The sequence below is a fragment of the Actinoplanes palleronii genome (assembly GCF_016862315.1).
In the GTDB taxonomy this organism is placed as follows: domain Bacteria; phylum Actinomycetota; class Actinomycetes; order Mycobacteriales; family Micromonosporaceae; genus Actinoplanes; species Actinoplanes palleronii.
The window spans coordinates 1-57,412 of record NZ_BOMS01000043.1; the positions used below are offsets into that span (position 1 = coordinate 1).

Here is a 57,412-nt window from a genome sequence, read left to right on the forward strand (position 1 = left end):
CCGAGCCGGATCGAGCCGCGCCGGACCGTGCCGGGCCGGGCCGGGCCGCGCCGCGCCGCGCCGGGCCGGGCCGGGCCGGGCCGGGTCAGGGTGGCGGGGTGGTGTGGGGCTCGGTCAACGGGTGCGGCCGCGGCGGCTTCCCGAGCGGCGGCCGGGCGCACCGGCCAGGCTGCGTGGTGCGCGGCACCGGACCGCCGCCGTCGACGGCGCGTCGATCAGGGGTTGTGGATAGTCGGCCGTGTCATAACCCTCCTGCCAGGGGAACCGGTTGCCCGGGTCGGGCCAGACGATCTGCTGGAGCAGCGAGGTGGACCGGCCGTAGCGTGCCAGCGCGGCGCCGGGCCACAACTCCTCGGTCGGTGTGCCGGTCAGGATCGTCACGTCCTGCTCGACGATCAGGTCGGACACCCGGCGGCCGTGCCGGAAGCGGGCGTGCTCCTCGTGCACCCGGCCGGCCAGCTCGTTGAGCAGCTGATGGCCGAGGTCCGGGGGCAGGCCGGCGATGAGCAGCTCCGGGCGGCCGTCGGCGGTCAGCCCGACCGTGTACGCGAACGGGACCGTGCCCTCCGGATCCTCGTCGGACGGCAGCACGTGCACGACGGCCCAGCCGTACTGCTGGATGATCTCGGTCTGTTCACGGAAGAAGTCGGACATCACGGGACCCCTCGGCTCGGTCGGGCGGACATCGGAAGACGTCGGGAAGACATCAGAGGACGTCGGGAAGACTGAGCCTCACTATGGAACACGTGTACGACACTTTTCCGGGACTCGAAAGCAGTACGCTCGTACTGTTAAAGTCTCCGGATGGCCTTCCGCATCGAGGATCTGCACCATGTCCAGCTGCTCACCCCGACCGGCGGCGAGGCCGTCGCCCGCGCCTTCTACAGCGGTGTCCTCGGCATGACCGAGGTGGTGAAACCGCCGGTGCTTGCGGCGCGCGGCGGCTGCTGGTTCCGGGCCGGCGGCTGGGAGGTGCACCTCAGCCCGGTCCCGGATTTCCGGCCGGCCGCCAAATCACACCCGGGTGTGCTGATCCACGATCTGGACGGGCTGGCCGCGACGCTGGCGGCCGCCGGCCACCCGGTCGAGTGGGATCCACACTTCCCGGGCCACCGGCGGCTCTACTCGGCGGACGGCCACGGCAACCGCCTGGAGTTTCTCGAAAAAGAAGATCAGCGCTGAGCGTTGAAGTACGGGTCCTCGGTCAGCGCGTGGAACGCCTTGAACGCCGCCTTGTCGCCGGTCAGCTGGAACTGCTGGTTGGGCCCGTTCCCGTCCGGGTCCGACTCGAAGTACGCGACCGCCTTGATCTGCTTGTTCACCTTGAAGGTCCGCTCCGCGTCGCGCAGCCACGCGGCCCGGTTCGCCGATCCCCAGGCCTTCGCCACCCCGAACTCGCCGATCACGATCGGTTTCGGTCGCTTTGACGCCCACTGCAGGAACGGCCCCATCAGCTGCCCGATCGGCTGGAACTGCGTGCCGGCGTACACGTCCACGCAGGTCCAGTCGACCTGGTCGTCACCCGGGTAGAAGTCCGGCGCGTCGCCGCGGATGAATCCCTCGGCGGTCGGGCACCACACCCAGGACACGTTGTCGGCGCGCTGCTTCTTGAAGATCGCCCGGACGTATTTCCAGGCCGCGATGTAGTCGGCGCCGGACCACATGGTGGCGCGCAGGTTCGGCCGGTCCATCTCCCAGCGCATCCGCAGCAGCACCGGCCGTTTGACCTTGCGGATCGCCCGGGCCTGCTGCTTGATCAGCCGGTCGTGCTCGCCGTCCAGGATCGAGCGGTTGTCGCCGGTCGCCCAGCTGATCATCAGGGACTGTCCCTGGTCCAGGAACTCCCGATCAGATGCGGTCCCGACCAACTGATCGAATCGGCGGTAGGTGTTCAGGATGTCGAGCCGCCGGCCCAGCGAGCTCTCCAACTCGCCGACCGCCGCCAGCCGTCCCACGTGCGTCAGTTCTTCCGGTTTGATCCAGGCGCCGACGTACGCTCCGGTCGCCGGAGGCGCGAACGGCCCGGCGGCGAACGGACCGTCCTGCACCGCCACGGCCTGCGGCCGGCCAGAGAGATCCGGTGAGGGCTCCGGCGCCGGTTCCGGTTTCTTGTCGCTCCCGGTGCAGGCGGAAACCATCATCAGTACGACGATGAGCGTCCCGGCGAGCGCCTTACGCATGAACGCGCCGCGCGGTGTAGAGGACGTTCACCGCGTACCCGTCCGCACCCGGCATCCGGCGCGCCGCCGCGTCCGCCAACCGGGCCAGCCGGTGGTCGTGCAGCGACGGGGTGAGCATCGAGAACCCGCGCCGTTCCACGATCTCGAAGCCGTGCCGGTCGAGCAGGGCGGCGACCTCGTCGTGGGAGAGCTCGGCGAACCAGCGCTCGCCGTCGTGCCGCCGGGCGCGCAGGTGCCGCAGTGAACCGGCGTTGCCGTGGTTCTCCACCACGAGCAGCCCGGAGCCGCGGTGCGGGAGTGCCTTGGCGGCGAAGGCGACGGCCCGGTCCCGGACCGCCTCGTCCACGTTGAGCAGCAGCCGGAACATCGTCACGATCGCCGGGAAACCGGCCGCCACCGGCGCCGGCACCGGCCCGTCGGTGGCCACCTGGTGCCAGTACGCCCGCGAACCCACCTCGGCGGCCTTCGCCATCATCTCGGCCGACGTGTCGTACCCGTGCGCCTCGCGGACCAGCCCGTGCAGAGTCCGGATGGCCCGCCCGGTGCCGCAGGCGAAGTCGTGCTGGACCGGCGGGTGGTGTCCCTCGAACTCGCGGCGGACCAGGGAGCGCAGGTAGTCGCGCTGCCGGTCGTTGATCCGTGACGCGTAACTGTCCGGCGCGTAGGTCACCGACTCGTACTTCTCGACCGCCTCGGTGTCCCGGAAAACCTCGGTGTAATCGCTGGTCATCTCGCCTCCTTGGGGTGGTTCCGTCGGGTGAACGCGCCGAGCTCGAGCCGGCCGCGCAGCAGCCAGGTGCCGCCGCCGAAGACCGGCGCCGCGACCGCCACGGCCAGCGCCAGACCGGCCGGCCCACGCCCGGCCAGGCCGGTCACCGCCCAGGGCAGCAGCCCGAAGCAGCCGATCGAGAGCAGTGCGGCGGCCCGGGTGCCCGGGCCGAACGGGTGCAGACGGGAGCTGCGGAACACCTGGACCAGTGGGAGCAGGTTGTTGGCGACCATCGCCCCGGCCAGCCCGGCCGCCGCGCCCAGCGCACCCCAGCGGGGAATCAACAGCACGTCCAGGCCGATCGTTACGGCCAGGGCGACCAGGACGTTGCCGAGGTTCAGCGAGGTACGCCCGGCCATCGCCAGCACCATGTCGACCATGCCGCAGCCGGTGGCGATCAGCATCGCCACCGCCAGCAGCCGCACCACCGGTGTCCCGGCGGTGTAGTCGTCGCCGAAGAGCCGCAGGTAGTACGGGGCGAACAGGATCACCAGCAGGTTGACCGGCCAGGTGATCAGCACCAGCCAGCCGGTGGCGACCTGGTAGAGCCGGTTCGCGGCGTCCCGGTCGCCGGTGCTGAGGGCCTCGGCGAGCCGGGGCTGCACGGACTGCGAGAGGCCCTGGTTGGCGAACTGGATCAGGATCACGAACCGGCCGGCGACCGCGTAGACGGCGGCCGGGCCGAGCCCGCCGAGCGCGGCCACCAGCAGCACGTCCACCCGCTGCAGCGCGAGCTGCGCCACCGCGGCCAGCGCACGCGGGCCGGTGAACAGCCAGAAGTCGCGGCGCAGCCGGTCGCGTTCGGCGCGGTCGCTGCTCGCGCCGGGCGGGCGGCCGGTCAGGTAGACGCGCCGGGCGGCGTATCCGGCCAGGACCGCGACCGGGAGGTAGGGGGCGGCCCAGGCCAGCGCGAAGACCGGCAGTGAGGCGGCGGCCCAGAGCGTGGAGACCCCGGCCAGGCTGACCGTGAGTAGTTGCAGGGAGCTGCGCAGCACCCGGTCCAGCAGCACGGTCGGCCGCATCGAGCGGTATCCGCGGGTGACCGTCAGCAGCACGTCGGTGAGTGCCTGCAGCGGGATGAAGGCGGCCAGCACGCGCAGCCCGGCGGCGTGCCCGGCGATCATCTCGGGGGAGTCGTGCGCAGTGATCCGGGCGATCGCCGGCGCGCCGGCCCACATGACCACCGCCAGCAGCAGCGAGAACACCACGACCGGGGCGAGCCCGATCCGCAGGCAGGGCCCGAGCAGGTGGCTGCGCCCGGTGGCCCGCAGCCGGGCCGGCCAGTACACCAGCCCGGTGCTGGTGCCCAGCTTGGCCAGGCCGCCGGCCAGCACGAACGCGGCGGTGGCCGAGAAGAACGCGCCGGCCTCGGCCTTGCCCAGGGTCCGGGCCACGATCCAGGTGACGAGTACGCCGGTGGTGCCGGCCAGCACCGATCCGGCCATGTTGGCCAGTCCACCGCGGGCCGCCCCGCGCGCCCCGCGACCGGTGCCGGTCAGGGGAGGCGCGGGGCAGGTCTTCGGGCCGGCCGTCATTGGCGGCGCCAGATCGGTGTGTGCCCGAGCCAGCCGGCCAGTGCCTCGTCGTGCGACTGGTAGTAGGCGCTCAGCTCACGCCGCAGGTCGGGGTCCATGTCGGCCTGCCGGGGGCGGGCGTTGTGCTGCTCGAACACCGGCCGTTCCAGGTTCGGGGGCAGGCCCAGGAACGCGCAGACCTCGTCGTAGACCGGTTCCGGCTCGGCGAAGAACCGCTCGCTCTCCACCACGTGGATGCGTTCCCGGCCGACGTGCTGGGCCATCACGCTCAGGTAGCGGGCGTACTCGCCGCGGGCCCGGTAGGCGTGGTGCTGGTGGGCGAAGCTGTAGTACCCCGGGTCGGAGGCCAGCCGCTCCTCCTTGCGGTGCAGGCGGGCCGGTTCCAGCGCGACCGCCCGTCCGAAGTCCCGCTCGGTCTCGAAGCCCCGGGCCACCTCGTGGTGGTGCTGCGAGTAGGCCCGCTCGACCGGGTCCCGGACCAGCACCACCAGCTTCGCGAACGGCAGATCACCGGCGATCCGGGCCACCGCCTGCGGGTGGTACATGTAGTACGGGGCGGATTCGAAGGTCTGCGCCGGCACGCCGTACTTCTCGGCGATCTTCTCGGCCGAGCGCCGGGACGGGAAGTGCGCCCGGTACCAGTCGATGCCGCGCTCGTAGGACGTGTCGAAGTAGTGCACCCCCTTGTGCAGCACGGCCTTGAGCACCACCGGGTGCGCGGCCAGGGCCCGGTACAACGAGGTGGTGCCGCACCGCTGGCCACCGCAGATCAGGAACGACGGCAGCATCCGGCGCTCCGAGGTGAGCCGGCCGTACGAGCGGGAGCCCAGGTGCACCACCCGCTTCATCGGGGCGGGCAACTTGCGTACGTTCATCTAGAGCTCCTCCACGCGCCGGATGAGTACCGGCAGCAGCCAGGTGCCGAGCACGCCGAGCCGGGCGCCGGCCTCGGCCTGACGGTCGGTCAGGTATCGCACGGCCAGGTCGACCAGGTAGAGCAGCGCGGTCGTCTCACGGGCGACCGGCGCCACGCCGAACGGGGCGAGCAGGTCGTCGGCCCGCCGTACCGTGGTCTCCACCGCGCCCCGGGCGTCGCCGCTGCTCTGGATGCGTTTCTGCAGGTCGTGGTGCACCGCGTCGAAGCCGAGCGGCACACCGGTGGCAAACCGTTCCCAGTCCCAGACCAGCAGCGCGTCGGCGACGTTCGCCATGTTCCAGGGTGCCCAGTCGCCGTGCCAGGCGCCGTAGCGCAGCGTGGTCTCCCCGCTGTGCGTGGCGAGCACGTCCACCGCCGAGGCGAGCGCCGCGCCCTCCGGCCGGTCGGCGACCGCGGCCAGGCGGGTGCGCAGCTCGTGCCAGTACGCGCTCTGCGTCAGCGGCCCGGTGGTGTACCCGCAACAGCCGGCGATGTCGAGCATCGCCGCGGTGAGCCGGCGCGGGGTCAGCGGCGCCCGGGGTAGCCAGACCGGCAGCGCCGACTGGACCAGCACCTGCATGCCGCGCCACGGCCCGGCGTGCAGCACCGTCGGCACGGTCAGTTTGGTCAGGCCGCTGCTGCCGATCGCGTTCAGGGCGGCGGTCTCCGCGCGGACCAGGCGCTGGGTCAGCTGGTTGGTGCCGATCTTGGCGAAGCCGAACGTGTCGCCGTCCGGGGTGAGCAACTGCAGCACCGGCTTGCGGTTCGCGCGGGCCGGACCGATGTGGATACTTACCGATAAATCGCGCCGGAGTGAGTCGGTCAGGTACCCGTCGACGCTGGCCGAGACCGGCCCGGTGACCCGGATCCGGTCGCGGAACACCAGCCGGTCGGCGCGGGCCCGCACCGCGGCCACCACCGCGTCCCGCTTCAGCCGGGCCAGGCGGGACTGCGGCTCGGCGTACCGGCGGACGGCGGCCGCGGCCACCGACCGGGACGCGGTCGGCACCAGCAGCCGGGGGCGGTGCGCGTTCGGCACCACCAGGTACTCGGCGATGGTGTGACCCTCGGTGCCGTCGGTATGGCACGGCTCGGGATAGAGCAACCCGAGGACCTCGGTGAGGTGCTGCGTGCGCAGCGCCGCATCACCCGCGGTCAGCTCAGCGGGAGCGGTCTTGACTGGGCTCAATTCGTGTCCCCTCGATCCAGTTGCGCCAGAGCAGCGCGTACGCCAGAACCATGAAGGCCAGGGGGGTGACCAGGGAGTTGTACCAGAGCATCGCGGAGAACGAGCTGACCAGCGCGGCGCTGCCGGCCACCCCGATCGCGCTCCGGTCGCGGCGGAACCGCCACAGGCCGTACCCGAAGAAGCCCAGGTAGCCGGCCGTGCCGACGGCGCCGTTGGCGTAGAGCAGCTGCCAGAGCTGTCCGTTGCCGCCGACGGTGAAGTTGCCACAGCGCTCGCACTCGGAACTCTCGCCGACCGTGATCGAGTTACGCCCGCCGAGGGTGTTGCGGGTACCGCCGTAACCGATCACCGGCGACTCGGTGAAACCGTCCATGGCCCGCTCGATCAGGAACGAGCGGACCCCGTTCGACTTGCCGTTGTCCAGCCGGGCCTGCACCGTGCCGCCGAGCGGGGTGGCCACCAGCGCCAGCCAGATCGTCGCGGTGGCCAGCGCCAGCACGCCGAGGATCCAGAGCTTGCCGGCCAGCACGTAGCGGGCCGAGACGTAGAGCACCACCACGCCGAGGCCGATCCACAGGCCCCGGTTCAGCGAGACCACGGCCGGCGCGATCGAGGCCAGCAGGCAGAGCCAGGCCAGGTTCTTCCTCGCCCGGCTGCGCGTGGCCGCCGCGGCCACCAGCAGCCAGCTGACCAGCAGGCAGAAGTTGTTGCCCCAGGTGTTGGTGTAGCCCCAGGGCGCGGCCGGGCGCGGTTTCTCGCCACCGACGATGTCCATGATCTGCGCCGCGTAGGGGTGCACCAGCGACCGGATGAACCCCTTGTTGCGGATCCCCGGCGGCAGCAGCCACTCCACCGGCGAGGTGAACTCGAAGTTCCCGGCGACCATGCCGAGCAGCCCGCCGAGCACGGTCAGCACGAACATGCCGGCCAGCAACCGGACCAGCCGGCGACGGGACAACTCCTGCTCGGTCAGGTTCCCGGCGTAGAGCAACAACACGGTCAGCGACCCGTACATGGAAAGCTTGTAAAGCACGGCGGGCAGTCGGCCCGCCGCCCTCTCGACCACCGTCTGCGCCGGGTCCGCCCCCAGCGCGGCGATGCTGACCACCGCCGCGACCAGGAAGATGATCCACCAGGCGAAGCCGGGGGGCAGGTGCAGCGGACGGCCCGCGGTCCGCCGCCGGACCAACAGGAACAGCATCGGTACGGCCATCAGCGGGAAGATCAGCACGCCCAGCCCGAGCGCCCACCAGAGCGGGTAGAGCAGCAGGATCCCGGCCACCGGCCAGGACGGCAGCGAGAGGTCGCGGCTGGCGCGGTGCTGGGCCGGACCGGCGATCGTGATCGCCGGGACGACCGTTGTCACTTCTCGTCGCCGTCCGTGGCACCCGGGCCGGCCACGCCGATGATCGAGGTCTCGTCGATGTCGTCCGGCTCGCTCTCCGCCGGCCGCGGCCGGGCGTCGTTCTCCACCGGCCACGGCCGGGCGTCGTTCTCGACCGATCGCGGCCGGACTTCGCTCTCCACCGGTCGCGGCCGGACCTTCGCCGAGACCGGCTCGCCGCGCTCGGACAGTGACGAGAGTTGCTGCGTCGGCTCGTCGATCAGCGGCTCGACATACGGCGGCGGCAGGGTCACGGCCGGCGCGGACGGCACGCCGGCCCGCCGGGTGGTGAGCCGCGGCAGCACCACGGCGCCGAGCAGCCGGGTGCCCACCCGCTGCAGCTGCTCGGTCGCGTCCAGCAGGGCCGGGCGGCGGGTGCGGCGCAGCTCGACCGCGAGGATCGCCGCGTCGGCGAAGCTGGCCAGGCTCTGCGCGTCGGCGCTGCTGCTCGTCGACGGTGCCTCGATGACCACGTAACCGCCCTGCCGGCTGAGCGCCTCCAGGGTGTCGCGCAGCCGCTGCGACTGCATCAGACCGGCCGCGGTCGCCGAGCCACCCGTGGTGATCACCCGCAGCGACGGGATCCGCGGGGTGCGCTGCAGCGCGCGGACCAGGCCGACCCGGCCGGCCAGCAGCTCGGAGAGACCGGGCACGGCGGCGACGCCGAGCATCCGGGCCAGCGGCGCGGCGTCGACCACGCTGTCCGGCAGGTGCGCGCCGATCAGGACGACGTCACTGCCGGTACGGGCGAGCGCCGCCGCCAGGTTCGCCGCGACCAGGGTGCTCGCCGAGCCCCGGCTGGTCCCGGTCACCACGATGATCCGGTCGGTGGGCTCCAGGCTGGCCAGCACCTCGTTGCGCAGCCGGTTGAAGACCCGGCCGCCCGGTCCGTAGGGCTGCAGCACGTCGTCGAAGTGCGGGGTGGTCCGCTCGTCCAGGGCGGCCAGCACCGGCACCCGGCCCCGATCCCGGACGTCCACCGCGGTGACCAGCCGCCGGTCGAACCGTTCCCGCAGGTACGCCAGCGCCAGCCCGACCAGCAGCCCGATCATCCCGCCGGTGGCGATGTCCAGCAGCGTGTTCGGGCTGGACGGCTTCTCCGGCACCCGGGCGTCGCTGATGATGCTGCCGCCGCCGACCGTGGTGGTGGTCAGCTCGTTCAGCTTGCCGGTCAGGTTGTTCAGCTGGTTCTGCGAGTTGCTCCGCAGGCTCTGCAGGTTGCTCTCGGTGGAGCTGCCCCGCTGGGCGATCGCCAGCCGCGCGTTGATCCCGGTGAGCGCGCCGGTGAGTTGCTTGACCTTCAGATTCAGCGAGGCGATCTGCTTGTCCAGCTGGGCCCGCGCGGTCTCCTCCCGGTTCCGCAGGTACGCCTCGGCGAACGCGTGCGACCCGGCCTGCGCCTTCATCGGCGCGTCTGCCTTGAAGGTGATCACCAGAACCGTGGTGTTCGCCGGGACCTGCACCGACACCGAGTGCGCCAGCTCGACCGGCGACACGTCGGTGCGCAGCAGCGCGGCGGCCTTCGCGGCGACCGCGCCGGAACCGATCAGCTGGGCCTCGGTGTCCAGGTTGACGGCGCCCTTGGTCCGGCCGCCCTGCGCGTTGACGTCCTGGTCGACCGGCTGGACCAGCACCGACGAGGACGACTCGTACGTGCGGGGCAGGGCCTGGGTGACCGCGGTGCCGACGCCCAGGCCCGCGGCCGTCGCGACCAGAGCGATCCACCAGTGCCGGCGGACCGCGCCGAGGTAGTGCGCGATATCGGAGGACGGTGGGCGAGACGCTTCCATCGGTGTCCGCGGCCTTTCGGAGGAGTGTCAGCTTTGGGCGTTTCGCCCCAAGGGGCTAAACGCCCCACTCCTACCGCCGGTGATGGGGTCAGCTCAGTTTGGGCTCCACCCAGCCGTTCTCGACCAGGTAGCCGAGCACCTGTTCGACCGCTTCGGCCACCGACATCGTGGTGGTGTCCAGGGTCAGCTCGGCGTCCAGGGGCTCCTCGTACGGGTCGTCGATGCCGGTCATCCCGCGCAACTGACCGGCCCGGGCCCGGGCGTACAGGCCCTTGCGGTCGCGGCGCTCGCAGACCTCCAGCGGGGTCGCCACGTGCACCAGGACGAACCCGGCGCCGGCCTCCACCGCCATCCGGCGCACCGCGGCACGGGCGTTCTCGTACGGGGCGATCGGGCACGCCACCGCCATGCCCCGGTGCCGGCCGACCTCGGCGGCGACCCAGCCGATCCGGCGGACGTTCTTGTCCCGGTCGGCCTTGCTGAAGCCCAGCCCGGCGGTCAGTTCCCGGCGCACCACGTCGCCGTCGAGCAGGGTGACCGTGCGCTCACCGGTCTCGCGCAGCGCGTCGGCCAGGTTGCGGGCCACCGTCGACTTGCCCGAGCCGGACAGGCCGGTGAAGAAGAGCACCAGGCCGCGGTGCCGACGTGGCGGCCGGACCCGGGACAGCTCCTTGGCGACGGCCGGCGGGGTGTGCCACTCGGGCAGCGGGAAGCCCCGGTCCAGCAGGTCGTCGATCTCGGCCGCGGTCATCGCCAGGCGGCGGTTGCGGGGCGGGATGTCGTCGCGCCAGCGCCACTGGCCGTCCCGGTTGTCGTAGGCCAGCTCACGCGGCACCAGCACCCGCAGGCCCGCGCCGGAGAGCGCCTCGCCGGTGGAGAGCACGTGGGTCACGCCGTAGGCGGCGGCCACCCGGGAGCGCAGCAGCGCGTCGCGCATCTCGTCGCCACGCGGCAGCAGCGGCACGGCGACCACGGTGGCCGGGGGCATCCGGTCACGGGCCGCGAAGACCGCCCGGACGAGCGCCTCCGGCGGCAGGCCGTCCGGACCGTGTCCGCTCACCGGGATCAGGATCAGCAGGTGTGCGGCGAGCGTACGGGCGGCGTGCGCGATCTGCGCCAGCTGCGGGCGGTGCAGCGGCCGATCGGCGATCACGCCGAGCACCCGGCCGGGCGGGAGCAGCGACCGGACCTCTTCCGGCGTACGCCGAAGTCGCTGGAACGGACCGTGCCCCCCGTCGCCCATCGGGCGGACCGGGCCGCCCAGGCCGAACCGGTTGTCGGCGATCCGCCAGACGTCGGTGGCCTCGATCGCCGCGATCGGGGCGCCCTCCAGGTCGGTGAGCACCACGTGACGACGGCCGGGGTCGGCCGGGTCGATCCGCTCGGCCAGCTCACCGGGGATCTCCAGCGTCACCGCCACCGGCCACGGGGTGCCGTCGGCCAGGCGACCGGTGCGCTTGAGCGCGGCCAGGTCGGCCCGGACCAGGAATCCGGTCAGCGGCGCGTAGGCCCCGGAGAGCAGCAGCTCGAGATCTGCCAGCTCATAGGGGCGTGGAGCGAACGACGGTGCGTCCCGCAGGACGTCTTCGGGCAATACCGAGCCACTCACTTGCTATCCCCTTGCCGCCGACTTGGGTGACAGTTTCGCAGCCCAGTCCAAGTCGGTCGAGGCGGGATCACGATCTCGGCGCGCCGAGGACGAATTCGGCCGTTCCCCGGACATCGGCTTTAAATCCTATCTTTCTGGACAAAACCGGATGATTTCTTGATACTGGGCGATTGTGAGACGGATCCCGCGTTTAACCGCCCTCGGCACGGCCCTCATGATGGTCCTGGCAACCGCCCTGACCTTGACCGGCACAGAAGGCGCTGACCAGCGCGAACAGCCGGAAAGGATGCCTCAGACGGTGCTCAGCGGAGCACTGGCCACCGGAGCGCCGGCCCGGGCCGCCGCGCCCCGCCCCTGCCGCACCGGGCGCAAGCTGGTGCCGACCTGCGGCATTCTCTGGGGCGTGGCGCCCGGCGCGCTGACCGACGAGCGCGGCCCCTCGGCGCTCGCCGACTTCGAGCGCAAGACCGGCCGCCACCAGGCCGTCTTCCACGCGTACCACCACGGGATCCGGCAGGTCTTCCCGACCGAGCAGGAGATCGCGATCGCCCGGCAGCCCGGCCGCAAGCGGATCCTGCTGCTCAACTGGAAGCCGGAGAGCGTCTCCTGGGCGCGGATCGCCCGGGGCGACCGGCGGACCGACGCGTTCCTCGACCGGATGGCCGATCACCTGCGCCGTGACTACCGGGAGCCGTTCTTCTTCGCGATCCACCACGAGGCCGAGGACCAGGTGCGCGAGCGGCGCGGCTCGGGGTACACGGCCAAGGACTACGCGGCGATGTTCCGGTACGTGGTGAAGCGGCTGCGGGCGCGCGGCGCGAACAACATGGTGACCGTGCTGGTGCACATGGCGTACGTCCCGCACACCACGAAGAGCTGGTTTGTCGACATGTACCCGGGTGACGACGTGGTCGACTGGGTCGGGTTCGACACGTACTCGTACAGCGACCCGGGATACGGCCACGGCGACTTCGCCGAGCTGCTCAACCGGCGGTCGGCGATGAAGCCGCGGTGGCCCGGTTTCTACAACTGGGTGCGCGCGCACCATCCGCGGAAACCGGTGATGGTCGCCGAGTGGGGGGTGTGGTTCAGCAAGCGCAACCCCGGACACATGGCCGAGTTCTACCGCGAAGTGGGACAGCAGATCGGCCGGTTCCCGGCGATCAAGGCGATGGTGCACTTCGAGACGCCGTCCAACAAGAAGGGCCAGGACTCGTCGGTCGACTCCACGCCGGCCGCCCTGCGCGAGTACCGCAGGCTGGGCAAACTCCCGGTCTTCCAGGTCGCGGTGGGCTGACCCGCGACCAAACCTGTGAGAACGCTGAGGGACCCTGAGACTGCCTCAGGGTCCTTCCCTATTCATCGGGGTGCGACGACTTCCTAGGCTGAGGCCGTGAACATCATCGCTACTCAGGCGCTCACCAAGACGTACGGGGGCGGGGTGACCGCCTTGTCCGACCTCACCGTCGCGGTCGAACCCGGCGTCATCGGGCTCGTCGGCGCGAACGGCGCCGGCAAGAGCACGTTCATCAAAATCATGCTCGGCCTGATCGCCCCCAGCGGCGGCTCGGTCCGGGTCTTCGACCTCGACCCGGTCACCGAGACCGACAAGGTGCGGGCGCGGGTCGGATATATGCCGGAGAACGACTGCCTGCCGCCGGACGTCTCGGCCGCCGAGTTCGTCACCCACCTGGCCCGGATGAGCGGCCTGCCGCGCACCGCGGCCCGCGAGCGCGCCTCCGAGGCGCTCCGCCACGTCGGCCTCTACGAGGAGCGGTACCGCCAGATCGGCGGCTACTCCACCGGTATGAAACAGCGGGTCAAGCTGGCACAGGCGCTGGTGCACGACCCCGACCTGCTGCTGCTCGACGAGCCCACGAACGGCCTCGACCCGGCCGGCCGGGACGCCATGCTCGCCCTGATCCACCGGATCGGCACCGAGTTCGGCATCTCCGTCGTGGTCTGCTCGCACCTGCTCGGCGAGGTCGAGCGGATCTGTGACTCGCTGATCGCGATCCAGGGCGGCCGGCTGCTGCGCGCCGACCGGATCTCCTCGATGACGGCCGCCTCCGACGTGCTCGCGGTCGAGGTCACCGAGCGGACCGACGAGCTGGCCACCCGCCTCGGCGAGTTGGGCCTGCCGGTGACCCGGGAGGGCCGGATGCTGCTGGTCCCGATGGAGTCCGATCTGGCGTACGACCAGATCCTGCGCGCGGTCACCGACCTCGAACTCAACCTGCACCGCCTGGACCAGCGCCGGCACCGTGTCGCCGAGCTCTTCACCGCGAAGGAGACCGTCGATGTCTGAGACCGGCGTCATCCATGACATCGGCTACCAGCGGTACGAGGGCCCCCGCCTGGGCCGCGCCGCCGCGATCAACGCGCTCTACGTGCACGGCCTGCGCGCCGCGTTCGGCCTGGGCCGGTCCGCTAAAGCCAAGATCTTCCCCTGGCTGGTCGCCGGGATCACCGTGCTGGTCGCGGTGATCATCGCGGCGGTGAAGTCGCAGATCCCGGACTTCACGTTCGGCTACGTCGACTTCGACGACAACTTGAGCTGGCTGATCATCTTCTTCGTGGCGATCCTGGCGCCGGCCCTGGTCTCCCGGGACATCCGCTCCGGCGTGCTGCCGCTCTACTTCAGCCGCCCGCTGCGCGCCGCCGACTACGTGATCGCCAAGTTCCTGGCCATGGTCACCGCGGTCTGGCTGCTGCTCGGGGTGCCGCAGTTCATCATGTTCCTGGGCGCCGCGTTCACCACCAAGGACGGCTTCTCCGGTGTCTGGGACGAGGTGCAGGACCTGGCGCCCGGCTGGGCGTACAGCCTGCTCTGGGCGCTGCTGTTCACCAGCATCGGCCTGCTCGTCGCGTCGCTGACCGGCAAGCAGGCGTTCGCCGCCGGTGGCATCGTGGCGATCTTCCTGATGACCGCACCGGTGGTCGGTGTGCTCAGCGTGCTGCCGTCCAGCGCCGCCAACCACATGGCCGGCCTGGCCAGCCCGATGACGCTGATCAGCGGGGTCGGCTCCTGGGCCCTGGGCAGCCAGATCGGCCTCGACCTCGGCCGGTACGGACCGATCTACGGCATCGAGGCGTTCTGCCTGATCGCCGCTTCCCTCCTGCTCCTGCTCGCCCGCTACCGGAAGGTGGCCGCGCTGTGACGACACAGACCCAGCCCACCGCGCCTGCCCTGCCGGCCGATACCGCGCCCGGCGTGGTCGACCTGCAGAACGTCTCCCGCTGGTACGGCAACGTCGTCGCGGTCAACGACATCTCGATGTCGCTGGGCGCCGGGGTGACCGGCCTGCTCGGCCCGAACGGCGCCGGCAAGACCACGGTGCTGCACATGATGGCCGGCTTCCTCGCCCCGTCCAAGGGCACGGTCACCATCGACGGCAAGCCCACCTGGCGCAACCCGGCCGTCTACCGTGACCTCGGCCTGGTCACCGAGCGCGAGGCGGTGCACGCCTTCCTCACCGCCGAGCAGTTCGTGCTGGCCTGCGCGAAGATGCAGAAGCTGAAGGACCCGGCCGGAGCCACCCGCCGCGCGCTGGAGCTGGTCGAGATGACCGACGCCGCGCACCGCCGGATCGGCACGTTCTCCAAGGGCATGCGGCAGCGCACCCGGGTCGCCGCCGCGCTGGTGCACGAGCCGCGGGTGCTGCTGCTCGACGAGCCGTTCAACGGCATGGACCCGCGTCAGCGGATGCACATGATGGAGCTGCTCCACTCGCTCGGCGACAACGGGCACACCATCCTGTTCAGCTCGCACATCCTGGAGGAGGTCGAGCAGGTCTCCGGTCTGGTCCAGGTGATCGTCGCGGGCCGCCTCGCCGCCTCCGGCGACTTCCGCAAGATCCGCCGCCTGATGACCACCCGGCCGCACGTGTTCGCGGTGCGCAGCTCCGACGACCGGCGCCTGGCGGTCGCGCTGATCGCCGAGTCGTCGGTGGCCGGCATCGAGATCGAGAACGGCGGGCTCACGGTCCGCGCCTCGGACTACGGCGACTTCACCCGCGCTCTGCCCCGTATCGCCCTCGACCAGGGAATCCGCCTGCACCAGCTGGTGCCGTCGGACGAGTCCCTGGAGAGCGTCTTCTCCTACCTGCTGGAGGCCTGAGATGTCGACCGTCGCCATGATCACGGCGCGCGGCCTCTTCGGCCGGCGCCGGGCGCTCATGCTCCTGCCGCTACCCCTGCTGCTGATCGGTCTGGCGGCGATCTGCCGGGCGTACGACCTGGACCCCTCCCAGTGGGGCACCGCGGTCATCACCGGCCTCGGCTTCGCCGTGGTGCTGCCGGTGATCGCCCTGATCGTCGGCACCGGGGTGCTCGGCTCCGAGGTCGACGACGGCACGCTGGTGCACATCCTGACCAAGCCGCTGGCCCGCCGCGACATCATCCTGGCGAAGTTCGTGGTCGCCGTGGTCGCCACCGCCGTCACCACGTCGATCCCGCTCTTCGTGGCCGGCCTGCTGGCCGGCTCGGCGAAGCTCGGTGTCGCCCTGGCGCTCGCCGCGGTGGCCGGCTCGTTCGCCTACACCGCGTTCTTCCTGATGCTCAGCCTGCTCACCCGTCGCCCGGTGCTGCTCGGCCTGGTCTACATCCTGATCTGGGAGGGCCTGCTGGGCCGCTGGGTGAGCGGCACCCGGGTGCTCTCCATCGAGCAGTACGTCATCTCGATCGCCGCCAAGCTCGAACCGACCACCCTGCTCGACCCCAAGGTCGGCGTCATGACCGCGGTGGTGATGAGCGTGCTGTTCGTGGTGGTGTGCACGGTGATCGCCATCAACCGCCTGGGCTCCTTCAGCCTGGCCGGCGAGACCAGCTGACCCAGGTTCGACGATGCCCCGCACCAACAGTGAAAGCTGTTGGTGCGGGGTATTTCTGTGTGGCACACCGTACCCTCTGTGTGGCACGCAATCTCGGCGCGTATCCGGGTCGCGGACGGCGACCGGAAACTGACCGACTACGAGGTCGCCGTGCTCCTCGCGAACCGCAGGGAGCCGAGATATGACGTCGCCCCGGTGCCGGCGGCAGCCCTTGACGACCTCGACCCCGATTGCCGAATGCATCCGGGTGCTGAAGCGGAACATGCGCCGACGGAGCATCGTCTCCGGGACCTTCCGGGTCGACGAGTGGGAGTACCCCGAGGAGGTGCTCCGGGAAGCCTTGGTCAACGCGCTCGTCCACCGCGACTACTCGGAGAACGCGCGTGGCATGCAGGTGCAGGTCGAGATGTATCCGGACAGGTTGGTGATCCGGAATCCGGGCGGCCTCTACGGGCCGGTCGAGGTCGGTTCGCTCGGCGTGAGCACCGTCACCTCCTCGCGTAACCGGGCACTTCTCAAGATCCTTGAGGACACTCCGTACGGGGACGGGCAGATGGTCTGTGAGAACCGGGGCACGGGGATCGCCCGGATGCTGGTCGTGCTGGGCGAGGCGGGGATGGAACCACCCCGGTTCAGCGACGACATCTCGTCCTTCAGCGTCGAGTTCCCCAATCACACTCTTCTCGACGAGGAAGCGCTCGGCTGGCTGGCGTCTCTCGGCCTGCGCCCGCTGTCGAGATCGCAGATGACGGCGCTCGTCATGATGCGTAACGGCGCGGTCCTGACCAACAGCGGTTACCGCGCCTCGACCGGGGTCCGGGACAGCCGTTCGGCGACTCGTGACCTCAAGGAACTCGTGGATGCCGGCGTGGTCGAGCAGGCGGGGACACGGGGCTCGACGACGTATCAGGTCGCGAGCCCGGTGCAGGCACCCGTGGTCCTGACCGCGAACGAGGAAGGGATCCTGGCCGCCCTCTGGGGCATCGTCCCGCGGTGAAACGGACGAGCCCGGAAACCGTGAGGTCTCCGGGCTCGCTCGGCAGTGCGGGATCAGCCGGTGTTGCGCATGCCGGCGGCGATGCCGTTCACCGTGGTCAGCAGGGCACGCTCCAGCGCCGTCGAATCCGACGGGCCGCGCCGCACGCCGGGCGCGGCCGGTAGCTGGCGGGCCGTCTCGCCCAGGTCGCGGTACTGGCGCAGCAGCGCCACCTGCAGGTGGTGCAGCGGCTCCAGGTACGTGTCCCGGACGCCCAGCGTGCGGGACAGCTCGGGCTGGTTGGAGAGCAGTGCCGTCCCGCCGGTGATGGCCAGGACCTCGCGGACGGTCCGGTCGTACTCCGCCTCGATGGTGGCGAAGATCGGGTGGAGGTTCTCCGGCACCAGCGTCTCGACGTAGCGTCGGGCGATCGACAGGTCGGTCTTGGCCAGCATCATCTCGACGTTCGAGAGGAACGTGCGGAAGAACTGCCAGTGCTCGTGCATGGCGTCCAGTTCGGAGCCGAGACCTGCCTCGCGGACCGCGGCCAGGCCGGTGCCGACGCCGAACCAGCCGGGCACGATCTGCCGGGTCTGCGTCCAGCCGAACACCCACGGGATGGCCCGCAGGCCGCCCAGCCCGGCGTCCGCGTTCGGCCGCTTGGCCGGTCGGGAGCCGATGTTCAGGGCGCCGAGCAGCTCGGTCGGGGTGGCCGCCCAGAAGTACGCGGGCAGGTCCGGGTTCTCGACCAGCTGCCGGTACGCCGTGAACGCCGCGTCCGAGGCGGTGTCCATGGTGGCGTCCCAGACCTCGAGCCGGACCGGGTCGACCGAGAGCGTGGTGTGCAGCAGGGTGGCCTGCAGCACCGCGGCGACGGTCAGTTCCAGGTTCTCCCGGGCCAGGGCCGGCACGGTGTACTTGTCCGAGATGACCTCGCCCTGCTCGGTCACCTTGATCGCGCCGTCCAGCGTGCCGTACGGCTGGGCCAGGATCGCCTCGTGGGTGGGGCCGCCACCGCGCCCGACGGTGCCGCCCCGGCCGTGGAACAGCCGCAGCCGCACACCGTGCCGCGCGGCCACGTCACGCAGCGAGCGCTGCGCCTTGTGGATCCGCCACTGGCTGGTGGTGATACCGGCCTCCTTGTTGGAGTCCGAATATCCGAGCATGACTTCCTGCAGGTCGCCGCGGGCCCGGACGATCTCCCGGTAGGCCGGCAGGGACAGCATCTCGTCGAGCAGGTCACCGCCGGCGTCCAGCTCGGCCGGGGTCTCCAGGAGCGGCACGATGCCGACCCGGGCCCGCCCGGTCTGGATGTCGATCAGGCCGGCCTCGCGGGCCAGCACGGCCGCGGCGAGCACGTCGTCGACGCCGAGGGTCATCGAGATGATGTACGACTCGATGACGTCCGCCCCGAACCGGTCCTGTGACTCCCGGATCGTGTGGAACACGTCGAACGTCTTGCGCGCCGAGTCGGTCAGCGGGGTGTCCGCGCTGGACAGCGGCCGCCGGCCGGTCAACTCGGTGGCGAGCAGCTTGGTGCGCTCGGTCCGGTCCAGGGTGTCGTAGTCGTCGATCTCGCCGACCTGGGCGTACATCTGCTGGAGCACCTCGTGGTGCTTCTCGGCGTGCTCGCGCACGTCGAGCGTGGCCAGCTGCAGGCCGAACGCGGACGCCTGCCGGATCGCGGTGGACACCACGCCGAGCGCGGACAGCTGACCGGAGTTGCGGGCCAGCGAGGCGCGCATCAGCTCCAGGTCGGCGATCAGCTCTTCGCTGCCCAGGTAGTCGCGGCCGGCCACGTGCGGGGTGTCGCGCTGCAGCCGGGTCCGGGTGTTCGTCAGCTTCGCCTTGATCGCCCGGACCTTCAGGCGGTACGGCTCCTCGGCGTTGACCCGGCGGAACCGGTCGGCGACCTCGGGCAGGCTGTCCAGGTCCTGCGCGAGGCTGGCGGAGAGGTCGAGGGACACCCCGCGCAGCCGGCGGGAGACGGACAGCTCGTCGATCAGCTTGTCCATCGCCTTCTCGGCGGACTGGATGCCGTGCTCGTGCTGGATCAGCAGCACGTCGCGGGTGACCTTCGGGGTGACGAACGGGTTGCCGTCCCGGTCGCCGCCGATCCAGGTGCCGAACGTGAGCGGGCGGAACGTCGGCGCGGTCTCCACGCCCAGCCGGCGCAGCGTCTCGGCCAGGTCGTCGAGCACCTGCGGTGCGGCCTCGGCGTACAGGTCCTTGAGGTAGTAGACCGCGTTGCGGGCCTCGTCGGTCGGGTCCGGCCGGTCCAGGCGCAGCTCGTCGGTCTGCCAGAGCAGGTCGATCAGCTCGGCCAGGCGCTTGGTGGAGACCGTGGTGTCGGTGTCGCCGAACAGCGCGGCGGCGGCCGACTCGGCGTCCAGCGAGTCGGCGACCTGACGCAGCTTCGACAGGATCGACCGGCGGGCGGCCTCGGTCGGGTGCGCGGTGAAGACCGGACGGACCGCGAGCCGGCGGGCGGCCGAGGCGATCTCGTCGGCCGGCACACCCTGCTCGGCGATCCGCTTGGCGGCCTGGTCCAGCCAGCCACCCTCTTTGGCGCGGCGGCGGCGCAGATCGCGGGCGCGGTGCACCTGCTCGGTGATGTTGGCCAGGTGGAAGTAGGTGGAGAACGCTCGGGCCAGCTTGGTCCCGGTGGTGATGTCCATGGCGCCGAGCCGTGCGGCGGCGGCCGGGACATCCTGTCGGACCAGCGCGCGGATCTCCTCGACCAGGTCGAGCAGCGGCCGGCCCTCTTGACGGGCCAGCGTCTGGCCGAGCAATGTGCCGATCCGACGGATATCGGCACGTAGCTCAGCGTCGGGCCCATCCCGCTCGTCGAGATGGGCAGCCTGCTCTGTCATCGGGGCGCTCCTTCACTCGGATGGCTCCAGGACGGCGCTGTCCCGACTTCGCCGATCGTATCGGCGTACCCCGGCGCGGGGGTGAATTGAGTCAAGAGTCTCACGGTCGTTCAGGCGACCGCCGGTCACCTGGCCAGACCGAGTGCGTAGCTCGGGTACCACTGACCTGCGGGGGGAGCTCCGCCGCCGCAGGCGCCGTCGGATTCCCCGGGACGTTTCACCCATAGGTACGCATCGGCCAGCGTATTTCCGGTCCGCATCGTGGGCGGGTGGCCGAGCCGTCGGCCGGGCGGGTTGCACCAGTGCCGGTCACCGGCGCCACGGCGGGCCGGTCCGTTGCCATTGCGACTGGTATCGATCACGAAGTGCGCTCCGCCGAGCAGCTTGGAGAGCTCCATTCCGTACCCCATGTTGTCGGTCGTCGTCTCGAAATTGGCGACGTTGAGCGCAAAACCTCGCGCCCGGGTCGCGCCTGCGCGCCGCAGTGCCGGCGCCATCCGGGCGGCCGGGACCCAGGTCGGGTTGCCGGCGTCGAGGTAGATCCGTACGCCGGGCAGCGCGCGCAGCGTGTCGATCGCGCCGGCCAGCAGGGTGAGGCGTTCGGCGGCCCGCTGCGGCCCGAGGCACCCGGTCAGCGCGTGCGCCACGGCGTCCGGTTCGAGGATCACCAGGGCGTGGTGCCCACGCAGGGCCGCGGCCATCGAGGAGACCCATTTCCGGTACGACGGAGCGTCCGCGGCGCCGCCCGCCGAGTGCCCGGCGCAATCCCGGTGCGGGATGTTGTAGAGCACCAGCACGGGCAGCCGCCGTGCCCGGGCCGCTGCGGTGACCAGCTGTCGCGCCCGGCCGACGGTGGCCGCCCGGGAGTCGGTGAACCAACTCGCCACCGGACGTGCGGCGATCCGGCGCACCAGGGCCGCCTCCACGGTGCGCCCGGCCCGCCGCAATGTCCGCAGGTGATCAGCGGCCGCGCCGGTCGGGTCGACGTAGAGCACCGATGCGTCCAGCGGCGCGGCCTCCGGAACCCGGACCGGCGGCATCGGATCGCGGTCGCGCAGCAGGGTCACCGCGGCCGTGGCAAGCACCACCGCGGTGACCAGCGTGCAGTTGCGCAGCCGGCCGGTCTTGTAGAGGTGCCGGGCCATCGGCTCAGCGCACCCGGACCCAGCGGCCGGCCGACGGCACGCCCGCGGCGTCGACCAGGAAGAGCATGTACCAGCCGGAGGGCACCAACCCGGTGCCGTCGGGCACGCCGACGTCGACGCCACCGTCCGCCGGCCGCACGGTCAGCGCGACCGAACGCTGATCGGTGTCGGTCACGTGGGTGACCGAGCTGGGGCGCAGCAGCCGGGCCGAGGTGATCCGGGCGGCGTCCGGGGTGGTGAACCGGGCGGTGGCGCCGCGGGACACCTCGGCCGGCCCGCCGGTGATCGCCGGGCGGGCGCCGCGGAACAGGTACGGCGGGCTGTAGATCTCGATCCGCTGCTCGAACGTGCCGGCGTTCTTCCCGGTCTCGTCGTAGAGCGGGTCGCTGCCCAGGGTGATCACCCGGCCGTCCGGGAGCAGGATGCCCTCGGAGTGGTAGTTGCGGCCGACCGTCGACTCGGCGGCGGTGGTGAACGCGTTGCGCCGCGGGTCGTAGAACTGCGCGTTGTACAGGTCGCTGCGGTGCTCGCCGTGGTACTCGCCGCCCCGGTAGCCGGACGAGCCACCGGTGGTGAAGACCGTGTCGTCCGGCATCACCACTGTGGACAGGTAGCGGGCCGGCTTCGGCAGGTCCGGCCCGGGCCGGTACTCGGGCTTCGCGGCGGACAGGTCGACCACGTCGGTGCGCGCCGTGGACACCTCCGACTCGCCGACGCCGCCACCGCCGAGGATCATCACCTTCTGGTCCTGTGCCGGCGGGAGCAGCACCGACGAGCTGGTCTCGTTGAGCTGCGGGTCACGCAGCCCGGGCACCGGGCGGAACGCGTTGCGCCCCAGGTCCCAGACGCCCGGGGTACGCCCCTCGGTGTCCGAGCCGTAGCCCGCGTTCGAGCCGGAGTAGAAGATCCGGCCGTCGGCCATCAGGTGCAGGCCCGGGTAGGTGGGGAAGTAGCGCTTCCAGCGCGGCTCGGCGGTCCACTTCTTCTGCTGGTGGTGGTACCGCTCGTTGCGGCCGGGCAGCACCCGGCCGAACTGGTCCAGGCCGGAGACCGCGAGCACGTCACCGTCGGGCAGCCCGACCAGGGTCGGGTACCAGCGGTGGTCGGTCAGGTCGCCGGTACGCACGTACTTCTCGGTGACCGGGTCGAACTCGTACGAGGTGCGGTCGCCGCCGTACTCCTGCTTCTCCCGGGTGATCTTGTCGGAGACGCCGTACAGGTTGCGGGCGTCCGGGCCGGACAGGCCGGCCACCGTGTACTGGGCCGGGGCCTTGACGACCGCGCCGTCACCCTTGCGGACGGCGTCCACCCAGACCTCGGCCTGACCGGCGAACACGGCGACGTGCTGCCCGTGCGTGACCTTGCGGGCGGCCGGGACGGTCAGCTTGCTGCGGGTGCGGTATTCGAGGCCGGTCGCCGAGAGCAGCTTGGTGCCCTTGACCAGGACCCGGGGGCCGCCGTCCGGTGACTCGTTCTTGATCTTCATGACTCCGGCGGCGTGCTCGACGTCCTTCTCCAGCACCTCGTACGACTTGGTGCCGCCGGCGATCAGCAGCTTGCCGTCGGGCAGGAAGGTGTGCCCGGCGCAGAACACGTCGGTCGGCGTGTGCACCTCGGTGAACTCGTCGGTGGCCGGGTCGTAGAGCACGGTCCGGAACGACTTGGCCTCGAACTCGTCCCGGTTGTTCCCGCTGCCCGCGACGATCAGCACCTTGCCGGTGTGCAGCAGGGCCGCGTGGATCGCGTTGACCCGGAAGTCGCGAGGGACCGGCAGACGCGACCAGTGCCCGTAGTCCTCTTTGTACGACTGCCGGTTGATCTGGAACTCGTGCACGGCGTGCGCGCCGGCCGCCACCATCGGGCGGTTGGCCAGCGCCACGCCCGCGGTGACCAGCAACGCGGCCAGCACGCTCAGCAACCGGCGGACGAGCGTGGGACGATTGCGCGGCTTCATGCGCCGGTTTCCTTCCGGGAGCGGGCCCGGCCGGTCAGCCAGAGCACGACAGGGGTGAGACAGATCAGCAGGTTGAGGGCGGGCCAGAGGTACATGGCCGGGTCGACGTGGTCGACGAACGGTGAGATCACCAGCAGGGCGGTGTAGAACGCGGCCCAGCGCAGCCCGGGACCGAACGTGGCGAGCCGGTCCGGGCTCGTCGAGTCGCCCTTCGGGGTGACCACAAAACCGGCGCCGCGACGCAGCAGCGCGCCGATCATCGAGGAGACGTAGACCGGGGTGCACAGCGTGGACGCCAGCATCCCGCGCAGGCCGGTCGAGCCGGACTCCTCGTGCGGGCTGACGTTGTGCCGCCGGTTGAACAGGTAGAGCCCGACCTGGAAGAGCGCGGCGTCCACATAGAGCATCAGCCAGACCTGCTGCGGCACCGGCACACCCTTGGCGCCGAGCAGCAGGAAGCAGGTGGCGTTGACCGCGCCCAGCAGCCAGGCCACCGCGGTCAGCGGGTAGTACGACATCAGCAGCGCGTAGTGCATCGCCCGGCCCGCACCGAGGCGCCGGATCAGGCCGAGGAACCGGCGGGCCACCACCTCGTCGGTGCCCCGCGACCAGCGGTGCTGCTGGGTGAAGAAGTCGGTCCACGAGGACGGCCCCTCGCCGACCGCGAGGACGTCCGGTGTGTAGACCGAGCGCCAGCGCTGCCCGGTCGCGGCGTTCTTCGCGGCGTGCACGGCCAGGCTCGTCGCCATGTCCTCGGTGATCGAGTCCTGCAGCCCGCCGATGCTCTTGAGCGCCGCGATCCGTACCGCGTTGTTCGTGCCGACCAGCATGGCGATGCCGCGCCGGTTGCCGGCCCGCTGCAGCAGCGAGTGGAACAGGTACTGCTGCGACTCGGCCCAGCGGGTGATCCGGTTGTCGTAGTTGCCGTACACCTGCGGGCCGACCACGAACGCCACGTCCGGGTCCCGGAAGTAGCCGAGCAGCCGCTCGCAGAAGTTCGGCAGCGGCACGTGGTCCGGGTCCACCGAGACGAACACGTCGTACGCGTCGCCGTGCGCGTCCAACCACGAGTTGTAGTTGCCGTGCTTGGTCTTGGCCTTGAACGCGCCGCTCCCGGTGTTCCACCGCTCCACGCCCTTGCGGCTGAAGTGGCGAATGCCCCGCCGCTGGCACATCAGCTTGACCCGCGGGTCGTCGCCCTCGTCGAGCAGCCAGACCTCGTAGTGGCCGTCGTAGCGGACCTTCCGGGCCGCGCGCAGGGTCTTCTCCACCATCTCGATCGGCTCCTTGCCGGGCACGATGGTGGTCAGGAACGCGATCCGCATGCCGGTGTCCGGCACGACCGGTTGCGGATCACGGGCCCAGAGCGTGGCCAGGCACAGCGTCACGACGTTGACCAGCCGGAACAGCTCGATCACGGTGGTCGCCGCGATCATGCTGCAGGTGGCCGCGAAGAGCACCGGGCGCAGCCGGGGGTCGGGGATCGCGATCGAGGCGACCAGCCAGCCGAGGAACGAGCTCTCGAAGGCGAACGCGAACAGGGTGATCAGCAGGGTGCGTACCGGCCGGCGCGGCGACATCCGGTGCATCCGGACCCGGTACGGCTCGTCGCCCTCCGGCGGCGGGTCGGCGGGCCCGGCCAGCACGCTGTAGGCGCTGTAGTTGTACCGGGACATGACGAGCGTCGAACCGGCCGCGGCGGCGTTCATCGGCGCACGCCCGGGCCGGGTCCGCTGGCCGGGGATGTCGGACGTGTCGTGGGCAGGCTGGGATGCCCCGGGATCCGGGGTGTGCAGGAGGCTCATCAGACGGCGGTGGGCACCGCTGGGCGGACCGACGGGTGTTCCGGACCGGGACTGATCGGCCCTCCGGCGGCTGGCGCGACACTGATCGGACCGGAAGTGATCGGGCCGCCGGCGGCCGGGGCGGCGTTGACCGGGCGGGAGGCCCGGGCGACCGGTGCCGGCCCGCTGTTGCCGGCCAGCAGCAGACGCCGGGGTGTGCCGACCGGCGCGGCCTTGTGGACGAACGCGCGCCGGGCGGCGGCGAAACCGGACCGGTCGGTGTAGAGGTCCCGGCTCATCTCGGCGAGCTCGCGGGTCTCGTACACATCGAGCGGAATGCGTTCGGCGGCGAGCCGCCGGGCCTTCGCGGCCCGTCGCTTCCGCCCGGTCCGCGCGTCGGCGTGCCGCTCGGCGAGCAGGGTCAACCACTGGGCGTACGCCTCGGGATGCCGCGGGCCGACCTCGTCGACCAGGCCGATCCGGACCGCCTGCGCGGTGCTCACCGGCAGCTTGTCCTCGATCAGCCGCTGGGCGCGGTCCGCGCCGACCCGCCGGGGCAGCGTGAACGTGTGCAGCTCGGAGCCGTACAGGCCGACGTCGTAGTACGGGTTCAGCACGATCCCGTCCCGGGCCGCGACCACGTCCGCGCCCAGCCCGAGCATCACCCCGCCGGCGCCGGCGTTGCCGGTGTACGCGGCCACCACCAGCTGCTTCGTACAGGTGATGATCTCCCGGCAGAGCGCGTTGATCGCCCGGAGGTTCGCCCAGGCGGTGCCGGCCGGGTCCGGGGCGCTCTCGATCACGTTGAGGTGGATGCCGTTGCTGAACGCGTCGATCCCGCCGCGCAGCACCAGCACCCGGGTGTCCTGGGCGGTCGCGTGCCGCAGCGCGGTCAGCAGCCGCCGGCAGTGCCCGGGCGCCATCGCGCCGTTGTAGAAGTCGAAGTGCAGCCAGCCGATCGCGCCGGTGCGCCGGTACCGGACCTGCCGGTACGCGTGCGGCGACTCCGGGTCCAGGTGCGCGTCGACCGGCGAGTTCGGCACACCGCGCAGCCGCTCGCCGAGCGCCGTGGTGGCCGGCGCCTTGATCCCGCCCTCGGTGGCCGGCCGCAGGTGACCCAGCCACACGCTGCCGTCCCCGGTGGCGACGAGCACGGCGCCCTGACGGCGGCCGAGCAGCGTGCCGGGGCGGGCGCCACGGGCGGGCGCCGGATGGGCGTCGTAGGCGTACGAGGGAAGGCCACCGACCTCGGTGCGGACTCCCGGTGAGCCGTCCGCGGCCCGGACCCGCCGCACGATCACCTCGGTCGGCGCGCTCCAGTCGAAGGCCCGCTCGGTCTGCCGCAGCAGCGGCCGCGCGGGCGTGCTCTCGGCCGGTACCGGGGTGAACGCCGGGTCGGCGGCCTTGCCCACCACCTCGAGCGCGCACTCCAGCGCGGCGTCCGAGACCGGGCCGGCGTAGAGCGACGACTTGCGCGGCGGCGCGGCCGGCAGCGGGAACGTGCGGGTGGCCCAGATCGGCCCGGCGTCGAACTCCTCGACCGCCTGCAGCGCGGTGACGCCCCAGACCCGCGCACCGTCCTGGATGGCCCGGTCGAGGGCGGACGGCCCGCGGTCGCCGACCGGCCCGGGGTGCAGGATCACGGTGCGCACCCGCTGCCAGACGGCGGCCGGCACCCGGTGGGTGAGGTACGGGCAGAGGATCAGCTCGGGGTCGGCGGCGCGCACCCCGTCGACGACGCTCCGATCGTCACCCGCAAGCAGGACGCCGACCTGGTGACCGGCGTCCCGCAGGGCGCACCAGAGCCGCTGACTCACGCTGTTGAACGCGCTGACGAGCAGCAGGATTCGCAAGTTTGTGCCCTCCCCGGCCTTGCTGGGCGTATGCCCGGGGCACTCTGCCCGCCGCCCCGCACGGCATGTCGGACATGCGGTCCGATAAGGCGCACGCGGCCCGGATGTGTCAGCGGGTCGGACTAAGCTGTGCGGTACACCCCCGCCCCTTCAGGCGACCGGGGTCGTTCGTCGTGCCCTCTGGGGGAAATCCACCATGCAACTCGCCGGACTGATCCCGGCCGCCCTGCGCGACCGTGGCCTCGCCCGAGCCCGTGACCTGGCCTTGAAGGGCTTCGTCGACTCAGACTCGCTCGATCTCACCGCGCCGGTCTCGCTGCGTCCGTTCGTGGTCGCGGCCGTCGCCGGGCGTGCCGAGAACGGTGGCGCCCAGCGCCCGGTGCTCGCGGTCACCGCGACGTCCCGCGAGGCGGACGACCTGGCCGACGCGCTCGGCTGCCTGCTCGAGCCGGACCGGGTGACGGTCTACCCGTCCTGGGAGACGCTGCCGCACGAGCGGCTGTCACCCCGATCGGACACCGTCGGGCGCCGGCTGGCCGTGCTGCGCCGGCTCGCCCACCCCGGTGAGCAGCCGCTGCAGGTGGTCGTCGCGCCGGTGCGGTCGCTGCTGCAGCCGCAGCTCAAGGGCCTCGGCGACCTGGAGCCGGTGGAGCTGGTCACCAAGCGGGAGGCCGAGCTCGAGGCGGTCGCGCGGCGACTGTCCGACATGGCGTACGCCCGGGTCGACCTGGTCACCAAGCGCGGTGAGTTCGCGGTCCGCGGCGGCATCCTGGACGTGTTCCCGCCCACCGACGAGCACCCGTCCCGGGTCGAGTTCTGGGGCGACGAGGTGGAGGAGATCCGCACCTTCGCGGTCGCCGACCAGCGGACCATCGAGCAGGTCGAGCGGCTGTGGGCGCCGCCGTGCCGGGAGCTGCTGCTGACGCCGGAGGTCCGGGTCCGGGCCGCCCAGCTGGCCGCCGAGCACCCGGAGATCGGCGAGATCCTGGACAAGCTGGCCGAGGGCATCCCGGTCGAGGGGATGGAGTCGCTCGCGCCGGCGCTGCTCGACGGCACCGACAGCATGGAACTGCTGCTGGACTGCATGCCGGCCGGCACCCACGTGCTGCTCTGCGACCCGGAGCGGATCCGGACCCGGGCGCACGACCTCACCCGTACGTCGGATGAGTTCCTCGAAGCGTCCTGGGCCGCGGCCGCCGTCGGCGGTCAGGCGCCGATCGACGTGGGCGCCGCCGCCTTCCACAGCCTCGCCGACATCCGTGCGCACGCCGCCGTCCTCAAGCAGCCGTGGTGGACGGTGTCGCCGTTCGGCCTGGCCGCGCCGGAGCCGGCCGCGTCGGACACCCCGTGGCTCGCCGAACCGGAGGTGGAGGTCGCGCCGGACGCCGGTGACGCCGTCGCGCTGGCCGCCCAGTCGGTGCCGCTCTACCACGGTGACACCGCCAAGCTGGCCGGCGACCTGGCCGGCTGGGCCGCCGACGGCTGGGCCATCGCCCTGATCTTCGAGGGCAAGGGGACCGCGCAGCGCGCCGCCGAGCTGCTGCGCGACGCGGGCCTCGGCGTCACCCCGGTCGACGCGATCGAGAAGCCGATCGCCGGCGGTCAGCTCCTGATCACCTGCGGCGGGCTGAACCACGGCTTCGTCGACGAGGCCTCCCGGCTCGCGGTGATCACCGGCAACGACATCTCCGGCGGCCGGGGCGCGTCCACCAAGGACATGCGCAAGCTGCCGGCCCGGCGGCGCAACACCATCGACCCGCTGGAGCTCAAGACCGGCGACTTCGTGGTGCACGAGCAGCACGGCATCGGGCGGTATGTCGAGCTGGTGCAGCGCGCGGTCAACGGCGCCGAGCGCGAATACCTGGTGCTGGAGTACGCCGCCTCCAAGCGCGGCCAGCCCGGCGACCGGCTCTACGTGCCCACCGACCAGCTCGACCAGCTGTCCCGCTACGTCGGCGGCGAGTCGCCCACGCTGCACAAGATGGGCGGGGCCGACTGGCAGAAGAGCAAGGCGCGGGCCAAGAAGGCGGTCCGCGAGATCGCCGCGCAGCTGATCCAGCTGTACGCCGCCCGGCAGGCCTCCCAGGGCCACTCGTTCGGGCCGGACACGCCGTGGCAGCGCGAGCTGGAGGACGCGTTCCCGTACACCGAGACGCCCGACCAGATGGCCGCGATCATCGAGGTCAAGCACGACATGGAGCTGCAGGTCCCGATGGACAGGCTGATCTGCGGCGACGTCGGGTACGGCAAGACCGAGATCGCGGTGCGCGCCGCGTTCAAGGCGGTGCAGGACGGCAAGCAGGTGGCCGTGCTGGTGCCCACCACGCTGCTCGCCCAGCAGCACTTCAACACGTTCACCGAGCGGATGAGCCAGTTCCCGGTGCAGATCAAGCAGCTGTCCCGGTTCCAGACGCCGAAGGAGGCCACGCTCGCGCTGCAGCAGGCCGCCGAGGGCACCGCGGACATCGTGATCGGCACGCACCGGCTGCTGGCGAAGTCCACCAAGTTCAAGAACCTCGGCCTGATCATCGTGGACGAGGAGCAGCGGTTCGGCGTCGAGCACAAGGAGCAGCTCAAGGCGCTGCGCGCGTCGGTGGACGTGCTGACCATGTCGGCCACCCCGATCCCGCGGACCCTGGAGATGGCGATCACCGGCATCCGGGAGATGTCCACGATCGCCACCCCGCCGGAGGAGCGGCACCCGGTCCTGACCTATGTCGGTGCACAGGACGACAAGCAGGTGGCCGCGTCCATCCACCGCGAGCTGCTCCGCGACGGCCAGGTGTTCTACCTGCACAACCGGGTCGAGTCGATCGACCGGGCGGCGCGCCGGCTGCGTGAGCTGGTGCCCGAGGCGCGGATCGCGGTGGCGCACGGCCAGATGAGCGAGGAGCAGCTGGAGAAGGTGATGGTCGGCTTCTGGGAGAAGGAGTTCGACGTCCTGGTCTGCACCACGATCGTCGAGTCCGGCATCGACATCCCGAACGCCAACACCCTGATCGTCGAGCGGGCCGACCTGCTCGGCCTGTCCCAGCTGCACCAGATCCGCGGCCGGGTCGGCCGGGGCCGGGAGCGGGCGTACGCGTACTTCCTGTACCCGCGGGAGAAGCCGCTCACCGAGCACGCCCACGAGCGGCTGGCCACCATCGCCCAGCACACCGAGCTCGGCGCCGGCATGTACGTCGCGATGAAGGACCTGGAGATCCGTGGCGCCGGCAACCTGCTCGGCGGCGAGCAGTCCGGGCACATCGAGGGCGTCGGCTTCGACCTCTACGTGCGGATGGTCGGCGAGGCGGTCAGCGCGTTCAAGGGCGAGCGCCCCGACGAGGAGGCGCCCGAAGTCAAGATCGACCTCCCGATCGACGCGCACCTGCCCACCGACTACATCTCGGTCGAGCGGCTGCGCCTGGAGATGTACCGCAAGCTCGCCGAGGCCCGCGACGACGCGCGGCTGGAGGAGGTCATCGCCGAGATGACCGACCGGTACGGCGATCCGACCGCCCCGGTGGTCAACCTGATCGCGGTGGCCCGGTTCCGGCAGCTGGCCCGGGCGTACGGGCTGACCGACGTGTCGATGCAGGGCAAGCACATCCGGTTCTCCCCGCTCAGCCTGCTCGACTCGAAGCAGATGCGGCTCAAGCGCTACCACCCCGACTCGGTCTACAAGACGGTGAACGATCAGGTGAGCGTCCCGCGCCCGTCCACCCGCCGGGTCGGCGGCGAGCCGCTGCGCGACCAGGCCCTGCTCGAGTGGTGCGGCCAGCTGCTCAAGGACGTGCTGGGCGAGGTGCCGGCCCCGGTCAAGGTCTGACGTCCGACGCCACCCCGTCCCGCCGGGCGGGGTGGCGACGTAGGTCACATTTACTCGTGAGAGAGTGTGGACCATGCAGCGTGCCCGCCGTTTCGCATCCATGGCTGTCGTCGCGTCCCTGGCTCTCGCCGGCCTCTCCGCCTGCCGGTCCGGCCCGGCCGTGGCCGCCTACGTCGGCGACACCCGGATCACCGAGGACCGGGTCGAGCAGATCTGGGCCGACGCGCGGGCCGTGGTGGCCGCCAGCCCGCCGGTGGTCGACCCGGTGACCGGCGCACAGAAGAAGGCGACCCTGCCGATCACCCGGGCCGACGTGGTCGAGGTGCTGGTCGGGCGGGAGTTGCTCAACCGGGTCGCGGCCGAGCAGAACGTGACGGTGCCCTCCGGCATCCCGTACGACAAGGTCGCCACGATCGTCGGCATGTCGGAGAAGGCGGAGTACGTCCACCTCTTCGGCCAGAACCTCACCCTGCAGTACGAGGTCGAAGGCGCGATGACCGGCGTGCCCGAGCTCAGCGACGAGCAGCTGACGACCGTTCTGCAGCGGTTCACCGCGAACGGGACCGTCCCCGCGGACACCACGGTGGCCGTGCTCCGGACCAAGATGCCGGCCCAGCTGACCCAGGCGGTCCAGCTCGGCATCGCGCTGCGCGACCAGATGAGCAACGCCGCCGTGCCGCTGGACATCTCGGTCAGCCCGCGGTACCAGCCGCTGGAGATCAGCACGTTCGACTACCAGAACGACCAGACCTCGCCGTACTTCCCGCTGGTCAGCGTGCCGGTGGGCGACGACACGGCCGTACCGGTCGCCGACTTTTCTTGAGCGAGCAGACCTTGAGCAACCGGATCGTCCTGCTGGTCACGTCGCCCCGGCTGCCGGCCGGGCTGCTGACCGCGGAGGCCTGGGACACCGTCCGATCCGGCCCGGTCTTCGCCGCCGCCGAGTCCGAGCAGGCGACGGCCCTGCGGGTGGCCGGCATCCCGGTCACCGTGCTGGACACCGACGCGCAGGGCCTGCTCGGCGCGATCGGCGCCGCCCCGGTGGCGGTCTGGCTCGCCGGTCCGCAGGGTGACCAGCCGTTCGCCCGGCAACTCGGCCTGCGGCTGGCCCGCGAGCCCGGGCTCGCCGAGCTCGAGCTGATGTACGGCTCCTGGGACCCGCCCGGCGCCCGGCTGCTGGACGCGGTCGCGGTGATGGACCGGCTGGTCTCGCCCGGCGGTGACCCGTGGAAGCGGGCGCAGACTCACCGCACGCTCGCGCCGTATCTGCTCGAGGAGAGCTACGAGGCGTACGACGCGATCGACCGGGACGACCTGGACGAGCTGCGCGAGGAGCTCGGCGACGTGCTGCTGCAGATCGTGCTGCACGCCCGGCTCGCCGAGGAGCTGCCGGACGGCCGGGCCTGGAACGTCGACGACGTGGCCGGGACCCTGGTGGAGAAGATGGTGCGGCGCAACCCGCACGTCTTCGCCGGTGAGCACGTCGAGGACATCGAGGAGATCACCGCCAACTGGGAGCGGATCAAGCGCGAGGAGAAGGAGCGCGAGTCCGTACTGGACGGGGTGGCGCTGAGCCAGCCGGCGCTCGCGCTGGCCGCCAAGGTGCTGCACCGGGTCGAGCGGGGCGCGGTGGACGTGCCCCTGCCGCCCGGTGACGAGCTCGGCCCGGCGCTGTTCCGGCTGGTTGCCGACGCCCGTGCGGCGGGCCTGGATCCGGAGGCTGAGCTGCGGCGGGCCACTTTGGCGTACGCCGAAGCGGTGCGAGCGGCGGAAATTGTCGGACCCGCCGAGTAGTTTTCTCGGCATGCCGGAGTTCGTACCGCTCGCCGAGCGCATCGCCGACGCTCTGCTGGAGAGCGACCCCGTGACCGCCCTCCACGCGGGTGACCACCGTTTCGACAATCGCCTGCCCGACCTCTCCGCGGCGGCCACCGCGAGCCGGGCCGCCATGCTGCGCGACGCGGCCGACGCGCTCAGCGGCATCGACGCCGAGGGGCTCGACTCCCAGGAGCAGGTCGACCACGCGATCCTGTCGGCGCAGGTGGATCGCCGGCTGTTCGAGTTCGCCGAGATCCGCGAGCACGAGTGGAACCCGCTGGCGCACAACCCCGGCCCGCTGCTGCACGCCCTGCTGTCCCGCCCGTTCGCGCCGGCCACCGAGCGGTTGGAGAGCCTGCGCGGCCGGCTCGCCGCGCTGCCGGACGCGCTGGCCACCGCCCGCGCCGTGCTGCGGGACGTGCCACGGATCCACGCCGAGACCGCGGCCGGCCAGTTCACCGGCACGGCCGCGTTGATCCGCGACGAGCTGCCCCGGCTGCTGGCACAGGAGCCCGGCCTGCGCGCGACGGTCGAGCCGGCCGCCGCTGCCGCGCTGGCGGCGCTCGGTGAGTTCGACGGCTGGCTGGGCGGTGTGCTGGAGAGCGGCGAGCCGGGCCGTGACCCCCGGCTCGGCCGCCGCCTGTGGGAGGCGCGCCTCTGGCACACCCTGGACACCGAGCTCTCCGCTTCCGAGGTGCTCACCCGCGCCCGGGCGAATGTCGACCGCGTCTCCGACGAGCTGCGTACCCTCGCCGCCGACCTGGTCGGTGGCAAGGCCGATGACGAGACCGTGCGCCGCGCCCTGGACACCATCGCCGAGCAGCACCCCGACAACACCTCCGTCGTCGGCCTGGCCCGGGCGACGATGGAGGAGGCGACCGCGTTCGTCCGGCGGCACGACATGGTGTCGCTGGTGGACGACCCGTGCGTGATCGAGGAGATGCCGGAGTTCGCCCGCGGCGTCGCGGTGGCCTATTGCGACCCGCCCGGCCCGCTCGAGACCGCCGACGTGCCCACGTTCTACTGCATCGCACCGGCCCCGTCCGGCTGGTCCCCCGAGCGGATCCGCAGTTTCTACCGTGAGTACAACAACGAGATGATCCGCAACCTCACCGTCCACGAGGCGATGCCGGGTCACTTCCTGCAGCTCGCGCACGCGCGCCGGTTCCGTGGCAGCAGCCCGGTCCGCGCGCTCGGCCGGTCCGGCCCGTTCGTCGAGGGCTGGGCGGTCTACGCCGAGGAGATGATGGCCGGTCTCGGCTTCGGCGGCCCCGCGGTCAAGCTCCAGCAGCTCAAGATGCAGCTGCGGATGAGCCTCAACGCGATCATCGACCAGCTGGTGCACTGCGAGGACCTGCCGGAGTCCGAGGCGATGGCCCTGATGACCGGTCGCGGCTTCCAGGAGGAGGGCGAGGCGGCCGGCAAGTGGCGGCGCGCCCTGCTCACCTCGACCCAGCTCTCGACGTATTTCGTCGGCTACACCGAGGTGGCGGGCCTGGCCGCGGCCCGCCCGTTCGGCGCCACCCCGAAAGCCTGGCACGACGCGATGCTCGCGCACGGCTCACCGCCCCCACGCCACCTCCGCACCCTCCTCGGCGTCTGACCCCCGCTTCCACAGCCGGCACCGCCGCGGCCCCCGCGAGACCGGCGACCGCCATACGGCCGTTTAATGGCCACCACGGCCAGCTCGCCGTGCCCGGCTGGTCGTGAGGGCCGTCATGGCGGCCGTTTAATGGCCACCACGGCCAGCTTGCCGTGCCCGGCTGGTCGTGAGGGCCGTCATGGCGGCCGGATTAGGGCCGCCAGGGCCAGCTGGCCGTGCTCCAATGCCACTCAGCTTAAGTTGATCTTGCTGGGGCGTGGGCTGCCCGGAACCGCCCGGCCCGCGAGGCCATCCCGGCCCGAGCAGTGGCGCGGGTGACCGGATACCGGCGAATACCCGGCCGTGCGCTCGCGGCCGGGATGCAACCGACCCGGCCGGATGTAACCGACCCCGGCTGGGGGTGAACACAGTGTCTGCCTGAGGAGCGTCGAGCATGATGATCGCCGTCTGGTCGCCCCTCGATCACCCTGTGGCCGGCGAGGGTGCACGTGCCCGCTCGGGTGCACCTGTCACTGCTGGGCAGGGCGGTGAGAGTCCGCAATGCCAGATCGCGTGCGGCTACCGCCCACCTGGGGGCGGTAGCCGCACGCACCACCCGACCGCGGACCGCCACCGCCCCGAACCCGACCGACCGCGGACCGCCACAGCCCCTTCGGTGCCAAGCGCGGACTTCCACCGCCCCTTCGGCGCCGAGCGCGGACTCCGGCCGCCCCACCGACGCCGAGCGCGGACTTCCACCGCCCCACCGGCATCGATCACCCACGCTGACCGTTACAGCAACACCGAGCGACGGCCCGCAACGACACCCCTAACCCACCTGCACCCGAACACATCGGGAACCACCCCAAGACCGCAGAGCCCCACCGAGATCAAAATAGGCTGAGCGGCATTGGGCCGTGCTCGGCTGGTGCTGGGGGCCGTTATGGCGGCCGTTAAGGGCCGCCAGGGCCAGCTCGCCATGTTCGGCTGGTCGTGAGGGCCGTTATGGCGGCCCGATAAGGGCCGCCGTGACCAGCTCGCTGGGCGGGAGCGTGCTGCTGCTGACGCCCCGGGAGCGCGGGACTCGCGTGGCCGCGGACGTGCCGGGCACGCGTACCCCCCGCAACCCGGAGCGGACCACCGGCCCGGATCGAATACCCACATCCCAGGACGACCTGGCCCGGCTGGGCGGTGAGCGGCGTCGCGGACCACGACCAACCGCCATCCCCGCCTGGCTGCCAACCCCAGCCACCCGCCACCCACCACCCGCCACGTTTGCCGGGTCGCCCGCTTTCCGTCAGCGCCAGCTGCGAGCAGGCAGACCAGGCCCGTGTCGCGCCCTGCAACCACCAGGCAACTGCGAGCGGGGCAGGCGCCAGCCCCGGAAGCGCCCAGCGACCAACCAGCCCCGCATCGTCGCGCACCTGCCCAGCCGCCGGAGCGGCCGTGCCCGCGCTGCCCGCGCTGCCCGCGTTGCCCGCGTTGCCCGCGTTGCCCGCGTTGCCCGCGCTGCCCGCGCTGCCCGCGCTGCCCGCGCTGCCCGCGCTGCCCGCGCTGCCCGGGTGGGGAAGGCGCGAGGCGGGGACTTCGTAACTCCGGACCGGGGCTTATGGCGCTGACCGTGCCCCGCCCCGAGGTGGAAAGCTGGCCGGAGAACGCCCGATGATATTCACGAAATGAGTGCCCGAAAAACGACAACCACCGATTAGCCGGCCGCCGACGAGAATTATGAATTCAGGCGGACTCCGCGGCTTTGGTGCGCATCAGGAGCTGGTATCGCATGACATAACGCCTAATGATCTTCGCGGCCGTCTCGTCCGGGTCGTACAGGGCGACCATCTCCACCGACAGCGGCCCCCGGACCGGCACCTGCTGGCGCATCGCGCTGGCCTTCGTCACCGTCCCGGCCAGCTCGACCAGGTCCGGGCCGAGCTGGACCTGCAGCTGCACGTCGTGACCAGGCCGCACCTCGACGTCGGTGAAGTGGGCCCGCACCGAGCGTTCGCTGATGTCGTGCACCCAGCCGATCACGTCCGGGTGCTCGGACCGGATCATCACGATCGGCTCACCGCCGCCGCCGCGCACGTACAGGCGGTTCTGGGTGATCTGCGGCTCGCCGATCAGGTGCAGTTCGGCCCGGTTCTCCTCGGCCGAGCTCACCGTGGCGGTCGCCAGGTACCGGCCACGGGGCGCGGCGGACCAGCGCAGGACCACGGTGCTACCGATCAGCGGCATCTGGGCGCGGGCGAGCGAGACCGTCACGGCCGCGGGGGAGGCGGCCACGACACGGACGCCGGTGTGGCTTTCGCCCCCGGCCTCCAGCTCGACGCGTGCGCCGTCCTCGGGAAACAGGCTGCTGCTCATAGTGCCCCCTGTTTCGGCAGGCGGGCCCCGGTTGTGAGGCATACCGGGCGGTGAAGTTGACCGGCCGGGCGAACGAGCGGCAGGCGGGCTCGATACGCTCTTCGAGTGTGGTCGGCCCGCAGGGTCGCGGACCGAAACTGTATCCGTACAACCGTTAGGGAGCGACACCACAAATGGCCACCATCGAAGCAATCGTCGCCCGCGAGATCCTGGATTCCCGGGGCAACCCGACCGTCGAGGTCGAGGTCGGCCTGGACGACGGCACGGTCGGCCGCGCGGCGGTTCCCTCCGGCGCCTCCACCGGTGCGTTCGAAGCGCTCGAGCTCCGTGACGGCGACAAGGGCCGCTACCTCGGCAAGGGTGTCGAGAAGGCGGTCGCCAACATCGAAGACAAGATCGCCGACGAGCTGATCGGGTACGAGGCGAGCGAGCAGCGCCTGATCGACCAGAAGATGCTCGACCTGGACGGCACCGACACCAAGTCGGAGCTGGGCGCCAACGCGATCCTGGGTGTCTCGCTGGCCGTCGCCAAGGCTGCCGCGCTCTCCGCCGAGCTCCCGCTGTTCCGTTACCTCGGTGGCCCGAACGCCGCCGTCCTGCCGGTCCCGATGATGAACATCGTGAACGGTGGCGCGCACGCCGACTCCAACGTCGACGTGCAGGAATTCATGATCGCCCCGATCGGCGCCCCGACCTTCCGTGAGGCGCTGCGCACCGGCGCCGAGGTCTACCACGCCCTCAAGTCCGTACTGAAGAAGAAGGGCCTCTCCACCGGCCTCGGTGACGAGGGCGGCTTCGCCCCGAACCTGCCGGCCAACGCGGCCGCGCTGGACCTGATCGCGGAGGCCGTCGAGGCGGCCGGCTTCACCCTGGGCAGCGACATCGTGCTGGCCATGGACGTCGCCGCGACCGAGTTCTACAAGGACGGGTCGTACCTGTTCGAGGGTTCGCCGAAGTCGACCGACGAGATGATCGCGTACTACGCGAAGCTCGCCGCCGACTACCCGATCGTCTCCATCGAGGACCCGCTGGCCGAGGACGACTGGGCCGGCTGGAGCGAGATGACCGCGCAGCTGGGCAGCAAGATCCAGATCGTCGGTGACGACCTGTTCGTCACGAACCCGCAGCGCATCGCCCGCGGCATCGCCGAGTCGGCCGGCAACGCGGTCCTGGTCAAGGTGAACCAGATCGGTTCGCTGACCGAGACCCTGGACGCCGTGGACCTGGCCCACCGGGCCGGTTTCAAGACGATGATGTCGCACCGTTCCGGTGAGACCGAGGACGTCACCATCGCCGACCTGGCGGTGGCGGTCGGCTCCGGCCAGATCAAGACCGGCGCGCCGGCCCGCTCGGACCGGGTCGCCAAGTACAACCAGCTGCTGCGCATCGAGGAGCAGCTGGAAGGCGCCGCCCGGTACGCCGGTGCGGGCGCGTTCCCGCGTTACCGCGTCGCGTAACAGCAGCCCGGCAGATCATGGATTGTGGCACCCGGACACGAACGGGTGCCACAATCCGTGGCAGGCCTCCACGAGTGGGAAGTGGCAGGCCTCCATAAAGCCACGAGCGGGAAGGGGCTGAGATGACACAGCGTCGCATGCCGAGCGGTCAGGGCCCGGCCCGCCGTTCCGGTGCGAGTGGTCGTCCCAGCACGTCCCGCACCCGTGGCACCAGCCCGGTCCGGGTCGAGGCCCGCCCGACGGTCCGGGTGCCCACGTCTCGCACGGCCCGCCCGACCGGCTCCCGGCGTACGTCGCAGTCCGGCGGCCCGGCCGCCAAACGCACCGCGGCGCCGCGTCCTCGCGCGCTGACCAGCCGGGCCACCGTCCTGCTGGCGGTCTTCGTGGTGCTGGCCCTGGCCTACACCTATCCGATCCGGGTGTATCTGCAGCAGGAGTCGCAGATCGCGCAGATGGAGCGGGAACAGACCGAGCAGCGGGCCGACATCGCCGCGACGGCGAAAGAGCTGGAGAAGTGGAAGGACAAGGAGTACATCCGGATCCAGGCGCGCAAGGACCTGTATTACGTGCGCCCCGGTGAGACTCCGCTCCTGGTGATCAACGACCCGGAGGGCGCCGCCCGCGACGCCGATCAGAAAGCCCCGGCGGCCGCCCCGGCCCGCTGGTACGACACGCTGTGGCACAGCGTCCAAGCCGCCAACGCGGAGCCTTCGAACTGATGCAAGCACCAGACCCCGCCGACCTCGACATCGTGGCGGCCCAGCTCGGCCGCCGTCCCCGTGGCACCCGGGCGATCGCGCACCGCTGCCCGTGCGGCAACCCGGACGTGGTGGAGACCGCGCCCCGTCTCGACGACGGCACGCCGTTTCCCACGACCTACTACCTGACGTGTCCGCATGCCACCGCCGCGTGCAGCCGGCTGGAGTCGGCCGGCGTGATGCGCGACATGCAGGAGCGGCTGAGCACCGACCCGGAGCTCGCCGCACACTACGCGCGATCGCATCAGGACTATCTGGACCGCCGCAACGCCATCGAGGAAGTCCCGGAGATCAAGAACTTCTCCGCGGGTGGCATGCCGGACCGGGTGAAGTGCCTGCACGTCCACCTCGGGCACGCGCTCGCCGCGGGCCGCGGGGTGAACCCGTTCGGCGACGAGGTCCGTGACGCGATCGAGCCCTGGTGGTCCGGCGGCCCGTGTATCAAAAAAGACCCGGAAGACCCGGCCCCGTGCTGATCCGCCGCGCCCGGACCGGTGACGTCAAGGCGATCCGGTCCCTGGTCGACACGTACACCACTGATCGGCGTCTGCTCAGCAAGGCCACCGTCACCCTCTACGAGTCGGTCCAGGAGTTCTGGGTCGCGGTCGACGAGGACGACGCGGTGGCCGGCTGCGGCGCGCTGCACGTGATGTGGGAGGACCTGGCCGAGATCCGTACGGTCGCGGTCCACCCGGATCGGCGCGGCCGCAAGATCGGCCACAAGATCGTCGAGGTGCTCCTCGAACAGGCCCGTGAACTCGGCGTCCGCCGGGTCTTCTGCCTCACCTTCGAGACCCACTTCTTCGGCTCGTTCGGGTTCACCGAGATCGACGGGGCCCCGGTGCCGCACCCGGTCTACGAGCAGTTGCTGCGCTCCTACGACGAGGGTGTCGCGGAGTTCCTGGACCTGGAACGAGTCAAGCCGAACACCCTGGGGAACAAGCGAATGCTGTTGCACCTATGAGAGTCGCCGCGATCGACTGCGGCACCAACGCGGTCCGCCTGCTGATCGCCGACGTGGTCGACGACCGGCTGACCGACGTCGTGCGGACCATGGAGATCGTCCGGCTGGGCGAGGGCGTGGACCGCACCGGGATGCTGTCCGCCGCGGCGCTGGAGCGCACCCGCACCGCGCTGGTCCGCTACGCCGCGTTGATCAAAGATTCAAAAGCGGTCAGCGTACGGATGTGTGCCACCTCCGCCTCCCGTGACGCCTCGAACGCGCAGGACTTCCGGGACATGGTCCGCGGCGTGCTCGGCATCGACCCCGAGGTGATCACGGGGGAGCAGGAGGCCGCGCTCTCCTTTCTGGGCGCGGTCAAGGGGCTCGCCGCCCCGGGGCCCTACCTGGTCTTCGACCTGGGTGGCGGCTCGACCGAGTTCGTCACCGGCACGGACACCGTCGAGCAGGCGATCTCGATGGACATCGGCTGTGTCCGGATGACCGAGCGTCACCTGCACAGCGACCCGCCGACCGCGGACGAGCTGGCCGCGACCGAAAAGGACGTCACCGCGGCGGTGGACATCGCCCTGGCGGCGGTGCCCGGCCGGGCGGCGCGCACGCTCGTCGGGCTGGCCGGCACGGTCACCACGGTCGCGGCCCTGGCCCACGAGCTGCCCGAATACGACTCGGAGCGCATCCACCACAGCGAGATCAGCCGGGACGCGGTCACCCGGGTAACCGCGGAGCTGCTGGCGATGACCGTCGAGCAGCGGCTGGCGCTGCCGGTGATGCACCCGGGCCGGGCCGACGTGATCGGGGCCGGTGCCTTGATCATGCGGGTCATCATGGAGCGTTCCGGGCACGATTCGGTGATCGCCTCCGAGCATGACATCCTCGACGGGATCGCCTTCGGCCTGGCCGCCGGCTGACCACAACCCCATCAATCGGTTAACAACGCCCGGTATTGGCTAGGCCGTACCGGTGCCTGACGCTGCCTGAACGGCCGACAGTTACTGGCGTTTCGGCCGGATTTCGCCACCCCGTTGTCGTCGCGGGGGCACGCAGTGTCATCTTCCCAGCAAAGTCTCAGGTCTTCTTGAGCCGACGTCGATAACCGCAGGTGAAGTGGGGTCGCGCTAGGCATCGGCGTGTCGCTATCCTCGCCTGCCAAGCGATCGGGCGTCGATCGCTCGTGAAAGGAAGCATCAATGTCCAACCCGGTTGAGCCGCCCTCGTACGGCGCGCAGAATGTCCCGCCGGCCAACGGCGGGCAGTCTTTCCCGCCGCCGAACGCCGGTGCTCCCGGTTACCCGCCGCCGAACGCCGGCGCCCCCGGCTACCCGCCGGCCCCCGGCTTCCAGCAGGGCGGAACCCCCGGTTACCCGCCGGCCCCGGGCACCCCTGGCTACCCGCCGGCGCCCGGCACCCCCGGTGGCGCCCCGGGTGTCATCCCCGGCTTCGAGTCGCCGAAGAAGTCCAAGAAGTGGCTGAGCATCGTCGGCGCCGTCGTGATCGGTGCGCTCTTCCTCGCCCTCAAGCTCGGTGTCCTGGGCAGCTTCCTCTCCTCGGACCCGACCAAGGACGCCAAGGTCGGTGACTGCATCTCGGTGAGCGAGGAGCTCTCCGACAAGGCCACCGAGACCAAGGCCGAGATCGTCGACTGCTCCAAGTCGGACGCCAAGTTCAGCGTGGTCGGCCGGGTCGACGGCACCGACGACGTGAACAGCACCAAGTGCGACCCGTTCTTCAAGGAGACCGACAAGGACCCGGCCATCCTGACCAGCTCGGGCGACGACAAGTACCTGCTCTGCGTCAAGGCCGCCAAGTAACCGTCAAGGCCGCCAAGTAACAGGCAAGGCTGCCGAGTAGCCGTCAAGGCCGCGGAGCAGCAGTCAAGGCCGCCGGGCAACAGCCACGGCCGGCGAGCCGGTGAACTGAACCGGGGGGCGGTGCGTCGACACGACGCGCCGCCCCCGGTGGCATCCTGGTCCGGTGCACCCGTCGGAGGCTTCCCCGCGTACCCCTGAAGGGGTTGTCGCACGGGCGGCCGAGGCCGCCTCGCTGCCCGAGCTGGACGCCCGCATCGCGGATTGTTTCGCCTGCCCGCGCCTGGTCGACTGGCGCACCGACGTCGCCGCCGCCAAACGCGCGTCGTTCCGCGACCAGGACTACTGGGGCCGCCCGGTGCCCGGTTACGGACCTGGTGACGCCGCGATCGCGATCCTGGGCCTGGCGCCGGCCGCGCACGGCGGCAACCGCACCGGCCGGATCTTCACGGGGGACCGCTCCGGCGACGTGCTCTTCGCCGCGATGCACCGGGCCGGCCTGGCCAGTCAGCCGACGAGCGTGTCCGCCGACGACGGCCTGACGCTGCGGCACACCCGGATCTTCGCGGCGGTGCGCTGCGCGCCGCCGGACAACAAACCGACACCGGGGGAGCGGGACACCTGCGCGCCCTGGTTCCGCCGCGAGCTGGAACTGATCAGACCCACCCTGAAGGTGGTGGTCACTCTGGGTGCCTTCGCTTGGGCATCCTGGTGGCCGGCGATGAAGCTCACGTACGAGGTGAGCCCGCCCGTCCCCCGCCCCAAGTTCGGCCACGGCGCCGAGGTCCACCTGCCCGGCGTGCCCCCGGTGCTGGGCTGTTTCCACGTCAGCCAGCAGAACACGTTCACCGGGCGGCTCACCCCCGCCATGCTCGACGAGGTGTTCACCCGTGCGAAGGTTCTGGCGGGCCTGGCATGATGCGAGTCCTGTCCGGTTCCCTCCTCGAGTCACGGATGTAGAAAACCGCCCGTATGGACCTCGCTTTCGTGCGCCGCTGGTGGCCCCTGGCCGCCGTCATCGGGCTGCTCCTGGTGACCTCGGTGGCCGCCACCCGATCGGCGCCCCAGCTGGACCGGGTCACCCCGCGGACGACCGCGACCACCACCGCTCCACCCCTGCTGCCGCCGACCGTGCGCCCGTCCGTCGCGCCGCCCACCGAGACGCCGGTCGAGGCCGCCCGGGGCCTGCCGGACTGGCTCGGCACCGCGACCACGGTGGTCCTCGCCCTGGTGGTGGCGGCCATGGTGGTGATCCTCACGATGGCGTTGCTGCGTGACGCGAACCGCCGTCGCAAGGGCCGCACCGGCCGCCGTGACCCGCGCCGGGCCGGCCGGACCGCGGAGGACCTGGTCGCCGCGCTCGACGCCGGCCTCGAGGAGCTCTCCGACGCCGACCGCGACCCGCGCCGCGCGGTGATCGCCTGCTGGGTGCGCCTGGAGCAGGCCGCCGCCGAGGCCGGCACCCCGCGGCACCCCGGTGACACTCCCACCGACCTGATCGGCCGGTTGCTCGCCGAGCAGCAGGTCGACGCGGCAGTGCTGGCCGCCCTGATGGAGGTGTACCGGGAGGCCCGGTACGCCACGCACACCGTCGACGACCAGATGCGCCAGCAGGCCCGGTACGCCCTGGAACGCCTGCGCGCCGACCTCGGAGCGGGGGCGGTGGCGTGAGCGAGGGTGGACTGGACGGGCTCTTCGGCGCGACCGCCGGACCCGCTCAGGAGAAGTCGCCGCGGATCCGCCGCCGGCGCTCCCCGATCGTGCGCGTGGTCGGCAATCTGATCCTGGTGGCCGCGGCCACCGTGGTGGTCGTGGCCGGCCTGCGCGCCGCCTCGGTCGAGGCCCCGCTGCTGCTGGTGATCGCACTGGTCGCCGGGTTGCGCCTGGTCACGATCGCGGCAGCCGCGGTCCGGCCGCCGAAGCAGCCGAAGAGCCGGGCCGGCGCCGGTGACGCCGCGGCCCGCACCGCCGACTCGCTGCGCGCCACCGTGCGCCGGTGGGAGCGATCCCTCGACAAGGCGCACTCGGACTCGGACACCTATGCGCGTAACGTCTTGCCGGTGCTCGGGGAACTCGCCGACGAGCGCCTGCGACTACGGCACGGCCTGACCCGGACCAGCGACCCGCGTCGCGCCCGGGAGTTGCTCGGTGAACAGGCCTGGGCGGTGCTGGCCGATCCGGGTCGGCACGGGCTCAAGACGCGGGACCTGGAGACGTACGTACAAGCGATGGAACGACTGTGAGAAAGGTGCGCCGGTGACGCAGACAGGCGTACAGGCTCTTCCCCCGTTCGAGGTCGGCCGGCTGGCCGGAGCGATCCTCGACTCGGTGAACAGTGTCGTGGTCGGCAAGCGGGAGTCGCTCGAGCTGGTGCTGGCCGGCATCCTGGCCGGCGGGCACGTCCTGCTGGAGGACCTGCCAGGGCTGGGCAAGACGCTCACCGCGCGGTCGTTCGCCCAGGCGCTCGGGCTGGACTTCCGGCGGCTGCAGTTCACCCCCGACCTGCTGCCCGCCGACGTCACCGGCTCCTTCCTGTATGACCAGCGCAAGGGTGACTTCGCGTTCCGGGCCGGCCCGGTCTTCACCAACATGCTGCTGGCCGACGAGATCAACCGGACACCGCCGAAGACCCAGTCCGCCCTGCTCGAGGCGATGCAGGAGAAGCAGGTCTCGGTCGAGGGCGTGACCTACCGGCTCGACCCGCCGTTCCACGTGCTGGCCACCGCCAACCCGATCGAGTACGAGGGCACCTACCCGCTGCCCGAGGCACAGCTCGACCGGTTCCTGCTCCGGGTGTCCTTCGGATACCCGACCGCCGAGGAGGAGTGGGAGGTCATGCGCCGCCGGATGTCCCGCCGGCAGGAGGAGTCCCAGCTCGCCCCGGTGGTGAACGCGCAGACCCTGCAGGTCATGCAGGCCGCCCTGGAGTCGGTGGCGGTCGAGGACTCGATCGGCCGGTACATCGTGTCGCTGGCCGCGGCCACCCGCGAGCACAGCGCGGTGCTGGTCGGCTCGTCGCCGCGTGGCTCGCTGGCCCTGTTGCTGCTGGCCCGGGCCCGGGCCGCGATGGCCGGCCGGGACTACGTGGTGCCGGAGGACGTCAAGGACGTCGCGGTGCCGGCGCTGGCCCACCGGATCACGCTGCGTCCGGAGATGTGGCTGCGCCAGGTGAACCCGGCGTTCGTGGTGCAGGAGGTGCTCAGCGCGGTGCCGGCCCCGGCCAGCGGGGCGCTTCCGACGTACGCCCGGCATGACTGAGCCGATCGCTCCGGGCTGGGCGCCGACCCGCGCGCTCGGCCGTTCGGTGCTGCTCACCGGGCTGTTGCTGCTGCTCGGCGTCGCGCTCGGCCGGGTCGACCTGGTGCTGCTGGCGGCGCCGTTCGCGATCGGCGCCGCGCTGAACCTGCGCCGCACACCCCAGTCGGTGCCCGAGGTGACCATCACGGCCGACGCGGCGCACCTGGTCGAGGGCGGCGCGGTGCAGGCCGGCCTGACCGTGGCCAACCCCGAGGCGATCGGGTACGACCTGGTCGTGGTCCGGACCAAGACCTCACCGTGGCTGCGTCTGGAGCACGCCGACCGGCCGTTCGCGATCACCGTGCCGTCCGACGGCTGGGCCGCGATCGACCTGCCCGGCGAGGCGCGCCGCTGGGGCCGGCAGGACGTCGGGCCGGCCGCCGCCCGTGCCGCGGCCTGCGGCGGGCTGCTGACCTGCCGTCCGGTGGTCACCCCGGCGCACGGCGTCCGGGTCTACCCGGTCACCGAGCCGTTCAAGGCCACCGAGTCGATGCCGGCCGCGGCCGGTCTGGTCGGCGCGCACCGTTCCCGGCGGCTGGGCGAGGGCGGTGAGCTGGCCGGCGTACGCCAGTTCGCGCCCGGCGACCGGCTGCGCCGCATCGACTGGCGGGTGTCGCTGCGCACCCGTGACCTGCACGTGGCGTCCACCCTCTCGGACCGCGACGCCGAGGTGCTGATCCTGCTCGACCTGCTCGGCGAGGTGGGCCTCTCCGGCGGGGTCGAGGGCAGCGCCTCGGTGCTGGACACCACGGTCCGCGCCGCCGCCGCGATCGCCGAGCACTACCTGCACCGCGGCGACCGGGTGTCGGTGCTGGAGTACGGCGCCGGTGGCCGCCGGCTGCGCGCCGGGTCCGGCCGCAAGCAGTACCTGACCGTCCTGGAATGGCTGCTCGACGTGCGCGCCGACCCGGTCGACGAGGAGTACGAGCCGGTCCTCGGCGCGCACCACATCTCGACGTCCGCGCTGGTCGTGGTGCTCACCCCGCTGATCGACCCGCGGTCCGCCGATATGCTCGCCAAGCTCACCCAGGCCGGCCGGTACACCGTCGCGGTGGACACCCTGCCGGAGGACGCCGCCCCGCCGGTCCGCAACCAGTGGTCCCCGCTGGCCACCCGCCTGTGGCGGATCGAACGGGAGAACGTGCTGGGCCGGCTCCGCGAGCACGGTGTGCCGGTGGTCGCCTGGGCCGGCGCCGGGAGCCTGGACCTGGTGCTACGCGACGTGGCCCGGATGGCCTCCGCGCCGAGGGGGCGATGACGTGCTGACCAGGCTTCTCCGCCGGCTCAGCCGGATCCCCACCGTGGTGCGGCGGGCCACCGTCGTACCGTTCCTGGTCCGCTGCGGCATCGCGCTGTGCGGCATTCTCGCGCTCGTGGTGTCCTGGCCGGGCGAGCTGCTGGCCAGCCAGTTCGTCGGGTTGCTGGTGCTGTTCGTGCTCTGGCCGGCGTTCGCTCCGCGGGGCCGGGGCGCGACGTTCGCCGCGCTGGTCGTGGTGGGCGGCTGGCTGCTGGACACCGCGGGGTACGACTCCCGGGTCGCGCTGTGGCGGGTGATCGCCATCGCCACACTGCTCTATCTCGGTCACACGCTCACCGCGCTGGCCGCCGTTTTGCCGTACGACGCGGTGGTCAACCTGGACGTGCCCGGCCTCTGGCTGGGCCGGGCCCTGATCGTCGTGCTGATCTCCGCGGTGCTGACCGTGCTGGCCCTGGGCCTGACCAGGGATCTTGGTGGAGAGGCGTTCCAGGTGGCCACATTGGTGGGATTGGCTGCTGCGACGGGTGTGACGATCCTTTTGGTACGCCTTACCAGGAGGACCTGAGTTTCGTGCAGTTTATGTGGCCTTAGACACTTGACTTTCAAGGTTGCGATGGTCACAGAACGACGCATGAACGGCCATTAGCGCGCGAGAATAGGGGCGTGAATCCGCCGCGCATAGTCGTCGTAGGAGCAGGTCACGTCGGGCTTTACGCCGCCCTCCGCCTGTCCAAGAAGCTGAACCGGAACCACGCCGAGGTCGTTGTCATCGACCCCGTGCCGCACATGACCTATCAGCCGTTCCTGCCTGAGGCAGCGGCCGGTAACATCTCGCCGCGCCACGCCGTTGTGCCGCTGCGCCGTGAGTTGAAGAAGTGCCGCATCGTCTCCGGTGAGGTCACCAAGGTCGAGCACGCGCGTAAGACCGTGACCATTCAGCCGATCGACGGCCCCGCGTACGAGATGGAATACGACCACATCATCGTGGCGCCCGGTTCCGTCTCGCGGACTCTCCCGATCCCCGGTCTGAGCGACCTGGGCATCGGCCTCAAGACCATCGGTGAGGCCATCTACCTGCGCAACCACATCCTCGACCGGCTCGACGTCGCTGCCGTGACGCCGGACCCCGAGGTGCGCAAGGCGTCGCTCAACTTCGTTTTCGTCGGTGGCGGCTTCGCCGGCATCGAGGCGCTCGCCGAGATGCAGGACGTGGTCTCCGACGCGCTCAAGTACTACCCGGAGCTGGACCCCAAGGAGGTCCACTTCATCCTGGTCGAGGCGACCAACCGGATCCTTCCCGAGGTCGGCCCGGAGATGGGCTCGTACGCCGCCCGTCAGCTCGCCGCCCGCGGCATCGACCTGCGGCTGGACACCTTCCTGAACTCCTGCGTCGACGGCCAGATCGAGCTCTCCGACGGTGACTCGTTCCGCGCCGAGACCCTGGTCTGGACGGCCGGCGTCAAGCCGTCGCCGATGCTGCAGCACACCGACCTGCCGCTCGGCCCGCGTGGCCACGTCAACTGCAAGCCCACCCTGCAGGTCGCCACGCTGGAGGGCGAGGTGCTCGAGGGCGCCTGGTCGGCCGGCGACTGCGCGCAGGTCCCCGACCTGACCAACCCGGGTGGCTGGTGCTCGCCGAGCGCGCAGCACGCGGTCCGGCAGGCCAAGGTGCTCGCCGACAACATCCGCCAGGTGATCCTGGGCGGCGCGCCGACCGAGTACCGGCACAAGCACGTCGGCGGCGTCGCCGGCCTGGGCCTCAACAAGGGTGTCGCGCACGTCTACGGCATCAAGGTCAAGGGCTACCCGGCGTGGCTGATGCACCGCTTCTACCACGTGAGCCGGATCCCGTCGTTCAACCGCAAGGTGCGGGTGCTCGCCGACTGGGTGCTGGCCTTCCTGCTCAAGCGGGAGACCGTGGCCCTGGGTCAGCTGCACCGCCCGCGCGAGGAGTTCCTCGAGGTCACCCCGCCGGTCGCGCCGAAGGTCAAGGAGACCGAGAAGCCGGCTGACAAGCCCGCTGACAAGGTCGGTTCCGGCTCGCGCTGAGCCTGAGGCCGTTACCCATCACCCGGGCGGCACCAGATACGGTGTTCTTTGCCCGCCCGGGTGGTGGAATGGCAGACACGGCCGCCTTAAAAGCGGCTGCCCTAACAGGCGTGCGGGTTCGAGACCCGCCCCGGGCACGGATAACGAAGCGGTCGCGACATGTCGTCGCGGCCGTTCTGCTTTTGCGGCTTTTATGTGCTGTTCTGGGGCGTTTGTGATCGTGGGACTACCACCGAGTGTCGCAGCGTACCCATGACACCTGTCATTTTCAGCCTGCTCACAGCTTCGGACAGCGGCGATTCGAGCGCATAGCGTCTACCCTGGAACGACAGGCATTGTTGTGCCGAACCCTCAAGGGAGGCTGGACACAGTGAAGACTTCTAACCCGGTGCTCTCGCGCCTCGGCCAAGCGGCCGAGCGGGAGCGGACCGCCGGGTACGGGCCATACGGGCCGGCCGGCGCGGGTTACGGTCAGCCGGGTTACGGTCAGCCGTACCCGACCGCTGAGGGCTACCCCGCCGCCCCGCCCGCCGTGCAGCCGATGACCGTCGACGACGTCGTCGTCAAGACCGTCACCCTGCTCGGCATCACCGGCATCTCCGCGGTCGCCGCGTGGAATCTCATTCCGCTCGACCTGACCGTCGCCGCCTGGATCGGCGCCGCGATGGTCGGCCTCGTGCTCGGCCTGGTCATCTCGTTCATGCGCATCGCGAACCCGGCGCTCGTCGTCGGTTACGCGGTCGTCGAGGGTGTCTTCGTCGGCATGGTGAGCAAGGCCTACCAGAACATCCTGGGTTATGACGGGATCGTCCTGCAGGCCGTGGTCGCCACCTTCGGTGTCTTCTTCCTGATGGCGATCCTCTACCGTGCCCGGGTCATCCGGGCCACCCCGAAGTTCCAGCGCGGCATGATCGCGATCATGGGTGGCCTCTTCATGGTCATGCTGGTCAACTTCGTGCTGTCGATGTTCGACGTGAACACCGGCCTGCGCGACAACGGCCCGCTCGGTTACGTGTTCAGCCTGGTCTGCATCGTGGTGGCCGCGCTCAGCTTCATTCTCAGCTTCAACGAGATCGAAGAGGGCGTCCGGATGGGCCTCCCGCGGAAGTACTCGTGGACCGCGGCCTTCGGCATCCTGGTCAGCCTGGTCTGGCTCTACATCGAGATGCTGCGCCTGCTCAGTTACCTGCAAGGCGACGACTGACGGTTCGTCGGTCCGTCACCGAGGCAACGCTCGGCCCGCCCCACCCGGCGGACCGGGCGTTGTCCCGTTTCCGGGCGGGACCGGCCCGCCGGGTACGCTCGCCGGATGTCCGACTTCGCGACGTCGACCGAGCGGCTGCTCACCCAGGTCCGCCACTGGGAGGAGCCGCGCTGGGCCGCGTCGGCAGGTGCCGGCACCAAGGGCGACCTGGCGTACGTGCTGGTGCAGGAGCTTGCCGACCTGGGCGCCGAGGCCGAGGGCCGGCCGTCCCGGATGGTGCCGCGCGCCCATGACCTGGTGCTGCCCGACCAGCTGCGGGTGGTCGCCGACGACTTTCTCGCCGCCGAGCCCTCCGCCGACCTGCTGGCCCGTGCCACCGCCGCGGTGGAAGAGGTCCGCTACACCCTCTGAGCGGCCGCGCTGAGTGTCAGGCTGAGCCCGATCAGGCCCTCGACCGGCCGGAACCCGGCCGAGGCGTAGAGCGCTCGGGCCGGCACGTTGTCCGGTTCGGTCTGCAGCGACACCCGGATCGCCCCGGCGGCTCGCGCCTGGCCGACGACGTGGTTCAGCAGGGCGCGGGCGGTGCCGCCGCGCCGTCGATCGGGCCGGACGTACAGGTCACGCACCTGCCAGAACGTCGCCAGGCGCAGCGAGGCCGGTAGCACGACGGTGGTGACAAAACCGAGGTCGGGGAGCGCGGCGGCGGCCCGCAGCGGACCGGCCGTCAGCTGCTCCCGTAGCCACTCCGCGGTGCCGCCGGGGTCCGCGGTCTCGCCGTAGTGCACCCGGTACTCGTCGAACAGGTCGGCCAGCTGATCAAAAGCGGGCTGGTCCGGGGTGATGTCGGTGATCGTCGAAGCCATTCACCCATTTTGATGCACGAAACGGGCCCGGCGCTTTCCCGCGCCGGGCCCAGCAGCGCGGACGGCTCAGCGCAGGCGCTCGATGACCAGCGCCATGCCCTGGCCACCACCGACGCACATGGTCTCCAGGCCGATCGACTTGTCGTGCCAGTCGAGGGAGTTGATCAGGGTGCCGGTGATCCGCGCGCCGGTCATGCCGAACGGGTGGCCGACCGCGATCGCTCCGCCGTTCACGTTCAGCTTGTCGATCGGGATCCCGAGATCCTGGTAGGACGGGATGACCTGCGCGGCGAACGCCTCGTTGATCTCGACCAGGTCGACGTCGTCGATGGTCATGCCGGCCCGCTTGAGGGCCTGCTTGGACGCCTCGACCGGGCCGAGGCCCATGATCTCCGGGGAGAGCGCGGTGACGCCGGTGGAGATGATCCGGGCGAGCGGGGTGATGCCGAGCTCGCGGGCCTTGGTGTCGCTCATGATGACCAGCGCGGCGGCGCCGTCGTTGAGCGGGCAGCAGTTGCCGGCGGTGACCCGGCCGTCCTCCCGGAAGACCGGCTTGAGCTGGGAGACCGCGTCCAGGCTGACGCCGGCGCGGGGGCCGTCGTCCTTCGACACGACGGTGCCGTCGGGCAGCGTCACCGGGGTGATCTCGCGGGCCCAGAAGCCGTTCGCGATGGCCTTCTCAGCGAGGTTCTGGCTGCGTACGCCGAACTCGTCCATCTCCGCGCGGGAGATGTTCTTGATCTGGGCGAGGTTCTCCGCGGTGTAGCCCATCCCGATGTAGATGTCCGGGAGCAGGCCGTCCGCGCGGGGGTCGTGCCAGGTGCCGCCGCTCTTCGCGGTCGCCTGGGTGCGTGCCTGCGCGTCCTGGAACGCGGGGTTCTCCCAGCCGCCGCCGACCAGGGCCTGCGCGGCCGAGGGCAGGCCGTCGGAGCTGCCCCGGGCGAACCGGGACACCGTCTCGACACCGGCCGAGATGAAGATGTCGCCCTCGCCCGCCTTGATCGCGTGGAACGCCATCCGGGTGGTCTGCAGCGACGACGAGCAGTACCGGGTGATGGTGGCGCCCGGCAGGCCGTCCAGGCCCAGCTTCGTGGCGACCACGCGGCCCATGTTGAAGCCCTGCTCGCCACCGGGCAGGCCACAACCGAGGTACAGGTCCTCGATGAGCGTGCGGTCGAGCTCGGGCACCTTGTTCAGCGCGGCGTCGACGATGGTGGCGGTGAGGTCGTCGGGGCGCAGATCCTTCAGCGAGCCCTTGTGGGCGCGACCGATCGGGGAGCGGGCAGTGGCAACGATGACAGCTTCCGGCATGGCCCCAGTTTACTCAGGGGTAACATCGGCGGAAGTGTGGATTCGTCACACGCCTGCCATCGCTCAGACACCGGCCGTTGCCGCCCGGGCCACCGCGGGATAAAGCGCGTGTGCCCAGACCCGGTAGCCGTCGGCGGACGGGTGGAACCCGTCGTAACAGAGCGTCCCGGCGTCGGCCCGGAACACCGCACCGGTCTCCGCAGCCAGGTCGACGACCGTGCCACCGGCCTCGGCGACCGCCCTGGCCTGCGCTTTCGCCATCCGCCGGCCGATCAGCCCGGCGATCTGCCGCAGCGGCGGGGCCAGCGAGCGCATCGCGCCCAGGTCGGGGCAGGTGCCGACGACCACCTGGACACCGGCCGAGCGCAGCCGCCGGACGGCCTGCCCGAGATGACCGGCGGCCTCCTCGGGAGCGCGGGCCGAGGTGGCGTCGTTGGAGCCGATCAGCACCACGGCCACGTCCGGCCGGGTGCCGAGCAGCGCCCGGGCCACCTGGGTGGACAGGTCGGTGGACCGGGACCCGGCCACACCGACGCTGGAGAGCAGCACGTGCCGCGGGCCGGTCTCCGGGCTGCCGTCGGCCATCAGCCGGGCCAGCTGCCCGCCGACGGTGTCGGACAGCCACTCCACGCCGACACCGACCGCGGCCGAGTCACCGAGCAGCACCAGGCGCAACGGCGGGGCACTGAGCGGGCCCATCGACGTACGCAGGGCCAGGCCCATCGTGGGTTTGGCATAACGACGGGCCTTGGCGGCCAGCAGCTCGCCGGCGATCAGGGCGGCGCCGCCCAGCGCGCCCGCGAGCAGGCCCGTGGCAGCGGCCTTGGTCAGTCGTTCCGGCAGCCCGGCCATGTGCGCCTCCCTGCGTCCCGCCGACGTCGATGATCCTTCTTCTCTACCCTACGGCCCGGACCGCACTCGCCGCGCTGCCCGGCGATGACCCGAACCAGTGCCGGGACTCGCCGAACCACGGATGCCGCCGCAGCTGTGCCCATCGGCCACCGCTGCGAACCGGGCTGACCTCGGTGCCGGGCGCGCGGACCGCTTCGTCGGCCGCCTCCGGCAGGGTGCGCATACCCTCGGCGACCGGCACCGGGGGACGGTCGTCCTCGCCCAGGGCAGCCATCACCGTCGGCATCATCACGGCCGCAGCTCGTGCGTACCCCTCCGCGGACGGGTGGAAACGGTCCGAGCCGTACATCCGGGCCGGATTCGCCTCGAACATCGGGCCGAGCAGGTTGCCGAGTGAGACCGTCCGGCCGCCGGCGCCGACCACGGCGATCGTCTGCGCGGCGGCGAGCTGGCGGCTCCAGCGCCGGGCCAGCCAGCGCAGCGGCGGCTTGATCGGCTGGATCGCGCCGATGTCCGGGCAGGTGCCGACGACGACCCGGCAGCCGGCTTCGCGCAGCCGGCGTACCGCGTCGCCGAGGTGCCGGACCGCGTCGTCGCGGGCCGAGATGTGGGTGACGTCGTTGCCGCCGATCATGATGATCGCGATGCTCGGCTGGTGCTCCAGCGCCGTGTCGACCTGCCAGGGCAGCCCGGACGAGACCGAGCCGACCACGGCCAGCCGGTGCAGCTGGACCGGGCGGTGCAGGCGGCGGGAGATGCCGGTGGCGAAGAGCGCGCCGGGGGTCTCCCGGGGGCGGTGCACGCCGTACCCGGCCGCTGTCGAGTCGCCGAGGATCACCAGGCTGAGTGGCTTGCCGTGGAACTTCGCGCCGTAGACGCCGTCGCCGCGGGGCGGGGGCGCCTCGGCCATCGGGATGATCCGGCGGGCGGCGGAGGCCTGCCGCATCAGCAGGCCGGCCGAGAGCGCGGTCACGCCGGCGAGCGTGCCGGTGACCTGGCCGGCGATCCGCCCGGCGGCCCGAAGTCGCTTTCGGTCCTCGGCGCTGAGTCCGGTGAATCGGCGCCGGGTGTTGCTGATGGTGCCGTTGTTGTGGAAAGTGCTGTTCACAGTGTCCCTCGCTGTCGTCCGAAGGGAACCATCCGGCCCGGCGTCCGTACTCCGGGGTGGTGGAGAACGTTCCGGCACGGCCAAGATCGGCACCTGGCGTCGGGATTCGAGGCTAACTCGTGGCCGCGAGGGGCAATCATGGCGTACCCAAGTCATGCTGGAGTTGCGGAAAGGGGAACAGACATGGCCAAAACTCTGAAACGTGCGGCGGCGTTCACCGCGCTCGGTCGCGCCCTGATGTCGGGCGCCCGGGGCGGACCGTCGATGGGCACGCGGCTCGCCGCACTCCCGCGGATGCTCAAGGCAACCGCCAAGGGTCAGTACGACGGTGGTATGCGGGTGGCGCTGATGGCAGCCGCCACGGCGTACGTGATCTCGCCGATCGACGCCGTACCGGAGGCCTTTCTCTGGGTTTTCGGTCTGGTCGACGACGCGGTCGCGGTGACCTGGCTCGCGGGCACCATGCTCGCCGAGACCGAACGGTTCCTGGAGTGGGAGAGAGCGACGAAGCCCGCCGTCGTACGCTGAAGCGTGCGCTATTACGACAACGTGGTCGAGATCATCGGCAATACCCCGCTGGTCCGATTGAACAGCGTGACCGAGGGCATCAGTGCCACCGTGCTGGCCAAGGTCGAGTACATGAACCCCGGCGGCTCGGTCAAGGACCGGATCGCGCTGCGGATGGTGGAGGACGCCGAGAAGGCGGGCCTGCTCAAGCCGGGCGGGACGATCGTCGAGCCGACCAGTGGCAACACCGGGGTCGGCTTGGCCCTCGTCGCGCAGCTGCGGGGTTACAAGTGCGTCTTCGTCTGCCCGGACAAGGTCAGCGAAGACAAGCAGAACGTGTTGCGGGCCTACGGCGCTGAGGTCGTGGTCTGCCCGACCGCGGTCGCACCCGAGGACCCGCGTTCCTACTACAACGTGTCCGCCCAGCTGACCCGGGACATCCCGGGTGCCTGGAAACCGGATCAGTACAGCAACCCGGCCAACCCCCGTTCGCACTACGAGCAGACCGGTCCGGAGCTCTGGGAGCAGACCGACGGCAAGATCACCCACTTCGTGGCGGGGGTCGGCACCGGCGGCACGATCACCGGCGTCGGGCAGTACCTCAAGGAGCATGGCAACGTCCGAGTGATCGGTGCCGACCCGGAGGGCTCGGTCTACTCCGGCGGCACCGGCCGGCCGTACCTGGTCGAGGGCGTCGGCGAGGACTTCTGGCCGACGGCGTACGACCAGACCGTCACCGACGAGGTGATCGAGGTCAGCGACTCGGACTCCTTCGAGATGACCCGGCGCCTGGCCCGCGAGGAGGGGCTGCTGGTCGGCGGCTCGTGCGGGATGGCCGTGGTGGCCGCGCTGGAGGTGGCCCGCAAGGCCGGTCCGGACGACGTCATCGTGGTGCTGCTCCCGGACGGCGGCCGCGGCTATCTCTCGAAGATCTTCAACGACAAGTGGATGGCCCGGTACGGGTTCCTGCGCACCCCCGGCGACTCGCCCACCGTCGCCGACGCGCTGGCCGCCAAGAGCGCGGAGATCCCGCCGCTGATCCACGTGCACCCGACCGAGACGGTGCGCGACGCGATCGACTACATGCGGGAGTACGGCGTCAGCCAGCTCCCGGTCCTTAAGGCCGAACCGCCGGTGGTCACCGGCGAGGTGGCCGGTTCGATCTCGGAGAAGGCGTTGCTGGACGCGCTGTTCACCGGGCAGGCCCACCTGCACGACACGATCGAGCGCCACATGAGCGAGCCGCTGCCGATGATCGGTGGCGGGGAGAAGGTCGGCGAGGCGGTCGGTCTGCTGGAGAAGTCGGACGCCGCGATGGTCCTCGTCGACGGCAAGCCGGCGGGCGTCCTGACCCGTCAGGACCTGCTCGCCCACCTGAGCTGACCGGCGCCCTTCCGCCGACCGAGCGTGGGGAGTTGTGGTGCGATCCGCACCGCAACTCCCCACGCTCGGTCGTTTTTCCGTTGATGCCGGTGGATCGACCGCCGGCGGCGAGCGCGGCCACCGGGGCACAGTGGACATCGCCAGTTACAGATAGTCGCCGCAATCGCACAGACAGTCCGACCAGGGAATGGCCCGGTGCGGTTGTATGTGTCGTGACGGAGCTATGAGCCACTCCCGGACGAAGGAGCAGGGGATGGTCGACGTCGACGAGGCGGCGCCTGCCGACATCGTGGATCGCCTGCTGTGGCGCGACGCGCAGCAGATGCTCGGCCGCCATCTCGGTGCCGGCCACGACGGCAATTGTGTCTGGTGTGGACAGCGCTGGCCCTGCTCGGCCCGCCGGCTGGCGGAGCGTGCGGACGCGGTGTCCCGCCGCCCCTGGCGTGAGGCCTGGACCCTGCGGCATGACCTGAACAGTCTGCCGGCCGCGATGACCGATCGCGGTCGCGCGGATCGCAATCACCCCTATCGGAGGTACGCCGACTGACCCCACGACTTGGACGTCGCCGACGAGCTTGACCGTCCCCCGGCAAGTCTTGGCTTCCCGGCCCGGCGAACGTCTCCCGGCGGTGAAGCCGGTGCGCCCCGCCAGCGTTCCGGCATTCCCGCCACCCAAGCCCGCTTCTGAACCGGATCACGGACCGACACGCCTCCGTCGGTCCGCGCCTCCGGCCAGGCGCACCGGTTCGAGCGGGGCGGTTGGCGGGAGCGCGTGACCACAGGTTCCCCCGCATTCACTCGGTCACGCGTTCCCGCCCAACCAGCTGGTTATTTTCTTGCAGGCACCAACGGCAAGATCAAATTCAAGATCTTGATGTCGTGCGTCCGCCGGGGTACAGATCGCCGCTCCCGCCGGGACCCTTCCGGTCTTTGCTGGCCGCTGGCGCGTCCAGAACGCAAAGCCCTCCAGGGCGACGTCCGCGCTCCGTCCCGCTCACCCCACAACCCCACCCGGCCTGCCCCCGCTGCGCACGCCGCCGGTCAGAAGGGGTGGGAGTAGCGCAACTGGGGGGCGGGGATGCCGCCGACCGGCTCCTCCCGGGTGCCGCCGTCAGGTTTCCAGCCGCCGTTCTCGTAGAACGTGCGGGCGATCCGGTTGTCGGTGAGCACCCAGAGGACCGCGTGGTCGCCGCCGAAGCCGGGCAGCTCGGCCAGGGCGCGGATCATCAGGGCCCGGCCCACGCCGGTGCCGACCAGCGGGGGTTCGACGTGGATCGCATACAGCTCGGCGGCACCCGGAGTGTCGCTGAGCCCGATGTAGCTGAACCCGGCCAGTCGCCCGTCGACCTCCGCGATCGTCATCCGGTGGGTCTCCTGCTCCCAGCGGAAGCGCTCGGACCACCACTCGCCGAAGGCCTCGGCGGACCGGGCCGCGAGCTCCTCGGCCGGCAGGAAGCCGGAATAGGCGTCCACCCGGGAGCGCCGGTGCAGGGCGCCGACCCCGATCGGATCGGCCTCGGTCGCGGGACGCAGCAGCACGCTCATGCCGACGACGCTAGCCGAACCCCGGTGTCAGCACGGTGTCAGCGACGGCCGGGAACTCGGCGACAGCCGGGACACGCAGCGCCGCCCGAGAAGGCGGGCCGGGAGGCTCAGCGGCGGCCGGGGAGCGGGATCCGCTGCAGGTCCTCGGCGATCACTATTGGTCCGTCGAACTCCTTGCGGGCCTCGTCGAGGAACGCCGACGGGTCCGGGTACCGCTGCGAGAAGTGGGTCAGGACCAGCTGGCGCACGCCGCATTCACGCGCCACCGCGGCGGCCTGGCCGGCGGTCAGGTGACCCACCTGGGCGGCCATCTCGGCGTCCTCGGCCAGGAACGTCGACTCGATCACCAGCAGGTCCACGCCCTGTGCCAGCGCGAACACGTTGTCGCACAGTCCGGTGTCCATCACGAACGCCACGCTCTGCCCGGGCCGGGCCGCGCTCACCTGCTCCAGGGTCACGTCGCCGGATCGGCCGGTGCGCTGCAGTTCGCCCACCGCCGGGCCGCTGATCCCGTACGACGTGAGCAGCTCGGGCACCATCCGGCGGGAGTCCGGTTCGGTCAGCCGGTACCCGTACGTCTCGATGGAATGCCGAAGGGGCAGCGCCGTGAGGCGCCCCGCGGACGTCTCCACGGCGAATCCCGCGCTCACCGGGGCCGCGACGATCTCGGCGTTGTCCCAGTAGCTG

At 71.3% G+C, this 57,412-nt stretch carries 50 protein-coding genes and 1 tRNA gene (1 of these 51 cut by a window edge); 30 read left to right on the forward strand and 21 right to left on the reverse strand.

Annotation, left to right across the window (positions count from 1 at the left end; translation table 11 throughout):
• Positions 1–114: 114 nt before the first annotated feature.
• Positions 115–654 (reverse strand): DUF4262 domain-containing protein, encoded by a 540-nt coding sequence (locus tag Apa02nite_RS15220; RefSeq protein ID WP_203825516.1) that lies wholly within the window; start codon positions 652–654, stop codon positions 115–117.
• Positions 655–804: 150 nt separating this feature from the next.
• Between Apa02nite_RS15220 and Apa02nite_RS15225 the strand changes: the two genes are divergently transcribed.
• The gene (locus Apa02nite_RS15225) at positions 805–1,182 is read left to right on the forward strand and encodes a VOC family protein (protein WP_067688628.1); all 378 of its coding nucleotides are present in this window, start codon (positions 805–807) and stop codon (positions 1,180–1,182) included.
• Here the strand turns inward: Apa02nite_RS15225 and Apa02nite_RS15230 are convergent.
• From Apa02nite_RS15230 to cysC, 8 genes are all read right to left on the reverse strand, one after another.
• Positions 1,173–2,180, reverse strand: coding sequence for a glycosyl hydrolase (locus Apa02nite_RS15230; protein ID WP_203825517.1), 1,008 nt, complete (start codon positions 2,178–2,180; stop codon positions 1,173–1,175). The two genes, Apa02nite_RS15225 and Apa02nite_RS15230, sit on opposite strands and share 10 nt — an antisense overlap.
• A complete protein-coding gene (locus Apa02nite_RS15235) occupies positions 2,173–2,910 on the reverse strand; it encodes a class I SAM-dependent methyltransferase (protein WP_203825518.1) in 738 nt (245 codons plus the stop codon). Before Apa02nite_RS15235 ends, Apa02nite_RS15230 begins: the two co-directional genes overlap by 8 nt.
• Positions 2,907–4,394 (reverse strand): lipopolysaccharide biosynthesis protein, encoded by a 1,488-nt coding sequence (locus Apa02nite_RS15240; protein WP_203825519.1) that lies wholly within the window; start codon positions 4,392–4,394, stop codon positions 2,907–2,909. The genes Apa02nite_RS15235 and Apa02nite_RS15240 overlap by 4 nt, the downstream gene beginning before the upstream one ends.
• A gap of 86 nt (positions 4,395–4,480) precedes the next feature.
• The gene (locus Apa02nite_RS15245; protein WP_203825520.1) at positions 4,481–5,359 is read right to left on the reverse strand and encodes a sulfotransferase domain-containing protein; all 879 of its coding nucleotides are present in this window, start codon (positions 5,357–5,359) and stop codon (positions 4,481–4,483) included.
• Entirely contained in the window at positions 5,360–6,589 is a 1,230-nt protein-coding gene (locus tag Apa02nite_RS15250; protein WP_203825521.1) for a hypothetical protein, read from the reverse strand. It abuts the gene before it with no gap.
• Positions 6,561–7,955, reverse strand: a complete 1,395-nt coding sequence (locus Apa02nite_RS15255) for an O-antigen ligase family protein (RefSeq protein ID WP_203825522.1) — start codon at positions 7,953–7,955, stop codon at positions 6,561–6,563. The genes Apa02nite_RS15250 and Apa02nite_RS15255 overlap by 29 nt, the downstream gene beginning before the upstream one ends.
• A complete protein-coding gene (locus Apa02nite_RS15260; protein ID WP_203825523.1) occupies positions 7,952–9,763 on the reverse strand; it encodes a Wzz/FepE/Etk N-terminal domain-containing protein in 1,812 nt (603 codons plus the stop codon). The genes Apa02nite_RS15255 and Apa02nite_RS15260 overlap by 4 nt, the downstream gene beginning before the upstream one ends.
• 88 nt (positions 9,764–9,851) lie before the next feature.
• Positions 9,852–11,372 carry an adenylyl-sulfate kinase gene (gene cysC, locus Apa02nite_RS15265; RefSeq protein ID WP_067688644.1) on the reverse strand — a complete coding sequence of 507 codons (1,521 nt, stop codon included), beginning with the start codon at positions 11,370–11,372 and terminating at the stop codon, positions 9,852–9,854.
• A gap of 298 nt (positions 11,373–11,670) precedes the next feature.
• Between cysC and Apa02nite_RS15270 the strand changes: the two genes are divergently transcribed.
• The 6 genes from Apa02nite_RS15270 to Apa02nite_RS15295 all read left to right on the forward strand — a co-directional run bounded on the left by Apa02nite_RS15270 (position 11,671) and on the right by Apa02nite_RS15295 (position 17,201).
• Complete coding sequence (locus Apa02nite_RS15270) at positions 11,671–12,669, forward strand: glycosyl hydrolase (RefSeq protein WP_239164327.1); 999 nt, start codon at positions 11,671–11,673, stop codon at positions 12,667–12,669.
• A gap of 96 nt (positions 12,670–12,765) precedes the next feature.
• Positions 12,766–13,680 (forward strand): ABC transporter ATP-binding protein, encoded by a 915-nt coding sequence (locus Apa02nite_RS15275; RefSeq protein WP_067688647.1) that lies wholly within the window; start codon positions 12,766–12,768, stop codon positions 13,678–13,680.
• On the forward strand, positions 13,673–14,533 hold the full coding sequence (locus tag Apa02nite_RS15280; RefSeq protein ID WP_203825525.1) for an ABC transporter permease: 861 nt from the start codon (positions 13,673–13,675) through the stop codon (positions 14,531–14,533). Before Apa02nite_RS15275 ends, Apa02nite_RS15280 begins: the two co-directional genes overlap by 8 nt.
• A gap of 29 nt (positions 14,534–14,562) precedes the next feature.
• Positions 14,563–15,492, forward strand: a complete 930-nt coding sequence (locus Apa02nite_RS15285) for an ABC transporter ATP-binding protein (protein WP_203825584.1) — start codon at positions 14,563–14,565, stop codon at positions 15,490–15,492.
• Position 15,493: 1 nt separating this feature from the next.
• Positions 15,494–16,204 carry an ABC transporter permease gene (locus tag Apa02nite_RS15290; protein ID WP_203825526.1) on the forward strand — a complete coding sequence of 237 codons (711 nt, stop codon included), beginning with the start codon at positions 15,494–15,496 and terminating at the stop codon, positions 16,202–16,204.
• Positions 16,205–16,466: 262 nt separating this feature from the next.
• The gene (locus Apa02nite_RS15295) at positions 16,467–17,201 is read left to right on the forward strand and encodes an ATP-binding protein (RefSeq protein ID WP_203825527.1); all 735 of its coding nucleotides are present in this window, start codon (positions 16,467–16,469) and stop codon (positions 17,199–17,201) included.
• Between the two features lie 53 nt (positions 17,202–17,254).
• On the opposite strand, the gene ppc is transcribed toward Apa02nite_RS15295, so the two are convergent.
• The 5 genes from ppc to Apa02nite_RS15320 form a co-directional block, all read right to left on the reverse strand.
• A complete protein-coding gene (ppc, locus tag Apa02nite_RS15300) occupies positions 17,255–20,053 on the reverse strand; it encodes a phosphoenolpyruvate carboxylase (RefSeq protein WP_203825528.1) in 2,799 nt (932 codons plus the stop codon).
• 125 nt (positions 20,054–20,178) lie between these two features.
• Positions 20,179–21,198 (reverse strand): glycoside hydrolase family 6 protein, encoded by a 1,020-nt coding sequence (locus tag Apa02nite_RS15305; RefSeq protein ID WP_203825529.1) that lies wholly within the window; start codon positions 21,196–21,198, stop codon positions 20,179–20,181.
• Positions 21,199–21,202: 4 nt separating this feature from the next.
• A complete protein-coding gene (glxA, locus tag Apa02nite_RS15310) occupies positions 21,203–23,152 on the reverse strand; it encodes a radical copper oxidase GlxA (protein ID WP_203825530.1) in 1,950 nt (649 codons plus the stop codon).
• The gene (locus tag Apa02nite_RS15315; protein ID WP_239164328.1) at positions 23,149–24,957 is read right to left on the reverse strand and encodes a glycosyltransferase family 2 protein; all 1,809 of its coding nucleotides are present in this window, start codon (positions 24,955–24,957) and stop codon (positions 23,149–23,151) included. The genes glxA and Apa02nite_RS15315 overlap by 4 nt, the downstream gene beginning before the upstream one ends.
• Positions 24,957–26,789: an enoyl-CoA hydratase-related protein gene (locus tag Apa02nite_RS15320; RefSeq protein ID WP_203825531.1), complete on the reverse strand. Its 1,833-nt coding sequence runs from the start codon at positions 26,787–26,789 to the stop codon at positions 24,957–24,959. The genes Apa02nite_RS15315 and Apa02nite_RS15320 overlap by 1 nt, the downstream gene beginning before the upstream one ends.
• A 196-nt stretch (positions 26,790–26,985) precedes the next feature.
• Here Apa02nite_RS15320 and mfd point away from each other — a divergent pair, with 196 nt between their 5' ends.
• The 4 genes from mfd (at position 26,986) to Apa02nite_RS15340 (ending at position 34,021) form a co-directional block, all read left to right on the forward strand.
• Positions 26,986–30,600: a transcription-repair coupling factor gene (gene mfd, locus Apa02nite_RS15325; RefSeq protein WP_203825532.1), complete on the forward strand. Its 3,615-nt coding sequence runs from the start codon at positions 26,986–26,988 to the stop codon at positions 30,598–30,600.
• 100 nt (positions 30,601–30,700) lie between these two features.
• Entirely contained in the window at positions 30,701–31,423 is a 723-nt protein-coding gene (locus tag Apa02nite_RS15330; protein WP_203825533.1) for a hypothetical protein, read from the forward strand.
• Positions 31,424–31,434: 11 nt separating this feature from the next.
• Positions 31,435–32,394 carry a nucleoside triphosphate pyrophosphohydrolase gene (locus Apa02nite_RS15335; protein ID WP_203825534.1) on the forward strand — a complete coding sequence of 320 codons (960 nt, stop codon included), beginning with the start codon at positions 31,435–31,437 and terminating at the stop codon, positions 32,392–32,394.
• A gap of 10 nt (positions 32,395–32,404) precedes the next feature.
• Positions 32,405–34,021, forward strand: coding sequence for a DUF885 domain-containing protein (locus Apa02nite_RS15340; protein WP_203825535.1), 1,617 nt, complete (start codon positions 32,405–32,407; stop codon positions 34,019–34,021).
• Between the two features lie 1,713 nt (positions 34,022–35,734).
• Here the strand turns inward: Apa02nite_RS15340 and Apa02nite_RS15345 are convergent.
• Positions 35,735–36,364, reverse strand: a complete 630-nt coding sequence (locus Apa02nite_RS15345) for a hypothetical protein (RefSeq protein WP_203825536.1) — start codon at positions 36,362–36,364, stop codon at positions 35,735–35,737.
• A 173-nt stretch (positions 36,365–36,537) separates the two neighbouring features.
• Here Apa02nite_RS15345 and eno point away from each other — a divergent pair, with 173 nt between their 5' ends.
• From eno to Apa02nite_RS15425, 16 genes are all read left to right on the forward strand, one after another.
• Positions 36,538–37,821: a phosphopyruvate hydratase gene (gene eno / locus Apa02nite_RS15350; protein ID WP_067688688.1), complete on the forward strand. Its 1,284-nt coding sequence runs from the start codon at positions 36,538–36,540 to the stop codon at positions 37,819–37,821.
• Between the two features lie 122 nt (positions 37,822–37,943).
• Positions 37,944–38,540, forward strand: a complete 597-nt coding sequence (locus Apa02nite_RS15355; RefSeq protein WP_067688695.1) for an FtsB family cell division protein — start codon at positions 37,944–37,946, stop codon at positions 38,538–38,540.
• Positions 38,540–39,055, forward strand: coding sequence for a DUF501 domain-containing protein (locus Apa02nite_RS15360; protein ID WP_203825537.1), 516 nt, complete (start codon positions 38,540–38,542; stop codon positions 39,053–39,055). Before Apa02nite_RS15355 ends, Apa02nite_RS15360 begins: the two co-directional genes overlap by 1 nt.
• Positions 39,049–39,543: an amino-acid N-acetyltransferase gene (locus tag Apa02nite_RS15365; RefSeq protein ID WP_083971180.1), complete on the forward strand. Its 495-nt coding sequence runs from the start codon at positions 39,049–39,051 to the stop codon at positions 39,541–39,543. The genes Apa02nite_RS15360 and Apa02nite_RS15365 overlap by 7 nt, the downstream gene beginning before the upstream one ends.
• A complete protein-coding gene (locus Apa02nite_RS15370) occupies positions 39,540–40,451 on the forward strand; it encodes a Ppx/GppA phosphatase family protein (protein WP_203825538.1) in 912 nt (303 codons plus the stop codon). Before Apa02nite_RS15365 ends, Apa02nite_RS15370 begins: the two co-directional genes overlap by 4 nt.
• Before the next feature lie 279 nt (positions 40,452–40,730).
• A complete protein-coding gene (locus tag Apa02nite_RS15375) occupies positions 40,731–41,351 on the forward strand; it encodes an LppU/SCO3897 family protein (protein WP_203825539.1) in 621 nt (206 codons plus the stop codon).
• A gap of 163 nt (positions 41,352–41,514) precedes the next feature.
• Positions 41,515–42,267: a uracil-DNA glycosylase gene (locus Apa02nite_RS15380; protein WP_203825540.1), complete on the forward strand. Its 753-nt coding sequence runs from the start codon at positions 41,515–41,517 to the stop codon at positions 42,265–42,267.
• A gap of 53 nt (positions 42,268–42,320) precedes the next feature.
• A complete protein-coding gene (locus tag Apa02nite_RS15385; protein ID WP_067688708.1) occupies positions 42,321–43,019 on the forward strand; it encodes a DUF4129 domain-containing protein in 699 nt (232 codons plus the stop codon).
• Positions 43,016–43,591, forward strand: coding sequence for a hypothetical protein (locus Apa02nite_RS15390; RefSeq protein ID WP_067688711.1), 576 nt, complete (start codon positions 43,016–43,018; stop codon positions 43,589–43,591). The genes Apa02nite_RS15385 and Apa02nite_RS15390 overlap by 4 nt, the downstream gene beginning before the upstream one ends.
• Positions 43,592–43,604: 13 nt before the next feature.
• Positions 43,605–44,606: an AAA family ATPase gene (locus tag Apa02nite_RS15395; protein ID WP_067688714.1), complete on the forward strand. Its 1,002-nt coding sequence runs from the start codon at positions 43,605–43,607 to the stop codon at positions 44,604–44,606.
• Positions 44,599–45,903 carry a DUF58 domain-containing protein gene (locus Apa02nite_RS15400; protein WP_203825541.1) on the forward strand — a complete coding sequence of 435 codons (1,305 nt, stop codon included), beginning with the start codon at positions 44,599–44,601 and terminating at the stop codon, positions 45,901–45,903. The genes Apa02nite_RS15395 and Apa02nite_RS15400 overlap by 8 nt, the downstream gene beginning before the upstream one ends.
• A 1-nt stretch (position 45,904) precedes the next feature.
• Entirely contained in the window at positions 45,905–46,468 is a 564-nt protein-coding gene (locus Apa02nite_RS15405; protein ID WP_203825542.1) for a hypothetical protein, read from the forward strand.
• 98 nt (positions 46,469–46,566) lie between these two features.
• A complete protein-coding gene (locus tag Apa02nite_RS15410; RefSeq protein WP_203825543.1) occupies positions 46,567–47,952 on the forward strand; it encodes an NAD(P)/FAD-dependent oxidoreductase in 1,386 nt (461 codons plus the stop codon).
• A 54-nt stretch (positions 47,953–48,006) separates the two neighbouring features.
• Positions 48,007–48,089 (forward strand) — tRNA-Leu (locus Apa02nite_RS15415).
• A gap of 233 nt (positions 48,090–48,322) precedes the next feature.
• Positions 48,323–49,156 (forward strand): Bax inhibitor-1/YccA family protein, encoded by an 834-nt coding sequence (locus tag Apa02nite_RS15420; protein WP_067688725.1) that lies wholly within the window; start codon positions 48,323–48,325, stop codon positions 49,154–49,156.
• Between the two features lie 105 nt (positions 49,157–49,261).
• Positions 49,262–49,567: a hypothetical protein gene (locus Apa02nite_RS15425; protein WP_203825544.1), complete on the forward strand. Its 306-nt coding sequence runs from the start codon at positions 49,262–49,264 to the stop codon at positions 49,565–49,567.
• Here Apa02nite_RS15425 and Apa02nite_RS15430 read toward each other — a convergent pair.
• The 4 genes from Apa02nite_RS15430 to Apa02nite_RS15445 form a co-directional block, all read right to left on the reverse strand.
• Complete coding sequence (locus Apa02nite_RS15430; RefSeq protein ID WP_203825545.1) at positions 49,555–50,019, reverse strand: GNAT family N-acetyltransferase; 465 nt, start codon at positions 50,017–50,019, stop codon at positions 49,555–49,557. The two genes, Apa02nite_RS15425 and Apa02nite_RS15430, sit on opposite strands and share 13 nt — an antisense overlap.
• Before the next feature lie 66 nt (positions 50,020–50,085).
• Positions 50,086–51,330: an acetyl-CoA C-acetyltransferase gene (locus tag Apa02nite_RS15435; RefSeq protein WP_067688733.1), complete on the reverse strand. Its 1,245-nt coding sequence runs from the start codon at positions 51,328–51,330 to the stop codon at positions 50,086–50,088.
• Between the two features lie 63 nt (positions 51,331–51,393).
• The gene (locus Apa02nite_RS15440; protein ID WP_067688736.1) at positions 51,394–52,182 is read right to left on the reverse strand and encodes an SGNH/GDSL hydrolase family protein; all 789 of its coding nucleotides are present in this window, start codon (positions 52,180–52,182) and stop codon (positions 51,394–51,396) included.
• A 43-nt stretch (positions 52,183–52,225) separates the two neighbouring features.
• Entirely contained in the window at positions 52,226–53,260 is a 1,035-nt protein-coding gene (locus tag Apa02nite_RS15445; protein ID WP_203825586.1) for an SGNH/GDSL hydrolase family protein, read from the reverse strand.
• Positions 53,261–53,473: 213 nt separating this feature from the next.
• Here Apa02nite_RS15445 and Apa02nite_RS15450 point away from each other — a divergent pair, with 213 nt between their 5' ends.
• The 3 genes from Apa02nite_RS15450 (at position 53,474) to Apa02nite_RS15460 (ending at position 55,727) form a co-directional block, all read left to right on the forward strand.
• A complete protein-coding gene (locus tag Apa02nite_RS15450; RefSeq protein WP_067688739.1) occupies positions 53,474–53,818 on the forward strand; it encodes a YkvA family protein in 345 nt (114 codons plus the stop codon).
• A 3-nt stretch (positions 53,819–53,821) separates the two neighbouring features.
• Entirely contained in the window at positions 53,822–55,180 is a 1,359-nt protein-coding gene (locus Apa02nite_RS15455; RefSeq protein WP_203825546.1) for a cystathionine beta-synthase, read from the forward strand.
• Between the two features lie 253 nt (positions 55,181–55,433).
• Positions 55,434–55,727, forward strand: a complete 294-nt coding sequence (locus Apa02nite_RS15460) for a hypothetical protein (protein WP_067688745.1) — start codon at positions 55,434–55,436, stop codon at positions 55,725–55,727.
• Positions 55,728–56,221: 494 nt separating this feature from the next.
• Here Apa02nite_RS15460 and Apa02nite_RS15465 read toward each other — a convergent pair whose 3' ends face one another.
• Complete coding sequence (locus Apa02nite_RS15465; RefSeq protein ID WP_203825547.1) at positions 56,222–56,725, reverse strand: GNAT family N-acetyltransferase; 504 nt, start codon at positions 56,723–56,725, stop codon at positions 56,222–56,224.
• 107 nt (positions 56,726–56,832) lie between these two features.
• A protein-coding gene (locus tag Apa02nite_RS15470) for a ribonuclease Z (protein WP_067688751.1) crosses the window boundary here: on the reverse strand, positions 56,833–57,412 show its 3' portion. The gene runs 314 nt beyond the window's last position; the window shows 580 of its 894 coding nt (coding positions 315–894); its start codon lies beyond the right edge, outside the window; it ends in the stop codon at positions 56,833–56,835.

Excerpts from the sequence above, each read along its gene's own strand:
- Apa02nite_RS15240 (WP_203825519.1), bottom strand. The coding sequence starts at position 4,394 with ATGGCCGGATCGGTGCTGGCCGGCACCACCGGCGTACTCGTCACCTGG.
- Apa02nite_RS15355 (WP_067688695.1), top strand. The coding sequence starts at position 37,944 with ATGACACAGCGTCGCATGCCGAGCGGTCAGGGCCCGGCCCGCCGTTCC.
- ppc (WP_203825528.1), bottom strand. The coding sequence starts at position 20,053 with ATGACAGAGCAGGCTGCCCATCTCGACGAGCGGGATGGGCCCGACGCT.
- glxA (WP_203825530.1), bottom strand. The coding sequence starts at position 23,152 with ATGAAGCCGCGCAATCGTCCCACGCTCGTCCGCCGGTTGCTGAGCGTG.
- Apa02nite_RS15450 (WP_067688739.1), top strand. The coding sequence starts at position 53,474 with ATGGCCAAAACTCTGAAACGTGCGGCGGCGTTCACCGCGCTCGGTCGC.
- Apa02nite_RS15305 (WP_203825529.1), bottom strand. The coding sequence starts at position 21,198 with ATGGCCCGGCACCTCTACAAGACCGGCCGGCTGCGCAACTGCACGCTG.
- Apa02nite_RS15345 (WP_203825536.1), bottom strand. The coding sequence starts at position 36,364 with ATGAGCAGCAGCCTGTTTCCCGAGGACGGCGCACGCGTCGAGCTGGAG.
- Apa02nite_RS15230 (WP_203825517.1), bottom strand. The coding sequence starts at position 2,180 with ATGCGTAAGGCGCTCGCCGGGACGCTCATCGTCGTACTGATGATGGTT.
- Apa02nite_RS15400 (WP_203825541.1), top strand. The coding sequence starts at position 44,599 with ATGACTGAGCCGATCGCTCCGGGCTGGGCGCCGACCCGCGCGCTCGGC.
- Apa02nite_RS15235 (WP_203825518.1), bottom strand. The coding sequence starts at position 2,910 with ATGACCAGCGATTACACCGAGGTTTTCCGGGACACCGAGGCGGTCGAG.
- Apa02nite_RS15330 (WP_203825533.1), top strand. The coding sequence starts at position 30,701 with ATGGCTGTCGTCGCGTCCCTGGCTCTCGCCGGCCTCTCCGCCTGCCGG.
- Apa02nite_RS15245 (WP_203825520.1), bottom strand. The coding sequence starts at position 5,359 with ATGAACGTACGCAAGTTGCCCGCCCCGATGAAGCGGGTGGTGCACCTG.
- Apa02nite_RS15220 (WP_203825516.1), bottom strand. The coding sequence starts at position 654 with ATGTCCGACTTCTTCCGTGAACAGACCGAGATCATCCAGCAGTACGGC.
- Apa02nite_RS15260 (WP_203825523.1), bottom strand. The coding sequence starts at position 9,763 with ATGGAAGCGTCTCGCCCACCGTCCTCCGATATCGCGCACTACCTCGGC.
- Apa02nite_RS15315 (WP_239164328.1), bottom strand. The coding sequence starts at position 24,957 with ATGAGCCTCCTGCACACCCCGGATCCCGGGGCATCCCAGCCTGCCCAC.
- Apa02nite_RS15295 (WP_203825527.1), top strand. The coding sequence starts at position 16,467 with ATGCGCCGACGGAGCATCGTCTCCGGGACCTTCCGGGTCGACGAGTGG.
- Apa02nite_RS15460 (WP_067688745.1), top strand. The coding sequence starts at position 55,434 with ATGGTCGACGTCGACGAGGCGGCGCCTGCCGACATCGTGGATCGCCTG.
- Apa02nite_RS15375 (WP_203825539.1), top strand. The coding sequence starts at position 40,731 with ATGTCCAACCCGGTTGAGCCGCCCTCGTACGGCGCGCAGAATGTCCCG.
- Apa02nite_RS15425 (WP_203825544.1), top strand. The coding sequence starts at position 49,262 with ATGTCCGACTTCGCGACGTCGACCGAGCGGCTGCTCACCCAGGTCCGC.
- Apa02nite_RS15440 (WP_067688736.1), bottom strand. The coding sequence starts at position 52,182 with ATGGCCGGGCTGCCGGAACGACTGACCAAGGCCGCTGCCACGGGCCTG.
- Apa02nite_RS15340 (WP_203825535.1), top strand. The coding sequence starts at position 32,405 with ATGCCGGAGTTCGTACCGCTCGCCGAGCGCATCGCCGACGCTCTGCTG.
- Apa02nite_RS15385 (WP_067688708.1), top strand. The coding sequence starts at position 42,321 with ATGGACCTCGCTTTCGTGCGCCGCTGGTGGCCCCTGGCCGCCGTCATC.
- Apa02nite_RS15280 (WP_203825525.1), top strand. The coding sequence starts at position 13,673 with ATGTCTGAGACCGGCGTCATCCATGACATCGGCTACCAGCGGTACGAG.
- Apa02nite_RS15290 (WP_203825526.1), top strand. The coding sequence starts at position 15,494 with ATGTCGACCGTCGCCATGATCACGGCGCGCGGCCTCTTCGGCCGGCGC.
- Apa02nite_RS15430 (WP_203825545.1), bottom strand. The coding sequence starts at position 50,019 with ATGGCTTCGACGATCACCGACATCACCCCGGACCAGCCCGCTTTTGAT.
- Apa02nite_RS15370 (WP_203825538.1), top strand. The coding sequence starts at position 39,540 with ATGAGAGTCGCCGCGATCGACTGCGGCACCAACGCGGTCCGCCTGCTG.
- Apa02nite_RS15435 (WP_067688733.1), bottom strand. The coding sequence starts at position 51,330 with ATGCCGGAAGCTGTCATCGTTGCCACTGCCCGCTCCCCGATCGGTCGC.
- Apa02nite_RS15360 (WP_203825537.1), top strand. The coding sequence starts at position 38,540 with ATGCAAGCACCAGACCCCGCCGACCTCGACATCGTGGCGGCCCAGCTC.
- Apa02nite_RS15465 (WP_203825547.1), bottom strand. The coding sequence starts at position 56,725 with ATGAGCGTGCTGCTGCGTCCCGCGACCGAGGCCGATCCGATCGGGGTC.
- Apa02nite_RS15225 (WP_067688628.1), top strand. The coding sequence starts at position 805 with ATGGCCTTCCGCATCGAGGATCTGCACCATGTCCAGCTGCTCACCCCG.
- eno (WP_067688688.1), top strand. The coding sequence starts at position 36,538 with ATGGCCACCATCGAAGCAATCGTCGCCCGCGAGATCCTGGATTCCCGG.
- mfd (WP_203825532.1), top strand. The coding sequence starts at position 26,986 with ATGCAACTCGCCGGACTGATCCCGGCCGCCCTGCGCGACCGTGGCCTC.